The organism is Rhodococcus sp. C26F (assembly GCF_053345925.1).
Genome location: NZ_JBKFBA010000001.1, coordinates 388,523 through 438,778, shown reverse-complemented (window position 1 = coordinate 438,778; position 50,256 = coordinate 388,523). Strand labels below are relative to the sequence as shown.

The 50,256-nt window shown below is 67.7% G+C and carries 53 protein-coding genes (1 of these 53 running past the window's edge); 31 read left to right on the top strand and 22 right to left on the bottom strand.

Annotated features, from left to right (window positions below):
• The 5 genes from ACLBYD_RS02050 to ACLBYD_RS02030 all read right to left on the bottom strand — a co-directional run.
• Window positions 1-780, bottom strand: a 780-nt coding sequence (locus ACLBYD_RS02050; RefSeq protein ID WP_447815210.1) for an HpcH/HpaI aldolase/citrate lyase family protein, incomplete at its 3' end; no start/stop codon positions are given.
• Entirely contained in the window at window positions 777-1,271 is a 495-nt protein-coding gene (locus tag ACLBYD_RS02045; protein WP_019290589.1) for a MaoC family dehydratase, read from the bottom strand. The genes ACLBYD_RS02050 and ACLBYD_RS02045, both read right to left, overlap by 4 nt.
• The gene (locus tag ACLBYD_RS02040) at window positions 1,268-2,431 is read right to left on the bottom strand and encodes an acyl-CoA dehydrogenase family protein (protein ID WP_447815208.1); all 1,164 of its coding nucleotides are present in this window, start codon (window positions 2,429-2,431) and stop codon (window positions 1,268-1,270) included. The genes ACLBYD_RS02045 and ACLBYD_RS02040 overlap by 4 nt, the downstream gene beginning before the upstream one ends.
• Entirely contained in the window at window positions 2,431-4,434 is a 2,004-nt protein-coding gene (locus tag ACLBYD_RS02035; RefSeq protein WP_447815207.1) for an acetyl-CoA carboxylase biotin carboxylase subunit, read from the bottom strand. The genes ACLBYD_RS02040 and ACLBYD_RS02035 overlap by 1 nt, the downstream gene beginning before the upstream one ends.
• 8 nt (window positions 4,435-4,442) lie before the next feature.
• A complete protein-coding gene (locus tag ACLBYD_RS02030; protein WP_447815206.1) occupies window positions 4,443-6,038 on the bottom strand; it encodes a carboxyl transferase domain-containing protein in 1,596 nt (531 codons plus the stop codon).
• Between the two features lie 89 nt (window positions 6,039-6,127).
• Here ACLBYD_RS02030 and ACLBYD_RS02025 point away from each other — a divergent pair, with 89 nt between their 5' ends.
• Both ACLBYD_RS02025 and ACLBYD_RS02020 read left to right on the top strand, forming a co-directional pair.
• Complete coding sequence (locus tag ACLBYD_RS02025; protein ID WP_059384396.1) at window positions 6,128-6,787, top strand: SACE_7040 family transcriptional regulator; 660 nt, start codon at window positions 6,128-6,130, stop codon at window positions 6,785-6,787.
• Window positions 6,784-7,554 (top strand): thioesterase family protein, encoded by a 771-nt coding sequence (locus ACLBYD_RS02020; protein ID WP_447815205.1) that lies wholly within the window; start codon window positions 6,784-6,786, stop codon window positions 7,552-7,554. The genes ACLBYD_RS02025 and ACLBYD_RS02020 overlap by 4 nt, the downstream gene beginning before the upstream one ends.
• 55 nt (window positions 7,555-7,609) lie before the next feature.
• Here the strand turns inward: ACLBYD_RS02020 and ACLBYD_RS02015 are convergent, their stop codons facing one another.
• Complete coding sequence (locus ACLBYD_RS02015; RefSeq protein ID WP_447815204.1) at window positions 7,610-8,482, bottom strand: LLM class F420-dependent oxidoreductase; 873 nt, start codon at window positions 8,480-8,482, stop codon at window positions 7,610-7,612.
• A gap of 264 nt (window positions 8,483-8,746) precedes the next feature.
• Between ACLBYD_RS02015 and ACLBYD_RS02010 the strand changes: the two genes are divergently transcribed.
• Window positions 8,747-10,387 (top strand): sensor histidine kinase, encoded by a 1,641-nt coding sequence (locus tag ACLBYD_RS02010; RefSeq protein WP_447815203.1) that lies wholly within the window; start codon window positions 8,747-8,749, stop codon window positions 10,385-10,387.
• Window positions 10,384-10,848 (top strand): response regulator, encoded by a 465-nt coding sequence (locus ACLBYD_RS02005; RefSeq protein WP_174479677.1) that lies wholly within the window; start codon window positions 10,384-10,386, stop codon window positions 10,846-10,848. Before ACLBYD_RS02010 ends, ACLBYD_RS02005 begins: the two co-directional genes overlap by 4 nt.
• Before the next feature lie 34 nt (window positions 10,849-10,882).
• Here ACLBYD_RS02005 and ACLBYD_RS02000 read toward each other — a convergent pair whose 3' ends face one another.
• Window positions 10,883-11,128, bottom strand: a complete 246-nt coding sequence (locus ACLBYD_RS02000; RefSeq protein ID WP_024102438.1) for a DUF6480 family protein — start codon at window positions 11,126-11,128, stop codon at window positions 10,883-10,885.
• Between the two features lie 229 nt (window positions 11,129-11,357).
• On the opposite strand from ACLBYD_RS02000, the gene ACLBYD_RS01995 reads away from it, so the two are divergent.
• Window positions 11,358-12,539, top strand: a complete 1,182-nt coding sequence (locus tag ACLBYD_RS01995; RefSeq protein WP_447815202.1) for a zinc-dependent alcohol dehydrogenase — start codon at window positions 11,358-11,360, stop codon at window positions 12,537-12,539.
• A 56-nt stretch (window positions 12,540-12,595) separates the two neighbouring features.
• Here the strand turns inward: ACLBYD_RS01995 and ACLBYD_RS01990 are convergent, their stop codons facing one another.
• Entirely contained in the window at window positions 12,596-13,021 is a 426-nt protein-coding gene (locus tag ACLBYD_RS01990; protein WP_019290579.1) for an Hsp20/alpha crystallin family protein, read from the bottom strand.
• Window positions 13,022-13,178: 157 nt separating this feature from the next.
• Here ACLBYD_RS01990 and ACLBYD_RS01985 point away from each other — a divergent pair, with 157 nt between their 5' ends.
• The 5 genes from ACLBYD_RS01985 to ACLBYD_RS01965 all read left to right on the top strand — a co-directional run bounded on the left by ACLBYD_RS01985 (window position 13,179) and on the right by ACLBYD_RS01965 (window position 17,278).
• Window positions 13,179-13,508, top strand: coding sequence for a MerR family transcriptional regulator (locus ACLBYD_RS01985; RefSeq protein WP_006550764.1), 330 nt, complete (start codon window positions 13,179-13,181; stop codon window positions 13,506-13,508).
• Window positions 13,509-13,874: 366 nt separating this feature from the next.
• On the top strand, window positions 13,875-14,084 hold the full coding sequence (locus tag ACLBYD_RS01980) for a hypothetical protein (RefSeq protein WP_447815201.1): 210 nt from the start codon (window positions 13,875-13,877) through the stop codon (window positions 14,082-14,084).
• A 56-nt stretch (window positions 14,085-14,140) separates the two neighbouring features.
• Window positions 14,141-15,034, top strand: coding sequence for an AAA family ATPase (locus ACLBYD_RS01975; protein WP_447815200.1), 894 nt, complete (start codon window positions 14,141-14,143; stop codon window positions 15,032-15,034).
• Window positions 15,031-16,143: a vWA domain-containing protein gene (locus tag ACLBYD_RS01970; RefSeq protein WP_447815199.1), complete on the top strand. Its 1,113-nt coding sequence runs from the start codon at window positions 15,031-15,033 to the stop codon at window positions 16,141-16,143. The genes ACLBYD_RS01975 and ACLBYD_RS01970 overlap by 4 nt, the downstream gene beginning before the upstream one ends.
• A complete protein-coding gene (locus ACLBYD_RS01965; protein ID WP_447815198.1) occupies window positions 16,136-17,278 on the top strand; it encodes an XdhC family protein in 1,143 nt (380 codons plus the stop codon). The genes ACLBYD_RS01970 and ACLBYD_RS01965 overlap by 8 nt, the downstream gene beginning before the upstream one ends.
• Here the strand turns inward: ACLBYD_RS01965 and ACLBYD_RS01960 are convergent.
• The gene (locus ACLBYD_RS01960; RefSeq protein WP_272266173.1) at window positions 17,266-18,081 is read right to left on the bottom strand and encodes a mycofactocin-coupled SDR family oxidoreductase; all 816 of its coding nucleotides are present in this window, start codon (window positions 18,079-18,081) and stop codon (window positions 17,266-17,268) included. The genes ACLBYD_RS01965 and ACLBYD_RS01960 overlap by 13 nt on opposite strands.
• Before the next feature lie 143 nt (window positions 18,082-18,224).
• On the opposite strand from ACLBYD_RS01960, the gene ACLBYD_RS01955 reads away from it, so the two are divergent.
• The 4 genes from ACLBYD_RS01955 to ACLBYD_RS01940 are packed head-to-tail and all read left to right on the top strand — an operon-like array spanning window position 18,225 to window position 22,865.
• Window positions 18,225-18,713, top strand: a complete 489-nt coding sequence (locus ACLBYD_RS01955; RefSeq protein ID WP_447815197.1) for a (2Fe-2S)-binding protein — start codon at window positions 18,225-18,227, stop codon at window positions 18,711-18,713.
• A gap of 2 nt (window positions 18,714-18,715) precedes the next feature.
• The gene (locus ACLBYD_RS01950) at window positions 18,716-21,115 is read left to right on the top strand and encodes a xanthine dehydrogenase family protein molybdopterin-binding subunit (RefSeq protein WP_447815195.1); all 2,400 of its coding nucleotides are present in this window, start codon (window positions 18,716-18,718) and stop codon (window positions 21,113-21,115) included.
• Window positions 21,112-21,966, top strand: a complete 855-nt coding sequence (locus tag ACLBYD_RS01945; RefSeq protein WP_447815194.1) for an FAD binding domain-containing protein — start codon at window positions 21,112-21,114, stop codon at window positions 21,964-21,966. Before ACLBYD_RS01950 ends, ACLBYD_RS01945 begins: the two co-directional genes overlap by 4 nt.
• Before the next feature lie 53 nt (window positions 21,967-22,019).
• A complete protein-coding gene (locus tag ACLBYD_RS01940) occupies window positions 22,020-22,865 on the top strand; it encodes an SRPBCC family protein (RefSeq protein WP_060652736.1) in 846 nt (281 codons plus the stop codon).
• A 71-nt stretch (window positions 22,866-22,936) separates the two neighbouring features.
• Here the strand turns inward: ACLBYD_RS01940 and ACLBYD_RS01935 are convergent, their stop codons facing one another.
• Window positions 22,937-23,860, bottom strand: coding sequence for a LysR family transcriptional regulator (locus ACLBYD_RS01935; protein ID WP_060652542.1), 924 nt, complete (start codon window positions 23,858-23,860; stop codon window positions 22,937-22,939).
• Window positions 23,861-24,146: 286 nt separating this feature from the next.
• Here ACLBYD_RS01935 and ACLBYD_RS01930 point away from each other — a divergent pair, with 286 nt between their 5' ends.
• From ACLBYD_RS01930 to ACLBYD_RS01895, 8 genes are all read left to right on the top strand, one after another.
• A complete protein-coding gene (locus tag ACLBYD_RS01930) occupies window positions 24,147-26,222 on the top strand; it encodes a sensor histidine kinase (RefSeq protein WP_447815192.1) in 2,076 nt (691 codons plus the stop codon).
• A gap of 48 nt (window positions 26,223-26,270) precedes the next feature.
• Window positions 26,271-27,164: an amidohydrolase family protein gene (locus tag ACLBYD_RS01925; RefSeq protein WP_447815191.1), complete on the top strand. Its 894-nt coding sequence runs from the start codon at window positions 26,271-26,273 to the stop codon at window positions 27,162-27,164.
• Between the two features lie 206 nt (window positions 27,165-27,370).
• Window positions 27,371-27,871, top strand: coding sequence for a cysteine dioxygenase (locus tag ACLBYD_RS01920; RefSeq protein ID WP_447815190.1), 501 nt, complete (start codon window positions 27,371-27,373; stop codon window positions 27,869-27,871).
• 83 nt (window positions 27,872-27,954) lie between these two features.
• Window positions 27,955-28,866: a glycine betaine ABC transporter substrate-binding protein gene (locus ACLBYD_RS01915; RefSeq protein ID WP_447815189.1), complete on the top strand. Its 912-nt coding sequence runs from the start codon at window positions 27,955-27,957 to the stop codon at window positions 28,864-28,866.
• Between the two features lie 16 nt (window positions 28,867-28,882).
• Window positions 28,883-29,992: an ABC transporter ATP-binding protein gene (locus ACLBYD_RS01910; protein ID WP_447815188.1), complete on the top strand. Its 1,110-nt coding sequence runs from the start codon at window positions 28,883-28,885 to the stop codon at window positions 29,990-29,992.
• Window positions 29,989-30,633, top strand: coding sequence for an ABC transporter permease (locus tag ACLBYD_RS01905; RefSeq protein WP_447815187.1), 645 nt, complete (start codon window positions 29,989-29,991; stop codon window positions 30,631-30,633). The genes ACLBYD_RS01910 and ACLBYD_RS01905 overlap by 4 nt, the downstream gene beginning before the upstream one ends.
• On the top strand, window positions 30,630-31,304 hold the full coding sequence (locus ACLBYD_RS01900; RefSeq protein WP_059384378.1) for an ABC transporter permease: 675 nt from the start codon (window positions 30,630-30,632) through the stop codon (window positions 31,302-31,304). The genes ACLBYD_RS01905 and ACLBYD_RS01900 overlap by 4 nt, the downstream gene beginning before the upstream one ends.
• Window positions 31,305-31,408: 104 nt before the next feature.
• The gene (locus ACLBYD_RS01895; protein WP_120280864.1) at window positions 31,409-31,882 is read left to right on the top strand and encodes a hypothetical protein; all 474 of its coding nucleotides are present in this window, start codon (window positions 31,409-31,411) and stop codon (window positions 31,880-31,882) included.
• 302 nt (window positions 31,883-32,184) lie between these two features.
• Here ACLBYD_RS01895 and ACLBYD_RS01890 read toward each other — a convergent pair whose 3' ends face one another.
• A complete protein-coding gene (locus ACLBYD_RS01890) occupies window positions 32,185-33,057 on the bottom strand; it encodes an alpha/beta fold hydrolase (RefSeq protein WP_447815185.1) in 873 nt (290 codons plus the stop codon).
• Between the two features lie 207 nt (window positions 33,058-33,264).
• Window positions 33,265-34,539 carry a glutaminase gene (locus ACLBYD_RS01885; protein WP_447815184.1) on the bottom strand — a complete coding sequence of 425 codons (1,275 nt, stop codon included), beginning with the start codon at window positions 34,537-34,539 and terminating at the stop codon, window positions 33,265-33,267.
• 87 nt (window positions 34,540-34,626) lie between these two features.
• Here ACLBYD_RS01885 and ACLBYD_RS01880 point away from each other — a divergent pair, with 87 nt between their 5' ends.
• Window positions 34,627-35,310, top strand: coding sequence for a phosphodiesterase (locus tag ACLBYD_RS01880; protein WP_447815183.1), 684 nt, complete (start codon window positions 34,627-34,629; stop codon window positions 35,308-35,310).
• Here the strand turns inward: ACLBYD_RS01880 and ACLBYD_RS01875 are convergent.
• Together ACLBYD_RS01875 and ACLBYD_RS01870 are read right to left on the bottom strand one after the other, a co-directional pair.
• On the bottom strand, window positions 35,303-35,797 hold the full coding sequence (locus ACLBYD_RS01875) for a hemerythrin domain-containing protein (protein WP_088899641.1): 495 nt from the start codon (window positions 35,795-35,797) through the stop codon (window positions 35,303-35,305). The two genes, ACLBYD_RS01880 and ACLBYD_RS01875, sit on opposite strands and share 8 nt — an antisense overlap.
• 70 nt (window positions 35,798-35,867) lie before the next feature.
• Window positions 35,868-36,725 carry a LysR family transcriptional regulator gene (locus tag ACLBYD_RS01870; protein WP_447815182.1) on the bottom strand — a complete coding sequence of 286 codons (858 nt, stop codon included), beginning with the start codon at window positions 36,723-36,725 and terminating at the stop codon, window positions 35,868-35,870.
• Window positions 36,726-36,809: 84 nt separating this feature from the next.
• Between ACLBYD_RS01870 and ACLBYD_RS01865 the strand changes: the two genes are divergently transcribed.
• Window positions 36,810-37,799, top strand: coding sequence for a bile acid:sodium symporter family protein (locus ACLBYD_RS01865; RefSeq protein ID WP_447815181.1), 990 nt, complete (start codon window positions 36,810-36,812; stop codon window positions 37,797-37,799).
• Between the two features lie 93 nt (window positions 37,800-37,892).
• Here ACLBYD_RS01865 and ACLBYD_RS01860 read toward each other — a convergent pair whose 3' ends face one another.
• The 3 genes from ACLBYD_RS01860 to ACLBYD_RS01850 are packed head-to-tail and all read right to left on the bottom strand — an operon-like array spanning window position 37,893 to window position 39,281.
• Complete coding sequence (locus ACLBYD_RS01860) at window positions 37,893-38,180, bottom strand: nucleotidyl transferase AbiEii/AbiGii toxin family protein (RefSeq protein WP_447815180.1); 288 nt, start codon at window positions 38,178-38,180, stop codon at window positions 37,893-37,895.
• Complete coding sequence (locus ACLBYD_RS01855) at window positions 38,122-38,643, bottom strand: nucleotidyl transferase AbiEii/AbiGii toxin family protein (protein WP_447815179.1); 522 nt, start codon at window positions 38,641-38,643, stop codon at window positions 38,122-38,124. The genes ACLBYD_RS01860 and ACLBYD_RS01855 overlap by 59 nt, the downstream gene beginning before the upstream one ends.
• Window positions 38,640-39,281: a type IV toxin-antitoxin system AbiEi family antitoxin domain-containing protein gene (locus tag ACLBYD_RS01850; RefSeq protein WP_447815358.1), complete on the bottom strand. Its 642-nt coding sequence runs from the start codon at window positions 39,279-39,281 to the stop codon at window positions 38,640-38,642. The genes ACLBYD_RS01855 and ACLBYD_RS01850 overlap by 4 nt, the downstream gene beginning before the upstream one ends.
• A 90-nt stretch (window positions 39,282-39,371) precedes the next feature.
• Here ACLBYD_RS01850 and ACLBYD_RS01845 point away from each other — a divergent pair, with 90 nt between their 5' ends.
• Window positions 39,372-39,560 (top strand): hypothetical protein, encoded by a 189-nt coding sequence (locus ACLBYD_RS01845; protein ID WP_447815178.1) that lies wholly within the window; start codon window positions 39,372-39,374, stop codon window positions 39,558-39,560.
• Window positions 39,561-39,642: 82 nt separating this feature from the next.
• Entirely contained in the window at window positions 39,643-40,860 is a 1,218-nt protein-coding gene (locus tag ACLBYD_RS01840) for an alpha/beta hydrolase family protein (protein WP_447815177.1), read from the top strand.
• Window positions 40,861-40,863: 3 nt separating this feature from the next.
• On the opposite strand, the gene ACLBYD_RS01835 is transcribed toward ACLBYD_RS01840, so the two are convergent.
• Entirely contained in the window at window positions 40,864-42,060 is a 1,197-nt protein-coding gene (locus ACLBYD_RS01835) for a 4-hydroxybenzoate 3-monooxygenase (RefSeq protein WP_447815176.1), read from the bottom strand.
• Window positions 42,061-42,163: 103 nt separating this feature from the next.
• A complete protein-coding gene (locus tag ACLBYD_RS01830) occupies window positions 42,164-42,922 on the bottom strand; it encodes an IclR family transcriptional regulator (RefSeq protein WP_006550790.1) in 759 nt (252 codons plus the stop codon).
• 81 nt (window positions 42,923-43,003) lie between these two features.
• Between ACLBYD_RS01830 and ACLBYD_RS01825 the strand changes: the two genes are divergently transcribed.
• From ACLBYD_RS01825 to ACLBYD_RS01810, 4 genes are all read left to right on the top strand, one after another.
• Window positions 43,004-43,363, top strand: a complete 360-nt coding sequence (locus ACLBYD_RS01825) for an ArsR/SmtB family transcription factor (protein ID WP_447815175.1) — start codon at window positions 43,004-43,006, stop codon at window positions 43,361-43,363.
• Entirely contained in the window at window positions 43,360-44,439 is a 1,080-nt protein-coding gene (gene arsB, locus ACLBYD_RS01820) for an ACR3 family arsenite efflux transporter (protein WP_024102459.1), read from the top strand. Before ACLBYD_RS01825 ends, arsB begins: the two co-directional genes overlap by 4 nt.
• Entirely contained in the window at window positions 44,436-44,843 is a 408-nt protein-coding gene (locus ACLBYD_RS01815) for an arsenate reductase ArsC (RefSeq protein WP_447815174.1), read from the top strand. Before arsB ends, ACLBYD_RS01815 begins: the two co-directional genes overlap by 4 nt.
• A 205-nt stretch (window positions 44,844-45,048) precedes the next feature.
• The gene (locus ACLBYD_RS01810) at window positions 45,049-45,999 is read left to right on the top strand and encodes a DUF808 domain-containing protein (RefSeq protein ID WP_447815357.1); all 951 of its coding nucleotides are present in this window, start codon (window positions 45,049-45,051) and stop codon (window positions 45,997-45,999) included.
• 23 nt (window positions 46,000-46,022) lie between these two features.
• On the opposite strand, the gene ACLBYD_RS01805 is transcribed toward ACLBYD_RS01810, so the two are convergent.
• Entirely contained in the window at window positions 46,023-46,628 is a 606-nt protein-coding gene (locus ACLBYD_RS01805; protein WP_064256095.1) for a phosphoribosylanthranilate isomerase, read from the bottom strand.
• A 48-nt stretch (window positions 46,629-46,676) separates the two neighbouring features.
• A complete protein-coding gene (locus ACLBYD_RS01800) occupies window positions 46,677-47,036 on the bottom strand; it encodes an Rv2640c family ArsR-like transcriptional regulator (protein ID WP_006550795.1) in 360 nt (119 codons plus the stop codon).
• A gap of 93 nt (window positions 47,037-47,129) precedes the next feature.
• Between ACLBYD_RS01800 and ACLBYD_RS01795 the strand changes: the two genes are divergently transcribed.
• The gene (locus ACLBYD_RS01795; RefSeq protein WP_447815173.1) at window positions 47,130-47,630 is read left to right on the top strand and encodes an ArsI/CadI family heavy metal resistance metalloenzyme; all 501 of its coding nucleotides are present in this window, start codon (window positions 47,130-47,132) and stop codon (window positions 47,628-47,630) included.
• Between the two features lie 75 nt (window positions 47,631-47,705).
• Here ACLBYD_RS01795 and dnaB read toward each other — a convergent pair whose 3' ends face one another.
• On the bottom strand, window positions 47,706-50,256 hold the 3' portion of the coding sequence (dnaB, locus tag ACLBYD_RS01790; RefSeq protein WP_447815172.1) for a replicative DNA helicase. The gene runs 650 nt beyond the window's last position; only the last 2,551 of its 3,201 coding nucleotides appear in the window; its start codon lies off the right edge, out of view — the gene reads right to left on this strand; its stop codon occupies window positions 47,706-47,708.

The following is a 50,256-nucleotide window of genomic DNA, read 5'->3' as shown; positions in this document are numbered from 1 at the left end:
GGCGTGACGCAGCACCGGGGCGTCGACCATCTTCCCTTCGAAATCGAAGACGCCGCGTTCCGATTCGGCGGCCTCGAGGACACGCCGCGCCCACGCCTCCTCCTCGGGGGTGGGCGCGTACGCCCGGCGGACGACGTCGACCTGGCCCGGATGGATCGACACCTTGATGTCGAATCCGACCGCCACGGCGTCGAGGGCCTCCTCGTGGAGACCGTCGGTGTCCTTGATGTTCAGATACACCGAGTCGAGCGCCCAGCGGGCGTGACCCTTCGCGGCGAGCAGGGTCACCGACCGGGCGTGTTGCGCGACCGCGCGGTACGTCCCGTCGGCGTGACGGCTCGCGTTGCCACCGAGTCCGGCGACGAGATCCTCGGCACCCCACATCATTCCGAGGGTGTTCTCGGCGACGGCGATGTCCTCCACCGCGAGCACCCCGAGGGGCGACTCGATGAGCGCGACCACCTCGAGCGGTGCGAGCGAGCGCACCTCGTCGCCGCTCTCGCACTTGGGCAGCATGACCCGCGTGTACGACGTGCGGCGCAGTGCCTCGAGATCGGCCTCGTGGTCGGCCGTGCCCACCGGGTTGACCCGCACCACGGTGCGTTCGGGGTCGAGCGGAGTGGCGATCAGTGCCTCACGGGCGGCCGGCTTGTCGGCCGGTGCGACGGCATCCTCGAGGTCGATGATCACCACGTCGGAACGCTCGGCGGCCTTGGCGTAGCGCTCCGGACGATCTGCGGGACAGAAAAGCCATGCGGGGCCGGGGAGTTCCCAGGTCATGTCGTGGGCCTCTTCTGGACCAGGGTCTTGCGCACGGCGACGGCGACGACATCGCCGTGCTGGTTGCGACCGGTGTGTTCGAGGGTGACGATGCCCTCCCCCGGCCGGCTCTTCGACTCGCGCTTGTCGACGATCTTCGTCTCGGCGTAGAGCGTGTCGCCGTGGAAGAGCGGCTTGGGGAAGGAGATCTCGGAGAACCCGAGGTTCGCGACGATCGTGCCCTGCGTGAGCTGGGCGACCGACAGTCCCACGAGCGTCGAGAGCGTGAACATCGAATTGACCAGACGCTCACCGAAACTGGTCTCGGCGGCGTAGGCGGCGTCGAGGTGCAGCGCCTGCGTGTTCATCGTCTGCGTCGTGAACAGCGTGTTGTCGGCCTCGGTGATCGTCCGGCCAGGGCGGTGCTCGTAGATCGCGCCGAGTTCGAATTCCTCGAACCACAGGCCACGCTGGACGATCCGCTTCTCCACGGTGGTGTCGGTCTCGCTCACAGTCCCAGCTCCCGTCCGATGAGCATGAGCTGCACCTCGGTGGTGCCCTCACCGATCTCGAGGATCTTGCTGTCGCGGTAGTGGCGCGCCACGGCGTACTCGTTCATGAAGCCGTAGCCGCCGTGGATCTGCGTCGCGTCCCGCGCGTTGTCCATCGCGGCCTCGGACGCGACGAGCTTGGCGACCGCGGCCTGCTTCTTGAACGGCTTGCCGGCGAGCATCGCGGCAGCGGCGTCGTAGTAGGCGGTGCGTGCGGCGTGCGCACGTGCCTCCATGCGGGCGATCTTGAAGGCGATGGCCTGGTTGTTGCCGATCGGGCTGCCGAAGGCCTCGCGCTCCTTGGCGTACTTCACCGATTCGTCGACGCAGCCCTGCGCGGCGCCGGTCGACAGCGCGGCGATCGCGATGCGGCCCTCGTCGAGGATGCGCAGGAAGTTGGCGTAGCCGCGGCCCCGCTCGCCGAGGAGGTTCTCCTCGGGCACCCGCACGTCGGCGAAGGTGAGCGGATGCGTGTCGGAGGCGTTCCAGCCGACCTTGTTGTAGGCGGGTTCGGCGGTGAAGCCCGGCGTGGAGGTCGGCACGAGGATCGTGGAGATCTCCTTCTTGCCGTTCTCCCGCACACCGGTGACGGCGGTGACGGTCACGAGCGAGGTGATGTCGGTGCCGGAGTTGGTGATGAACTGCTTGTTGCCGTTGATGATCCACTCGCCGTTCTCGAGCTTGGCGGTGGTCTTGGTGCCTCCGGCGTCGCTGCCCGCACCCGGCTCGGTGAGACCGAAGCCCGCGAGGTTGCGGCCGCTCGCGAGCTGCGGCAGCCACTCCTCCTTCTGCTTCTCGTTGCCGAAGCGGTAGATCGGCATCGCGCCGAGCGAGACACCGGCCTCGAGGGTGATGGCGACGGACTGGTCGACCTTGCCGAGTTCCTCGAGCGCGAGGCACAGCGCGAAGTAGTCGCCGCCCATGCCGCCGTACTCCTCGGGGAACGGCAGACCGAACAGGCCCATCTCGGCCATGCCCTGTACGACCTCGTAGGGGAACGAGTGCTCGGCGTCGTGCTTGGCGGCGACCGGCGCGACCACCGTGCGGGCGAAGTCGGCGACCGTCTTGCGCAGCTGCTCGTACTCGTCGGGAAGTTGGCCCGTGGCCAGGTATTCCGTCATCAGTTTGTCTCTTCCGTGTCGGCGTGCGGGGTGACTCGCACGAGAAGTTGATCGACCTTGACCTGCTCACCGGCGGCCGCGAACAGTTCGACGGTGCCGTCGATGGGGGCGGTGAGCGAATGTTCCATCTTCATGGCCTCGACGACGACGAGCGTCTGCCCGGCCGTGACGGTGTCGCCGGAGGCGACGGACACCGCGATGACGGCGCCGGGCATCGGGCTCGTGATGTCGGCGTCGCCGGCGTGGGCATCGTCGCCGCGCACCGATGCCTCGCGCACCTCGCGGACGGCGACGCTGCCGTGGCCGTCGGAAAGCCAGACCGCACCGTCGGATTCGCCGACGCGGTAGCTGTGACGCCGGCCGTCGAGCACGACCGCCAGATCAGCGCCGTGCAGCACGGCGCTGAACCGGTAGCTCTCGCCGTCCTCGACCTCGGCGACGCCGGCCGCCGGGGTTCCGGTCAGGCGCACGTGTGCGGTGCGGTCGCCGGAGGTGAGCCGCGACGTGACGGGTCGGTGGGCACCGACGCGCCATCCGTCGGGCACCGCCCACGGATCGGTGATCTCGCCCGCCCAGCGGTCGAGCCACCGCAGGATCGCCGCGGCGACGAGCGTGGAATCGGCGGTCGTGGGGGCGGTGTAGTCGCCGACCCGGCGGTCGAGGAGTCCGGTGTCGAGCGCACCGGCCACGACGTCGTCGTCGGCGAGCAGGAAGCGTACGAAGTCGACGTTGGTGACGACGCCGAGCACGGCGGTCTGCGCGAGCGCCCGGTCGAGGCGACGCAGCGCGCCGGCGCGGTCGTCGGCGTGGGCGATGACCTTGGCGAGCATCGGGTCGTAGTCGCTGCCGACCACGGTGCCGCCGCGGATGCCGGAGTCGACGCGCACGCCGGGGCCGGTGGGTTCGACGACGTCGGCGATCTCGCCGCCGGTCGGGAGGAAGCCGCGCGCCGGATCCTCGGCGTAGACGCGGGCCTCGATCGCGTGGCCGGTGAGGGTGATGTCGTCCTGGGTGAAGCCGAGCGGCTCGCCCGCGGCGATGCGCACCTGCCACTCGACGAGGTCGAGGCCGGTGACCATCTCGGTGACCGGATGCTCGACCTGCAGTCGGGTGTTCATCTCCATGAAGAAGAACTCGTCCGGCTTGTCGGCGGAGACGATGAACTCGACGGTGCCGGCGCCGGTGTAGTCGACGCTGCGCGCGGTGTTGCACGCGGCCTCACCGATGCGGGCGCGGGTGGCCTCGTCGAGCAGCGGCGAGGGCGCTTCCTCGATGACCTTCTGGTGCCGCCGCTGCAGGCTGCACTCGCGCTCGCCGAGGTGGACGACGTTGCCGTGCGCGTCGGCGAGGACCTGGACCTCGATGTGGCGGGGGCGCTGCACGAATCGCTCGAGGAAGAGGGTGTCGTCGCCGAACGCCGACGCCGCTTCGCGACGGGCGGATTCGAGCGCGGCGGGCAGATCCTTCGGGTCCTCGACGAGGCGCATGCCCTTGCCGCCACCACCGGCGGACGGCTTGACGAGCACGGGATAGCCGACTTCCTCGGCGCCCGCGATCAGTTCGTCGTCGCTCAGTCCGGGCCGGGAGATGCCGGGCACGACGGGAACGCCGAACTCCGACACCGCGGCCTTGGCGGTGATCTTGTCGCCCATGGTCTCGATGGCGTGGGCGGACGGGCCGAGGAAGGCGATACCGGCGGTGGCGCACGCGGCGGCGAAAGCCGAATTCTCCGAGAGGAATCCGTAGCCGGGATGGATGCCCTGCGCGCCGGTGGCGAGCGCCGCGTCGATGACCTTGTCGATCACCAGGTAGCTCTCGCGCGCCGCGGCGGGTCCGAGCAGCACCGCGGTGTCGGCCTCCTGCACGTGGCGGGCGTCGCGGTCGGCCTCGCTGAACACGGCGACCGAGCGGATGCCCATCGCCTTGAGGGTGCGGATGACGCGCACCGCGATCTCGCCGCGGTTGGCGACCAACACCGTGTCGATCCGAGTCGTATCAGTCATGGGTGCACTCACATCCGGAAGACGCCGTAGGAGACCGGCTCGAGCGGGGCGTTGGCGCACACCGACAGTGCCAGTCCGAGAATTTTTCTGGTGTCTGCGGGATCGATGATGCCGTCGTCCCACAGGCGCGCGGTCGAGTAGTAGGGATTGCCCTGTTCCTCGTACTGGGCGCGGATCGGAGCCTTGAACTCCTCCTCCTGCTCGGTCGTCCAGGGCTTGCCCGAGGCATCGAGCTGGTCGGAGCGCACCGTGGCCAGCACCGAGGCGGCCTGCTCGCCACCCATGACGGAGATGCGGGCGTTGGGCCACATCCACAGGAAGCGAGGCGAATACGCGCGACCGCACATCGAGTAGTTGCCGGCGCCGTACGAGCCGCCGATGACGACGGTCAGCTTCGGCACCCGGGCGCACGCGACCGCGGTGACCATCTTCGCGCCGTGCTTGGCGATGCCGCCGGCCTCGTAGTCGCGGCCGACCATGAAGCCGGAGATGTTCTGCAGGAACACCAGCGGGATCGAGCGCTTGTCGCACAGTTCGATGAAATGCGCTCCCTTGACGGCGGATTCGCCGAAGAGCACGCCGTTGTTCGCGATGATGCCGACCGGGTGGCCGTGGATGCGTGCGAAGCCGGTGACGAGAGTCTTGCCGTATTCGGCCTTGAACTCGTGGAAGCTGGAGCCGTCGACCACACGGTCGATGACCTCGTGCACGTCGTAGGGGATGCGCGAGTCGGTGGGCACCACGTCGTACAGCTCGGTGGGGTCGGCCTCGGGTTCGACGGTGGGTTCGACGTCCCACGGACGCGGGTTGCGCGGACCGAAGGTGGAGACGATGTCGCGCACGATGCGCAGCGCGTCGCGGTCGTCCTCGGCCAGGTGGTCGGTGACGCCGGAGACCTTCGAGTGCAGGTCGCCGCCGCCGAGTTCCTCCGCGGTGACGACCTCGCCGGTCGCGGCCTTCACCAGCGGCGGGCCACCGAGGAAGATGGTGCCCTGGTTGCGGACGATGACGGCCTCGTCGCTCATGGCGGGGACGTAGGCGCCGCCGGCGGTGCACGAGCCCATGACCGCGGCGATCTGCGGGATCCCCTTGGCGCTCATGGTGGCCTGGTTGTAGAAGATGCGGCCGAAGTGCTCGCGGTCGGGGAAGACCTCGTCCTGCCGTGGCAGGAAGGCGCCGCCGGAGTCGACGAGGTACAGGCACGGCAGGTTGTTCTGCAGCGCGACTTCCTGCGCCCGCAGGTGCTTCTTGACCGTGATCGGGTAGTAGGTGCCACCCTTGACGGTGGCGTCGTTGGCGACGATGACGCATTCGCGGCCGGCGACGCGGCCGATGCCGGCGATCATGCCGGCGCCGGGGCACTCGTCGTCGTACATGCCGTCGGCGGCGAGGGGCGACAGTTCGAGGAACGGGCTGCCCGTGTCGAGCAGTTCGTCCACGCGGTCGCGGGGAAGCAGCTTGCCGCGGGCGACATGCCGCTCCCGGGCTTTCTCGCTGCCACCCAGGGCTGCGGCAGCGAGCTTGTCTCGAAGCTCTCCGACCAGCTGTTCGTGCTGGTCGCGGCTGGTTGTCGAGGCCGTCTCAGCGGTTGTCACGGACACCATCCTCGGTAGATCGACTAATCGCCATTAACTGAAATCTAGGTTAGTTATGATTAACCGAGTTGTCCAGACCACACCGAGCGGAGATTTTCATGACCGAGTCCGCGATCGACGTCTCGACCGCATCGGGACGCCCGACGCGGCGTAGCCTCGCCAAGGCGGAACGCCGACGGGACCTCCTGCGTGCCGCAGCGCACCTGATCGCCGAACGCGGATTCCCCGGGGTCCGACTCGAAGATCTCGGTGCAGCCGTGGGGATCAGCGGTCCCGCCGTGTACCGGCACTTCCCCAACAAGGACGCCCTGCTCGTCGAGATCCTCGTCGAGATCAGCCGCCGCCTCCTCGCAGGTGGCACGCAGGTCGCCGAGACGACGCCCGACCCGCGCGACGCCCTCGAGGGCCTGGTCGACTTCCATCTCGACTTCGCGCTGGGCGAGCCCGATCTCATCCGCGTGCAGGACCGCGAGTTCACGTCCCTCCCCGACGAGGGGCAGCGGGAGGTGAGGGTGACCCAGCGTCGCTACGTCGAGATCTGGGTCGACGTCCTGCGCCGCATCGACCCCGCACTGCCCGAATCCGACGCGCGCACGATGGCGCACGCGACCTTCGGACTCATCAACTCGACACCGCACAGTGCCGACCCGCGTTCCCCCGAGGGCACCCGCGCGGTGCTGCGACGCATGGCACTGGCAGCTCTCGCCGCGACGCCCTCGGCTCTCGCGGCAGAGCCGGCACGAACGGAGACCGCATGAGCTACTTCGAACGACTCGGCCCGACCTCCTTCCGCGCCACCGAACACGTCGGTGGGGCGTGGAACGAGGCGGAGCAGCACATCGCGCCCGCCCTCGGGCTGATCGCCCACGTCGTCGAATGCGACCGTGACGCGCGGCGCGACGACGACCTCGTGATCGGACGCCTGTCGTACGACATCCTCGGCACCGTGCCCGTCGGGCCCGTCGTCACGACCGTCGAGGTCCTGCGGCCCGGACGCACCATCGAACTCGTGGAAGCGACACTCGCCTACGACGGGCGCGCGATCGTGCGTGCCCGCGCGTGGCTGATGCAGACCCGCCCCACAGCGGAGATCGCCGGCAGCACCCTGCAACCGATCCCGTCGCCCGAGGACTGCGAACCCTGGGACCCCACGACACTGTGGCCGGGAGGATTCATCGACTCGGTGGAGGTGCGTCGCGTCTCGACCGCACCCGGACGGGCCTCGTTCTGGGTGCGCACCGATCTCCCGCTCGTGGAGGGCGAGAAGGTCAGCGATCTCGCCGCCACGGCCGGCCTGTTCGACATCGCCAACGGCATGGCGGTGCGTGCCGATCCGAGAACGGTCGCCTTCCCCAACCTCGACCTGACCGCGCACCTGTTCGCCGAACCCCGCGGTGAATGGGTCGGCTTCGATACGTCGGTCTCGTTCGGCACCGACGGCATCGGCCTGACGAGCACGGTGCTGCACGATGCGACCGGGCCGATCGGCACGATGTCCCAGATCCTCACGGTGCGGCCGATCTGATCGGCCGCACCGGTCCGGAGGCCTCAGGGTCCGGTGACCTCGGGGTTCGGTGGCCTCAGCTCAGCAGCGCGGACGCGAGCTGCCGGTAGCCCTCGCTCGGGAAGGTGAACGGATCCGCGGTGAGCACCTGGATGGCGACCTCGTCGGCACCGGCGGCGTAGTGCTTCTCGATGCCGGCGACGACGCTGTCGAGATCGCCCCACGGGATGAGCACGTCCATCAGGCCGTCGCTGCCACCGTCGGCGAGGTCCTCGTCGGTGTACCCGAGGCGACGCAGGTTGTTCGAGTAGTTCGGCAGCGAGAGATAACCGCGCATGTACTCGCGGGCGATGCCGCGCGCGACGGTCTCGTCGGTTTCGAGGACGACGGCCACCTCGGGCGCCAGCAACGGCTCCGAGCCGAGGGCCTCACGCGCAACCGCCGTGTGCTTGGGCGGAACGAAGTACGGATGGGCTCCTGCCGCGCGCTCGGCGGACAGCTTCAGCATGCGCGGGCCGAGCGCCGCGAGGACCCTTCGATCGGTGGGCACCGGCGTCGACGCCGCATCGAGGCCGTCGAGGTACTCGACCATCCGGCTGTAGGGCTTGGTGTAGCTGGTGTTCTCCCGCGCGTCGACGACGGGAGCGTGACTCGTTCCGACGCCCAGCAGGAAACGGCCGGGATATCGCGACTCCAGATCGGCGACCGCAGCCGCCGTGGTCTCCGGGTCGGCGTGCCAGATGCTGATGATGCCGCTGGCGAGCTCGAGCGTCGTCGTCGCCGCGAGCAGTTCACTGTAGACGGAGGGGAAACCGTCCTGGAATCCGCCGGACGTCCACAACCGGGAGTACCCGAGCTCCTCCAGTTCGCGGGCGGCATCGAGCGCCTGCTCGCGAACCTTCCGACTGAGCCAGAACGCGCCACCCCACACACTCACTCGTCGTGTCATGCGACCGACCCTAGTCGCGTTCCGGCACTCGGTGCAGCGGGTTCGGCCCGTGGCCGGATCGGAACGGTTCCACCGGTCGGCTACAGTTCGCATTCGGGTTCAACAGACAGCCCGTCCATACGTGTGTTCGCAGACCGACAGGTCCGGGACCGCACCGCCGTCGGGATTCGTCGCCCGTAGGCGCGAATCGGGCACGGGCCGGGAAGCTGGGGTGGATGTGATCGGTTTCGTGCGTTCCGCCGAGGTCGGAGCGACGGTGCAGCGATGAGGGATCCTTCGGTTCCCGAACCGCGTATCGAGCGCATCTCCTCGCGGCTGGCCGTGCAGAGCTGGTTCCAGTTGGCGTTCGCGCTCCTCGCAGTGTTCGCCGTCGTCGGTTCGATCGTCGGCGGGATCTTCATCCAGCGCACCGTGCAGATCACCGACGAGGTGACGGAGCGGATCCAGCCGGCGATGACGCAGGCCTTCAACTTGCAGACCGCTCTGCTCGATCAACAGACCGCGGTCCGCGGTTACGCGCTCACGACCGAACCCGCCTTTCTCGGGCCGTACCGTGCGGGTCAAGAGAACCAGCAGGTCGCGCTCGATCGTCTTCGCGTGCTCCTCGCCGAGCATCCGGATCTGCTCGCCGACATCGACACCATCGAGGCCGCCGCTACGCAGTGGCGGACGCAGTACGCAGAGCCGATCATCGAGACCGTCGTTCCCGGGGAGCCGCGTCCCGTCGATCCGGCCCTGGCCGAGCAGGACCGGCTGGCCTTCGGTGAGATCCGGTCGATGTTCGCCCAGGAGAACAACGCTCTCTCCGATGTCCTGGTGGAGGACCTCGACGAACTCGCGGAGTCCCGCACCATCCGCAATTCGGTGTTGATCGCGATGGTGATCACGTTCATCCTCACCGGTCTCGCCACGGTGGTTCTCGTCCACAATCTCGTCGCCGTGCCGCTCGCCAGGCTCCGCCGGGCCAGCCGCCGGGTCGCGCTGGAGGAGAACTTCTACCAGCACATCTACCCCCAGGGACCGAAGGACATCCGGGCACTCGCCCTCGACGTCGAGACGATGCGCGGTCGTATCGCGGACGCGTTGGCGGACTCCCGGAAGCAGCAGACCCTGCTCGCGAAACAGACCGAGGATCTCGATTCCCAGGCCGAGGAACTCCGCCGCTCGAACACCGAACTCGAGCAGTTCGCCTACGTCGCATCGCACGACCTGCAGGAACCGCTGCGGAAGGTCGCGTCCTTCTGCCAGCTGCTCGAGAAGCGGTACGGCGACGTCCTCGACGATCGCGGACGGCAGTACGTCGAATACGCCGTGGACGGCGCGAAACGGATGCAGGTGCTGATCAGCGATCTGCTCGCCTTCTCCCGAGTCGGACGCGTCCACGACGCCTACGTCCGGGTCGATCTCGGCCGGCCGCTCGAGAAGGCGTTGTTCAACCTCTCCGCGTCCGTCGAGGAGTCGCAGGCGCGGATCGAACGTCCCGACGACCTTCCCGAACTCACCGGCGACCCCACTCTGCTGACGATGCTGTGGCAGAACCTGGTCGGCAACGCCATCAAGTTCCGACACCCCGATCGCACCCCGGTGATCAGGATCGAGTGCGAAAAAGTCGAGGACGAGTCGGACGGTCCGCAGTGGCACTTCTGCGTCACCGACAACGGCATCGGGATCGACAGCGAGTACGCCGAGAAGGTGTTCGTCATCTTCCAGCGGCTGCATCCTCGCGACGATTACCAGGGCACCGGTATCGGACTGGCGCTGTGCAAGAAAATCGTCGAGTATCACGCTGGAAGAATCTGGATCGACACCGAGTACGGCGATACTCATACCGAGGGCACTCGAATCTGCTTCACCCTCGGAACCGCATCACGCCCCGTCGAGCAGAAGCAGGGGACAACGTCATGAGGAGCACGATCGTGACCTATCCCGCTGCCCGACCGGTGGACGTCCTGTTGGTCGAGGACGATCCCGGCGACGAGCTGATGACCCGTGAAGCATTCGAGGACAACAAGATCGGCAACGCCCTACACGTCGTCCGCGACGGGGCGGAAGCACTCGACTTCCTGTACCGCCGGGGCGAGTACGAGGGTGCGCCGCGCCCGGATCTGATCCTGCTCGACCTGAACCTGCCGAAATACGACGGCCGTCAGGTGCTGACGAAGATCAAGTCCGATCCGGAACTGTCCGACATCCCGATCGTGGTGCTCACGACCTCGTCGGCGGAGGAGGACATTCTCCGCAGCTACAAGCTGCACGCCAATGCGTACGTCACCAAGCCGGTCGATCTCGACCAGTTCATCGGTGCCGTGAAGCAGATCGACGAGTTCTTCGTGCAGGTCGTGCGGCTACCGCGTCGCGGACGCTGACGAGAAGCTCCGCGGCGCGGCTCCGGCCGAACCGTCAGGACAGGATGCCGAAGATCGCGACCACGAAGATGATCACGATCACCGCGACGGCGAGCAGCGTGAGCCACCCGCTGATGGGGAATCGCTTCCTCGTGTCGGGTTCCGGGGCGGACAGCCCGGACGTCGTCCCCGAATCGGGGGGCGTCGATCCGGGCGCTACGCCACCGCCGGGTTCCAGATCCGGGGTGCGTGCAGGGTCGGGATCCTGGTTTCCATGATGTTCGGGGTCCGACGTGGTCACCTGACCTCCTTCTGTGCGGCTGCGCTCCCGTAGAGCGGCCGCAGACGTGTGTCGCGGTGAATTCGGTTCTACGGCGACATACCTCTCCCCCGCACTCCGCAAACCTGGCCTCCTGCGGCAGGCGACCTCTTCCGGTCCGGCGTTTGCCCGCTCCGAGCGCGGGTAGGCATCGAGGGACACGTGCCGGGCACGGCCCGACATTCCTGCACCCGAGGAGCCGAGGAGCGACATGAAGGCAGTGACATGGCAGGGGCGCCGCAACGTGAGCGTCGATACGGTGCCCGATCCGACGATCCAGGAGGCCGGTGACGCCGTCATCCGTGTCACCACCACCAACATCTGCGGCTCCGACCTGCACCTGTACGAGGTGTTGGGAGCCTTCATGACTCCCGGCGACATCCTCGGTCACGAACCGATGGGCATCGTCGAGGAGGTCGGCTCCGGCGTCACGAAACTGAAGCCCGGCGACCGGGTGGTGATCCCCTTCCAGGTGTGTTGCGGCCAGTGCTTCATGTGTTCCCACGGCCTGCATTCGCAGTGCGAGACCACGCAGGTCCGTGAGGAGGGCACCGGTGCCGCGCTGTTCGGTTACTCGAAGCTCTACGGCAGCGTGCCCGGCGGGCAGGCCCAATACCTGCGCGTCCCCCACGCCGACGCCACCCACATCAAAGTCCCGGAAGGGCCGGCCGACGACCGTTTCGTCTATCTCTCCGACGTGCTGCCCACCGCGTGGCAGGCCGTCGAATACGCGGAGATCCCCGACGGCGGAAGTGTCACGGTGCTCGGCCTCGGCCCCATCGGTGAGATGGCCGCGCGCATCGCGGCGCACAAGGGTGCCCGCGTGATCGGCGTGGACATGGTCCCCGAGCGACTGGCCCGCGCGGCCTCCCGCGGCATCGAGGTCGTCGATCTGCGCGAGGTCGACAACAATCCCGGCGACATGATCCGTGACATGACGAACGGGCGCGGCACCGATTCGGTGATCGACGCCGTGGGTATGGAGGCGCACGGCTCGCCCGTCGCGAAGCTCGCCCAGAGTGCCGCCGGCTTCCTGCCGTCGGCGATCGCCGAGCCGTTCATGGAGAAGGCCGGAGTGGACCGTCTCCACGCGCTGTACACCGCGATCGACGTCGTGCGGCGTGGTGGCGCGATCTCGCTGAGCGGCGTGTACGGCGGGGCGGCGGATCCAATGCCGATGCTCACCCTGTTCGACAAGCAAATCCGTCTCCACATGGGTCAGGCCAACGTGTTGAACTGGGTCCCGGAGATCCTGCCGCTGCTGACCGACGAGGATCCGCTGGGGGTCGACGACTTCGCGACCCACCGCCTCCCGCTCGACGACGCACCGCACGCGTACGAGATCTTCCAGAAGAAGCAGGACGGCGCCATCAAGATCTGCCTGAAACCGTAGTGGACGCAGCCGAACCGGGCCCGGGAATCATCCCGGACCCGGTTCGCCGTAGCGGTTCACTTCTCGATCGCGGCCTGGCCGTTCGTCTCCGCGTCGATCACCGAGATCTTGCGGGGCTTCGCCTTCTCTGCAACCGGAATCGTCACGCGTAGAACACCACCGCGGTACTGCGCTTCGATCCGATCGGTGTCGAGGGTGTCACCGAGGAACAGCCGACGAGTGAAGATGCCTCGCGGCCTCTCGGTCGAGACGAATTCCTTGTCCCGGTCGACTTCCGGACGTTCCGCGCGCACGGTGAGCACGTTGCGTTCGACATCGAGGTCGATCGAGTCGGCGTCGACGCCCGGGAGATCGAACTCGGCGACGAAACGGTCGCCTTCTCGCCATGCATCGAGCGGCATCACCGCGGGCCGTGCCATGGTGCCGAGCACCTGTTGCGTGAAGCGATCGATATCGCGGAAGGGGTCGGTGCGCATCAACATCGGTCTGTCACCTCCGACTGTCCGGCCGTTCGTGACGGCCACACTCTGTCGATTATCTGTGTCTGTAGACACAGATTTATTATGGCCCTGTGATAAGGTTCGGTCAAGCCGCGGGTGACCGCGGCGCGACCCGAGAAGACCGACTCCGGAGGAAACGATGACGCCGGATCCGTTACGCGCCCGGCGCGGGGTCTACGGCATCTCGGTGGCCGCCGAACTGTCGGGACTCGACCCGCAGACCTTGCGCCTGTACGAACGCCGAGGGCTGCTGAACCCCGCACGCACAGCGGGTGGGACGCGCCGCTACAGCGACAACGATCTCGAGATCGTCCAACGGATCGTCGAACTGGTGGGCTCCGGAATCAATATCGCCGGAATCGCCCGGATCCTCGAACTCGAGGCGAACAACGCGGCCCTCAAGGAGGACAACGACCGTCTGCGCTCCACCCTGGACAGCAGACCCCCTCCCCCGCCGCATACTTCCTAGACCTCCTCTACCTGCGCAAACAGCAGAAAGACCGGGCCGGTTCAGGAGAACCGGGATAAGATTCAAGAACGCCTCAGAGGTGCGTAGGAGTGCGTCCGCCAAGTGACGCACCGATAGCAATAAGGGGTGACCTCAGTGCGCAATGCACAGCACGATTCACCGAATACCGGACAGGGACAGCAGGACACGGCATCCCGGCCTAATCACATCGCAGACGACACGATCCGCTGGCCCGATCCGAGCCCGCTGGACGGATGGTGGGCCCGCGTCATGGGCAAGTCGGTTCCCTGAGAGGAACCGGCACGATCCGACCATTCCACGACATCGATTCGCGGATACCGAGTTATTGATATCGAGGTGGACATGATGCCGCACCGCGACCCGCTCTCCGGTGGCCGGTGGGTCTTCCGTTGCGACCATTGCGATCACTGCTACCGCACTGCCGCACAGAGCAAGCTGCAGGCAGAGCTCTATGCCCAGATGAACGGCTGGGCCACCCATCCGACGACGTTGTGCCCCGGATGCGCAACACTGTTCACCGGCGAGTTCGCGCCGCTCGCGCACGCCGACGGTTGAGCCGATAGTTGTCGCAGTCGCCGGTCGGGAGGCGGGTGAGCATCTAGGCTCGCTTCATGACCGGCGACGCGACGCGTATCGATTCACCCGAGAAACTCTCGGCTGCTCTCGAGACCACGGGATATCTCGCCGACGACGGACTGGCGACCGTCGTCTTCCTTGCGATGCGTATGGGCCGGCCGCTCTTCTGCGAAGGCGAACCCGGAACCGGGAAGACTTCGCTCGCAGCGGCTCTCGCTCAGGCCCTGGATCTGCCGATGGTCCGGTTGCAGTGCCACGAGGGCATCGACGCCTCGCAGGCCCTCTACGACTGGGATTTTCCCCGGCAGTTGCTCCATCTGCGCTCGCTCGAAGCGGCGAGCGACGGTGTGCTCGATGCGGACACCGCCGAGCGTTCCCTCTACACGGAGCGCTATCTCCTCGTCCGCCCGTTGCTGCAGGCGCTCACCGACTCACCGTGCGTGCTGCTCGTCGACGAGATCGACCGCGCCGACGACGAGTTCGAGGCGTTCCTGCTCCAGTTGCTCGACGAGAACGCGGTGACGATCCCCGAATTGGGCGAGATCCGCGCGGAGATCCCACCGCTGGTGGTGCTCACCTCCAATCGGACCCGTGAGGTGCACGACGCGCTCAAGCGCCGTTGTCTGTACCACTGGGTGGAGCATCCCGATCTCGAACGCGAGGTCGCGATCCTGCAGCGGCGGCTGCCCGGTCTGGGGCACCCGCTCGCCGAGCAGATCGCCCGCGCGGTGCGCTCGCTCCGCGAACAGGACCTCCTGAAGCCACCGGGGATCGCCGAATCCCTCGACTGGGCGCGCGCACTGGTCGCCCTCGACCGCGACGTCCTCGACGCGGCGACCGCTGCGGCGACACTCGGTGCCGTACTGAAGTACCGCGAGGACATCGACCGGGTCATCCGCGCCGGACTCGACCTCTCGAGCGCCGGATGACGACCGCCCCTGGTCCGGTCGTCGGGCTGGCCGGTTTCTGCCGCGCCCTCGCTGCCGCAGGACTGCCCGTCGCCCTCGACGCCACCGCCACCTATCTCGACGCCCTCGAGCACGTCGACGTCGGGGATCCCGTCCAGGTCTACTGGGCGGGCCGTGCCACGCTGTGCCGCACGCCGGACGACACGGCCCGCTACGACGCGACCTTCGTCCACTGGTTCGGTGCCACCGTCCCCACCGGCTCGCGCACCCACGGGCAACGCACCCGCACCGCGCGGATCGCCGCGCTGACCCGAGGTGAGGGAGCCGACGGCGACTCCGGTGACGACGTTCCACGACTGCAGGTCGCGGCGGACGACACCGACGTCCTCCGGCACCGCGACGTGGCCGAACTGACGACCGCCGAACGCGCTCACCTCGCCGAACTGCTCGCGCGGTTACAGCCCCGTCCCCCGACGCGTCGGGGACTGCGGTCGAAGCCCTCCCGCCGCGGGCCGGTGGACCCACGGCACACCCTGCGCGACATGCTGGCGAGCGGAGGCGAACCCGTCCGGCCGCGGCACCGGGCACGGGCGACGAGACCGCGCCGGGTGGTGTTGCTGATCGACGTGTCCGGCTCGATGACTCCCTACGCCGACGCGCTCCTGCGGTTCGCGCACGTCGTCACGCGTGCCGCGCCGTCGTCCACCGAGGTGTTCTCCCTCGGCACGCGGCTGACCCGCCTGTCGCGTGCGCTGCGTGCCCGCGACCCGCAGATCGCGCTCGCCGGGGCCTCGCGTGCGGTTCCCGACTGGGCCGGTGGGACACGTCTCGGCGACACGCTCGGTGCGTTCCTGGACCGTTGGGGGCGCAGGGGTTTCGCGCGCGGCGCGGTGGTCGTGATCTTCTCCGACGGCTGGGAGCGCGGCGATGCCTCGCTGCTCGGGGAACGCATGGCGCAGCTGCATCGCCTCGCGCACCGCGTGCTGTGGGTGAACCCGCACGCCGGCGGCGCCGGATACGAACCGATCCAGTCGGGTATCTCCGCGGCCCTGCCGCACATCGATCGTCTGCTCGCGGGACACAGCCTTGCGACACTGGAAGAACTTCTCGAGGAGGTTCGGCGTGCGTGAAATTCTGGACGAGCTCGACCGGCGGTACGGGGCCGGGGAGACCGTCGCGGTGGGCACCGTGGTCTCGACCTTCCGATCGGCGCCCCGGGGACCAGGTGCATCGATGCTGGTCGCGCAGGACGGCACCGTCACCGGAAGCGTCTCGGGTGGGTGCGTCGAAGGCGACGTCTACGAACTCGGCCGGTCTGTCATCGACAGCGGGCAGCCGGTGCTGCAGCGCTACGGGGTCTCCGACGACGACGCGTTCTCCGTCGGTCTGACCTGCGGCGGCATCATCGACGTCTTCGTCGAACGGATCGACGCCGCGTCCTTCCCCGCCTTCACCGACCTGCTCGACTCCGTCCGCGCGGGCGAACCCGTCGCGCTCGCGACCGTCACCGCCCATCCCGACCCGGCGGTACGGGGACGGCGGATGGTCGTGTGGCGCGACCGCGCCGACGGACAGCTCGCCTCGTCCCGCATGCACGACGCCGTCGTCGACGATGCGCGCGGCCTGCTCGAGGTGGGACGTTCGGGCACCCTCCACTACGGCACCGACGGTGAGCGTCGCGGCGAGGGGATGTCGGTGTTCGTCAACGTCTTCCAGCCCCCGCCGCGGCTGATCGTGTTCGGGGCGATCGACTTCGCGTCGGCGATGGCCCGGCTCGGCTCGTTCCTGGGTTACACGGTGACCGTGTGCGACGCACGTGGGGTGTTCGCCACCGAGGCCCGATTCCCCGGCGCCCACGAGGTGATCGTCGACTGGCCGCACCGCTATCTCGCGGCCGAGGCCGAGGCCGGACGCGTGGACGCGCGCACCGTCATCACGGTGCTCACCCACGACCCGAAGTTCGACGTCCCGCTCCTCGAGGTCGCCCTACGGCTCGACGTGGCCTACGTGGGGGCGATGGGGTCGCGCCGCACCCACAACGACCGGATGGAGCGCCTGCGGGAGACGGACCTGACCGAGGAGGAACTGGCGCGCCTGTCGTCGCCGATCGGTCTGGATCTCGGGGCCCGCACCCCGGAGGAGACCGCGGTGTCGATCGCCGCCGAGATCATCGCGCTGCGCTGGGGCGGGGGCGGCGGCCGCCTCGCCGAGACACGTGGACCGATCCACGCCCACGAGGAGCACATCGGCGCTCAGAAGTACTGAGCACCACCGTCGATGGCGAAGCTCTGGGCAGTGACGAAGGCGGACTCGTCGGACGCGAGGAAGGCGACCATGTTCGCGATCTCGTCCGCCTCGGCCATGTACTTGTTCAGGAAGGGCATGGTCATGCCGCCGAGCCGGGGGTTGCTCTCGGCCGTCTGCGCGATGCGGTCGCGCATCGAGCCGGATCCCATGGGTGTGTTCACCGCGCCAGGGTGGATGCTGTTGACCCGGATGTCGTGCTGTCCGAGTTCGGCGGCGAAGGCCCGCGCCATCCCGACGAGGGCGTGCTTGCTGGTCGTGTAGTGCACCATGAACGGCTGCAGCTTCACGCCGGCGAGCGAGCTGGTCACGACGATCGAACCGCCGCCGCGGGTGATGAGGTGCGGGGCGGCCGCGGTGATCGTGTTCCACACGCCGGTGACGTTGATGTCGAGGGTGTCGCGGAAGCTTTCGGGGGTGATCTCGTCCCACGTCTGCGGGATGCAGATACCCGCGTTGGCGACCACGACGTCGAGCCCGCCGAACTGCGCGACACCCTCCTCGAGCACCGCCTTCGTGCCGTCGAGATCGCGGACGTCGCACTGCACCAGATGCGCCTTCGCGCCCTCCGCCTCGACCAGCCGGCGTGTCTCGTCGAGGTCCTCGGGCGTGGGGGAATCGTAGGGAACGCCCGGCAGCGGACCGGCGAGATCGATACCGACGATCTGCGCGCCCTCCTGCGCGAGCCGGACCGCGTGGGCGCGGCCCTGTCCGCGCGCGACTCCGGTGATGAAGGCGACCTTGTCCTCGAGGCGGCGGGTCATTCGGGTCCTCTCATGACGGCTTCCGCCTCCGATCGACGCGAGCACGAAGGCGATTTCGGCGATTCGGGTCCTTTCTACGCGCGATATGCAGCAGAGTGTCAGTGATCTGTATCACTGCGCTACGCGAGGTACTTGGAGGATCGATGCGCATCACTGTCACCGTAGACGGAACGCAGTACACGGACGACGTGGAACCGCGACTGCTTCTCGTCCACTACCTCAGAGATCGACTCGGGAAGGTGGGCACGGTGGTCGGCTGCGACACGAGCAACTGCGGCGCCTGCACCGTGTTGCTCGACGACCGCAGCGTCAAGTCGTGCTCGATGCTTGCGGTACAGGCCGACGGACACTCGGTCACCACCGTCGAAGGGCTCGCCACGAACGGCAGCCTGCATCCGGTCCAGGAGGCGTTCCGCGAGAAGCACGCCCTGCAGTGCGGCTTCTGTACGCCCGGGATGATCATGGCGACCATCGACCTGCTCTCCGAGAACTCCGATCCGAGCGACGAGGACGTACGGCACGGTCTCGAAGGAAATCTGTGCCGCTGCACCGGATACCAGAACATCGTGGCCGCTGCGCGTGACGCCGCCCAGCGACTGCGCGAGAACCCGGCCGCCACGCAGGAGGTATGACGATGACGAGCACCGTGGATTCCACCACCGACGAGGGCACCGGCGAATCCGAACTCGGCCGGGCACGCCGCCGCAAGGAGGACGAGCACCTCATCACCGGCCGCACGCGCTGGACCGACAACATCGTGCTCCCTGGGATGCTGCACGCCGCGATCCTGCGCAGCCCGGTCGCGCACGCCCGCATCACCGGACTCGACGTCTCCGAGGCCCGGGGCAAGCCGGGGGTCGTCGCCGTCTACACGGGCGCCGACCTCGCCGAGGAGCAGGGCAGCCTGCCGTGCGCGTGGCCGATCACCGAGGACATGAAGACCCCGAACGCCCCGGCCCTGGCCGTCGGCACCGTGCGGTTCGCGGGTGAGGCCGTCGCAGTCGTGGTGGCCCGCAGCGCATACGAGGCCCACGACGCCCTCGACGCGATCGACGTCGACTACGAGGACCTGCCGGTCGTGCTCGATCTCGAGAGCGCGGCGCAGGACGGCGACCTCGTCCACCCCGATCTCGGCACCAACGTCAGCGCGACATGGGTGTTCGACTCCGCCGAGGCCGGCAGCGGCGGCAACGTCGAGGACGCGATCCGCGACGCGGAGGTGGTCGTCGAACGGACCTTCCGGCAGCAGCGGCTCATCCCGGCCTTCATGGAACCGCGGTCGGTCGTCGTCGACCCCACCGCCTCGCAGATCACCATGTGGTCGGCGACCCAGGTCCCGCACGTGCTGAAGCTGATGCTCGCGATGACCCTCGGTCTCCCCGAGCACAAACTGCGCGTCATCGCCCCCGACGTGGGCGGTGGTTTCGGCGGCAAGCTGCAGGTCACGCCGGAGGAGGTGCTCACGCTCCTCATCGCGCGTCGCCTGCACAAGCCCGTCAAGTACACCGAGACGCGCAGCGAGTCGATGCTCGCCGCGCACCACGGCCGCGACCAGGTCCAGAAGCTGACCCTCGCCGCGCGCCGCGACGGCACCGTCACGGGCCTTAAGGTCGAACTGCTCGCCGACATGGGCGCCTACCTGCGCCTCGTCACCCCGGGTGTGCCGATCCTCGGCGCGTTCATGTTCAACGGCATCTACAAGTTCGACTCGTACCGGTTCGCGTGCACCAACGTGTTCACCAACAAGGTGCCCACCGACGCCTACCGCGGCGCCGGACGCCCCGAGGCCACCTTCGCGATCGAACGCATCATGGACGAGCTCGCCGTCGAACTGTCCATGGATCCCCTCGAGCTCCGCGAGAAGAACTGGATCAAGCACGAGGAGTTCCCGTTCGACACCGTCGCGGGCCTGACCTACGACTCGGGCAACTACGAGGCCGCGACCGCCAAGGCCCGAGAGTTGTTCGACTACGACGCATTACGGCGCGAGCAGACCGAACGACGCGAGCGCAACGACCCGGTCCAGCTCGGTCTCGGTGTCTCCACGTTCACGGAGATGTGCGGGCTGGCCCCGTCGCGGGTGCTCGGTTCGCTCTCCTACGGCGCCGGCGGCTGGGAGCACGCCGCCATCCGGATGCTCCCCACCGGCAAGGTGGAGGTCGTCACCGGTTCGTCCGCCCACGGTCAGGGCCACGAGACGGCGTGGAGCCAGATCGTCGCCGACCGGCTCGGAATCCCGTTCGAGGACATCGAGATCCTGCACGGCGACACGCAGAGCTCACCGCGCGGTCTCGACACCTACGGCTCCCGCTCGCTCGCGGTCGGTGGCATCGCGGTCGTGAAGGCCGCCGAGAAGGTGGTCGCCAAGGCCCGGCCGATCGCCGCGCACCTGCTCGAATGTTCCGAGGACGACCTGGATTTCGAGGCAGGACATTTCCGCGTCAAGGGCACCTCGAAGTCCGTCGGGCTCACCGACGTCGCGCTCGCGGTGTTCGCCGCGCACGACCTGCCCGACGGTGTCGAACCGAACCTCGACTCCGAGGCGACCTACGATCCCGACAACTTCTCGTTCCCGCACGGCACCCACCTGTGCGCGATCGAGGTCGACACCGAGACGGGGCACGCGCGGATCCGCAAGTACGTGTGCGTCGACGACGTCGGGCACGTCGTGAACCCGCTCATCGTCGAGGGTCAGGTGCACGGCGGACTCGCCCAGGGCATCGCCCAGGCCCTGTACGAGGAAGCGGTGCACGACGAGTCGGGCACGTTGCTGAGTTCGTCGTTCGCCGAATATCTGCTGCCCACCGCGGTGGATCTACCGCCCTTCGTCACCGATCGCACCGACACCCCGGCACCCGGTAATCCGCTGGGTGTCAAGGGTGTCGGCGAGGCAGGAACCATCGCCTCCACCCCGGCCGTCGTCAACGCCGTACTCGACGCGGTCCGGCCGTTCGGCGTCACCGACGTCGAGATGCCCTGTACACCGATGCGGATCTGGCACGCGCTCCGCGACGCCCGAGGAGGCACGAAATGATTCCGGCCCCGTTCGACTACGTCGCCCCGTCGAGCATCGACGAAGCGGTCGCCGCGCTGACGGAGGCCGGTGAGGACGCGAAGGTCATCGCCGGCGGTCAGAGTCTCATGCCCGTCCTGCGACTGCGGATGGCGGCACCGACGGTGCTCGTCGACCTCGGCAGGATCCCCGAACTGCGGGGCATCCGCGACGACGGCGACGCCCTGGTGATCGGTGCGACCACCACCCACCACGACGTGCTGCACGACCCGCTCGTCGCGGAACACGCGCGGTTGCTGGCCGAGGCGACGGCGACCGTCGCCGATCCCCAGATCCGGCACCGCGGCACGTTCGGCGGGTCGCTCGTGCACGCCGATCCGGCCGGGGATCTCGCGGCGCCGGCCGTGGCGCTCGAGGCGACCTTCACCGTGGCCGGTCCGTCCGGGCGTCGCACCATCGCGACGGACGACTTCTTCCAGGACTACTTCACGACCGCGGTCGAACCCGGAGAGATCCTCGTCGAGGTCCGGATTCCCAAGCACGCGGGCTGGTCGGCGCGCTACGAGAAGTTCCATCGCGCGGCCCAGCAGTGGTCGATCGTCGGGGTCGCGGCGACCCTGCAGGCGTCCGGCGGCACCATCGAGCGGGCGAGGATCGCCCTCACGAACATGGCGGCCGTCCCGGTCCGGGCACGCGGCGTCGAGGAATCGCTGATCGGTAGACCTGCGACGGCCGAGACGATCCGCGAGGCCGCCGAGCTCGCCACCGACGGCACGGCTCCCATGACCGACGGGAATGCCGACGCCGAGTATCGGAGCCACCTCGCCCGGGTACTCACCCGACGAGCGGTCACCACTGCCTCCGGGGTCTAGGCGTTTCCACGCCGAACACCGAGATCCCGGACCACTTGTTCGGAAAGGACCTCATGCAACTCGAACACACACTGTCCGTTCCCGCCCCGGTCGACGAGGTGTGGACCGCCCTGCTGAATCCGGAGAAGGTCGCACCGTGCATGCCGGGCGCGACGCTCACCGGGGTCGACGGCGACACGTTCACCGGGACCGTCAAGGTGAAGCTCGGACCGGTGGCGCTCACGTTCAAGGGCACCGGCGTGTACGTCGAGAAGGACGAGAGCGCCCGCCGCGCGGTCATCGAGGCCAATGCGAAGGACACCCGGGGCAACGGCACGGTGGCCGCGACCATCACCGTCACCCTCACCGGCGACGGCGACCGCACCGACGGCATCGTGAACACCGACATGAAGATCACCGGCAAGCCCGCCCAGTTCGGGCGGGGGATGATCTCGGATGTCGGTGGGAAGATCCTCGAGCAGTTCGCGGACTGCCTGTCGAAGAAACTCGGACCCGAAGCAGCGGCCTCCTCCGCGGCGACCGCTGAGGCAGCCGAGTCGCAGCCCAACGAGTCCGTGCCGGCGAGCCCGCCGCTCACCGCCGCGGGTTCGGGCGACGAGCCTGCCGGTGGAGCATTCGTCGGGCCCGGCGCCGGGGACGACGACTCCGCGCAGGCGCGGCCGAACGAGTCGGTTCCGCCCAGCCCGGTGAGCGCCTCACCGGCACCGGCGATGACCTCGACGCCTCCCACGCCGTCGACGACTCCCTCCCCGGCCGCGCCCCCGCAGCCCGAGGCCGAACCGCTCGACCTCATGCAGTACGCGAAGGGATCGGTCGCGACGCGGGTCGCGCCAGTCGGAGTGATCGCGATTCTCGTCGTGGTCATCGCGGTGATCCTCCAGCGTCGATCGGGACGCTGACCTCGCCGGATCCACTCGAACGCTGTGGATCGGACCCCGTCGAACGGGCCGGTTCGCAGCGTTCGTCGCTGTCAGCCCGCCTGTGCTGCGACGCGGCGACGCCCGACCGGGTCGAGCTGCGCGCGGAGCCAGGCGTGCGCGGGATCCGCATCGCGCTCGGCGTGCCACACCGCGAATTCGCGCAGGGGCGGCAGCTGGAAGGTCGGTTCCAGGATGCGCAGGGACGCCGCCTCGGCGAGGTGCCGGGCCATGCGCTCGGGCAGGAAGGTGATCATGCGGGTGTTCTCCAGGGCATACGGGAGAACCGCGAGGTTGCCGCTGGTCGCGCCGATCCGGGCCACCACTCCTGCACGCAGCAGGGCGCGGCCGAGGTTGGTGTCGTCGGAGTACTGCACGTAGGACAGCAGCGGGTAGCGGCCGAGCACTTCGCGGGTGAGCTTGGTGCCGGTGTACGGGTGGCCGGACCAGACCGCCCCGACGAATCTGTCGGTCAGCACGACCTGCCTCCGGCAGCTCTCGAACTCCGGGGATTCGAGGACGTATTCCGGCAGCACCGCGAGATCGATCTCGAACCGGCGGAAGGCATCGAGACCGGCACCGTTGAACGGCAGCAGATCGAAACGGATGTTGGCCGGGGTGCTCCCCCGGACCAGCAGACGCAGGAGGGTGATCTCCGCGTAGTCGCCGGTCATGATGGTGAAGGTGCGTGAATCCGTCGCGGGATCGAAACCGGGCGCGGCCAGTACCGAACGCTCGAGGGTCCGCAGCACCTCGCGGAGCGGTTCGACGATCGCCTGGGCCCGCGCGGTGGGACGCAGTGTGCGGCCGCTCTTCACGAGAAGCGGATCGTCGAATTGCTTGCGCAACCGGGCGAGAGCCGTACTCGTCGCCGGTTGCGACATGTTCAGTCGCCGCGCCGCGCGCGTGACATTGCGTTCGGAGAGCAGGACTTCGAGGACGACGAGCAGGTTGAGATCGACCCGTCGCAGATCCATGCGCCCCCCTGACATCGAAACCCGGCGGAACGGGAAATTCCGGCGGCATCGTAGCGCACGACCGTGATGTATACGCAAGGTCGAATACCAGCTATCGGACTTGGACGGCGATCTTGTGAGCGCAGCGAAGTACTACCTACTCTGACCCACGTCCTGACGGCAGCGAACCGTGATTCGCCCTGGCCCGAATTTCGAAGGCGAAATTCTCTACTTGCCGAAGTCCAGTTTCGGCCGGCCGCCGACTCAGGCAGGTAGAGAGGTTCGGGGGCGAAACGTTGTGAGTCTCATGAGGAAATTCCGGCAGCACACGCCGGACAACTGGCGTCTGTGGCGCAGGATGACCGCGGTCGTCGCCGTCCCCATCGTCGCCGCGACCCTGTACGGCTCGCTCCGCGTCTACGACCTCTACCAGGAGAACGACGCCTACAGCGCCGCCGCCGAGAACGTCTCCATCCTGCCGACCCTCGCCGACTACGCCACCAGTGTCACCGGCGCCGCCGCAGCGACGATCCTGTCACTGCCCGTCGACAACGGCGCCCAGGTCGCCCGCGAATCCGCCGCGACGCTGCGCGACCACATCGACGCGAAGGATCTCGATCCGCAGATCGCGGCGATGATCAACCGCATGCTCGCCGAGGGCGAGAGCCTGCTCGACAGCGCGTCGTCGGGAACCCTGGCGCCGACCGTGGCCAGCGAGCGCGCCGAAGGATTCGTCAGCCGCGCCCAGGCTGCCTACCGCGCCATCACCACCACCACGGACGACCCCACCGTCCAGCGCGAGAGCGCGACACTCCTCGACCTGTGGGACACCCAGTGGTCCCTGCTCGACCAGGTCCTCGCATACTCCGCGCTGAGCGCCGGAACCGACGGTGCCCTGCTCATGTGGAACAACGCCCTCGGTGTCGAGTCCGCGCGACTGGCCGTCCTCCGTGACACCTTCGTCGAGAACGAGGCCGCCGACTCCTCCCGGGTCGACGGTCTGATGACCCAGCTCGAGAACCGCCGCAGCCTCACGGCCAACCTCGACAACGAAGCGGGCAACGTCGCCGCCCTGCGCGGGTCGATCTTCGAGAGCCTCATGATCTACCAGGAGGAGGTCGCCGGTTCCGCGACCCGAGCCGTGGCCGCCCTCGACGACCTCGCGGCCGAAGCACGCACCGAAGCCCTCAAGAACGCCATCGGTGTCGCGATCATCCTCGCCCTCGCCCTCGCCCTGGCGATCGTGATCGCGATGTCGCTCGTCCGGCCGTTGCGCCGACTGCGCGACGACACCCTGCGCACCGCCGAACAGGATCTGCCCGCCGCACTCGCTGCGATCAAGGACGGCGCCGAGATCGAATCCGTCACACTGGATCCGATCCGCGTCCACACCCGCGAGGAGATCGGCGAGGTGGCGCGCGCCGTCGACAGCATGAACGAGGGCGCCCTGCGTCTGGCCGGCGAACAGGCCCAGCTGCGCCGCCAGGTCAACGAGATGCTCGAAACGCTCGCCCGCCGCAACAAGACGCTCGTGGAACAGCAACTGGCGCTGATCGATTCGCTCGAACACGAAGAGCGCGACCCGACGCGTCTGCAGAACCTGTTCGCGCTCGACCACCTCGCCGCCCGCATGCGGCGCACGGGCGACTCGCTGCTCGTCCTCGCCGGTACCCGCCAGCGCCTCGGCCGCGTCCCCGACACACCGCTCGTCGACGTCCTGCGCGCATCCGTCTCGCAGGTCGAGAACTACCAGCGCGTGAACATCGGAAATGCGCCGGACGGCAATCTGGTCGGCAGCGCCGTCACCGACGTCGTCCACATGATCGCCGAGCTCCTCGACAACGCACTGCGCGCCTCACCGCCCGAGAGCACCGTGGCGTTCGCGTTCTCCCGCGCCGTCGACGGCGGCCTCCTCCTCGAGATCGCCGACCGTGGAATCGGTATTCCCGCAGACGAACTCGCCGACATCAACATGCGGCTGGGTTCGGACGGCGAAGCCGGATCCGGTGCCGCACGGCGAATGGGTCTGTTCGTGGTCGCGCGCCTCGCCGATCGTCACGGCATCACGGTGCGTCTGCGTCCGACCTTCGACTCGTCCACCAATGCCGGCATCACTGCGAGCATCTACCTGCCGACCAGCCTGCTCAAGGGAACGGGCAGGAACCACGACGATCCGTACCGGATCGATCGGCCACGCCGCCTGCCCGATCCCCCGTCGGAGTACGGCGAGCAGTTCCACGCCGACCCGGCATCCGGATCGCAGCCGGTGGTCGGAAGCCGTCACTCGGCACCCACCCCCGCTCTCGCGACGCCCGGGACGAGTCCGGGTATCCGGCGCGGACAGCTGCACGAACGATGGGTTCCCCGCGGCGCGGGACAGTAGGCGACGCGGACAGCGGACAGCGAGCGGGCGGTCTGCCATCCTGACGGCATGACCGCTCCCCGCGTCGACGTCCACCAGCACGTCTGGCCGGCACCGCTCGTCGCGGCATTGCGGGCACGCACCCGTGCGCCGCGGCTCGTCGGATGGACGCTGTACCTCGACGGTGAACCCCCGTACGAGGTGCGACCGGAGGATCACTCGATCGCCCGGCGGGCCGAGCTCGCGGCGCAGGACGGCATCGACCTGGCGCTGGTGTCGTTGTCGAGCCCGCTGGGGATCGAAACGCTTCCCGCAGCCGACGGGGCCGGCCTGCTCGACGCCTACCACGAGGGAGTGCTCGCGCTGCCGCACCCGTTCGGGGCGTGGGCGGCAGCGTCGGTCGACGATCCCGATCCCGCGGCGCTGCGCGAGGTGCTCGGGGCGGGCTGCGTCGGTCTCCAGCTTCCCGCCACCGCGTTGGCGGATGCCGACGGCTACGCGCGGTGCGCCCCGCTCCTCGACGAACTCGACCGCGTCGGTGCACCCCTGTTCGTGCATCCCGGGCCCGCCGCGGCCGATCCGTCGGCTCCGCCGTGGTGGCCGGCGATGGTGTCGTACGTGGCGCAGATGCACACCGCGTGGTTCGCCTGGCACGAGTACGGGGCCCCTCGCCTCCCCGGACTGCGCGTGGGATTCGCGATGCTCGCCGGACTCGCGCCGTTGCACGCCGACCGGATGGCTGCGCGCGGCGGACCGGCGACGGTCCCGTCGGCCGGAGTGTTCGTCGACACCTCGTCGTACGGTCCCGAGATCGTCGAGGCCGTGGCGGCCGGACTCGGCCCCGACCGCGTCGTGCTCGGTTCGGACCGCCCGTACGCAGCACCGTTGCTGTTCGACGACGAGCGCGACGAGCCCGTACGGCGACGCAATCCGGCCCGGTTGTTCCGAACGTCACACGAGTGAAAACCTTGACAGTGCCGCATCCGGCCGCTGAAGTGAGCGACATGCATCTTCCGGCGACCCTGCGGCATCGCAGGCTTCATGTGGACTACGTCCGCATCGCCGGTGGTTTCTGTGGTTGTCGCGCCTGTCGTTGATCCCGGCCCGACCCACTTCTTCTGCCCGGACGACCCTACGGTCCCGTCCGGCTCCCGTTTCGAGGAACCACGATGCCTGCTGCTCTTCTGTCCCCCTCCGTGCGCGTCGATCTCGCCGAGATCGTCCGTGACATCGCTGCGGACGTCTCCCGCTGGCGGCCGCTCGTCCGCTTCGACGAGACCGAACGCTGGTACACCCGGCTCGCCGTCGCCGACGACTACGAGGTGTGGTTGCTGAGCTGGCTTCCCGGGCAGCGCACCGGGATCCACGATCACGGTGGGAGTGCCGGTGCGTTCGCCGTCGCGCAGGGACAGGTCCGGGAGGACACCGTCGACCAGCCGTGGTCGGAAGACCTTCCCGGGCAACGCGTGACGCTCTCCCGCACCCATCTGTCGACGGGTGCCACGCGTCGATTCGACGGTCGGCACGTGCACGAGGTCGTCAACGAGGGTCCCGTCCCGGCGGTCACCGTGCACGCCTATGCCCCCGCACTGGACTCGATGAACCGATACCGTCTCGAGAGCGGCATCCTCGCCCTCGTGACCTCCGAGCGTGCCGGCGACGACTGGTGATCCACTCGTGACAAATCCGGCACAGTGGGTATCCGCCGGGATAGAGTCGAAAACCGACCGTGCCGCATCCGAGGGAGCAACCCGTGAAACGCTTCGCACGCACCACCGCGCTTCTCGCCGTGTCCGCATTCGCCCTGGCCGCCTGTTCCGGCGGCGGAGACGAGGATCCCCTCGCCGGAGACACAGCGGACGGAGGCGCGATCGTCGTCGGTTCGGCGAACTTCCCGGAGAACGTCCTGCTCGCGGAGATCTACTCGCAGGCGCTCGAGAGCACGGGGGCCGAGGTCACCCGCCAGTTCAACATCGGCAGCCGCGAGATCTACTACGACCAGGTCGCCTCGGGTGCCATCACGCTCGTCCCGGAGTACAACGGCGCACTGCTCGCGCGGGTCGACCCCGACAGCACCGCCTCGACAACGGAGGATGTCAATGCGGCCCTGTCCGAAGCCCTTCCGGACGGGCTCGAGATCCTGGCCTCCGCCCCCGGCGAGAACAAGGACGCCCTCGTCGTCACCGAGGAGACCGCGCAGCGCTACAACCTGGTGAGCATCGCCGATCTCGCGCCGGTCGCCGGCGAACTCGTCCTCGGCGGACCGCCCGAGTTCGAGACGCGTCAGCAAGGTGTCGTGGGTCTGCGCGAGGTGTACGGGGTCGAGTTCCGCGAATTCGTCCCCACCGACACCGGTGGCCCCATCACCATCCGCGCGCTCTCGGACGGCACCGTGCAGGCCGCGAACATCTTCACCACCGATCCGTCGCTGAGCACCGAACCGTTTGTGGCGCTGGAGGACCCGGAATCGGTCTTCGGAGCCCAGAACGTCACCCCGCTGGTACATCGCGCCGATCTCGACGACGACCGCGTCGCGAAGATCGACACCGTGTCCGACAAGCTCACCACCGACACCCTCGTCGTCCTGGTCGGACAGGTGGTCACCGACGGCCGCGACATCGACGTCGTCGCCGAGGAGTGGCTGCAGCAGAACGATCTGAACTGACGGAAGTCGGTGCCGCGTGATCACATTCGACAACGTCGAGAAGCGTTATCCCGACAGGACCGTCGCCGTCGACGGACTCTCGCTGGAAGTCCCGACGGGCACCCTGACGGTGTTCGTCGGGCCGTCGGGGTGTGGGAAGACCACCTCGTTGCGCATGATCAACCGGATGGTCGAGCCCTCGGGCGGGCGTGTGCTCGTCGGGGGCCGTGACGTCCGGGACGAGGATCCCCGGATCCTGCGCCGTGGCATCGGATACGTCATCCAGCACGCCGGACTGTTCCCCCATCGCACGGTGGTCGACAACGTCGCCACCGTTCCCCGGTTGCTCGGCGCGAGCCGTAAGGAGGCCCGCGCGACCGCGATGGACGTGCTCACCCGGGTCGGCCTCGGAAAAGAACTGGCGCAACGCTATCCGGCTCAGCTGTCCGGCGGGCAGCAGCAGCGTGTCGGTGTGGCCCGCGCGCTGGCGGCCGATCCTCCGATCCTGTTGATGGACGAGCCGTTCTCCGCCGTCGATCCCGTGGTCCGCAAGGATCTGCAGGACGAACTCCTGCGCCTGCAATCGGTGCTGGCCAAGACGATCGTGCTCGTCACCCACGACATCGACGAGGCGATCAAGCTCGGCGACCGCGTGGCCGTCCTGCGGCCGGGCGGGGTGCTCGCCCAGTACGCGACCCCGGAGGAGCTTCTCACCTCCCCCGCCGACGATTTCGTCGCCGGATTCCTCGGCGTCGACCGCGGTGTGCGACTCATGTCGTTCTTCTCGTCCGCCGACCTGCCGCTGCGCACCGATCCGATCGTCACCCGCGATGCCGCCGAACTCGCCGCCGGCGACGGCTGGCTTCTCGTCATCGACGACGACGGACGCCCGACGGGGTGGCGCGACGGCAGTGCCGATGCGGAATTCCTGCCGGCCGGAAAGTCGTTCGTTCCCGGGCGGGATCCGCTGCGCGTCGTGCTCGACGCTGCCGTGCTCTCACCGTCGGGCCATGCCGTGGCGGTGGACGACGACGGACGTGCGCTCGGGGTGATCAGTGGCGAAGAGGTGACCGCGGCGGTCCGCGCGGCGCGCAACCACAGGGAGACCGGCACCCCGTCTCCGCTCGAGATGCGGAAGTTGCGGTGAGCCTGCGGATTCCCGGTTATCTCGGGACGTTCTGGGAACTGCTCGGCGATCATCTCGTCATGGCCCTCGGCGCGTCGCTGCTCGGCCTCGTCCTCGCTCTGCCGCTGGGCTTCGCGTGCGTGCGGTGGCCGCGGGTGTACGCCCCGGTGCTCGCGGTCTGCAGTGTCCTGTATTCGATTCCGTCGCTTGCCTTCTTCGTCCTGCTCATCGCGTTCACCGGGATCAGCCGGACCACCGTGATCCTTCCGCTGGCCGTCTACGCGCTGGCGGGCCTCGTCCCGAACGTCGTCGACGGATTGCGTGCTGTGCCCGACAGTGTCCGCCAGTCGGCGGTGGCGATGGGATTCTCGACGCCGCGCCGGTTGCTCACCGTCGACCTGCCGCTGGCGATCCCGGCGGTCATCGCGGGGCTGCGGGTCGCGACGGTCGCGAACATCAGCATGGTGAGCGTCGGAGCGCTGATCGGCATGGGTGCCTTCGGCGCGTTGTTCACCGCCTCGGTGCAGCTCGACCGACTCGATCTGGCGATCATCGGCATCATGGCGACCGTCGTGATGGCACTGGTCGTCGACGCGGTGCTCGTGCTCGTCCAGCGTCTCGCCACGCCGTGGATGCGCCGCACCTCGAAGGTGCGCCGATGACGACGCTGCTGAACTATCTGGCCGAATACTTCGGCGACTCCGCGAACTGGTCGGGCGCGTCCGGGATCCCGACGCGACTGGCCCAGCACTTCGGCTATACCCTGCTCGCGTTCGTGATCTCCGTGCTCCTCGCGTTGCCGCTCGGCCTGTGGACCGGGCACACGGGCCGCGGCGGTGTGCTCGTGTCGCTCACGGCGAACGCCGCACGCGCTCTCCCCACCTACGGCCTGCTCGTGTTGCTGGTCGTGCTGTACGGGATCGGGCTCGTTCCGGTGATGGTGCCGCTGGTAGCACTCGCGATCCCACCCATCCTGTTGAACTCCTACGAAGGGATCCGCGGGGTCGACCCGGCGCTGACCGACGCCGCCCGCGGGATGGGGATGACCTCGTCCCAGATCCTGCTGCGAGCCCAGCTCCCGGTGGCTCTGCCGCTGATCCTCGTGGGCCTGCGCACCGCCGCCGTGCAGATCGTCGCGACCGCCACGATCGCCGCGGCAGTGAGCTTCGGCGGGGTGGGAAGGCCCATCGTGGACGGTCTCGCGCGCAGCGACTACGCCCTGGTCGTGGGCGGTGCCGCCCTCGCCGGGATCTGCTCGCTGGTGATCCTCGCGCTCTTCGCGGTCCTCGGCCGACTGCTCGTCTCACCCGGCGTCCGGGCCTCACGCGACTAGCTCGTACGACCCCTCGGAACGCCTCCTTCGGGCTGCAAAACGTGTCGGTGGCCCGGAGCACACTGGAGGTAGAGACGAAGTCCTATCGAGGAGGCGCAGGTGCGATGTATGCGCAACGCGAAACCTACTTCGGCTGGACGTCTCGGCGTGTACCCCTGTACGCCGCCGCGCAGCCCACGGCATCCCCGGCCACACCGGCCGCATCCGGTCCGAGCATCCGTCCCGAGGACGAGAGCGTTCCCTCGGGCGTAACGCTCGACCGCATCCTGCCCGAGTCCGTGCTGCACGGCCGTCTGGTCGCGTATCACGACGCGGACGAGGACAGGGACTACGTGGCCGTGGCGGTCGGCGCGGTGGCGGGCGAGAACGATGTACCGGTCCGGGTGGCCGAGGAAGAGACGCTCGTCGTGTCCGCGGCCCGCAGCGTGATCAACGGGATCCTCGTCGGCACGGAGGACGACGACCTCGACGAACTGGAGGTCGCCCGTCAGCTCCGCTTCGGCGGACCGGTCCGCGACCTGCTGGAATACATCGGAGCACGGTCGGTCGTGGTCGACTGGAGCCCCGCTGTGGCGTGATCCGACAGAGCCGTGGCGTGATGTGATCGCGTCCCCGTAATCGCGGATGTGTGACGCGCCGATACACACATCTGCAACGACACGGCATTCAGGTGGTACGGTCGTAGGTGTCCCCGTGACCAAAACGTAATAATTCGGGGATTATCGCCGCCCTGGTGTGGGTATCCGAACGCTCGGGTTCTACATGGGAGGGTGACCGGAAGTGGCGATGCCGGACTGATAACTACGCCCGTCGGGGGCAGCCCGGCATCGCCACTTTCGACCGGTTCCTCGTGACCCGTTCGTAACACGGTCTCCGTGTCTCAGTTCTCCGTTACCGATGCAGCAGCGGCCATCGACGCCAGGGCTGCCGGCGTCTCGACCGCGAGGAGATGACCCGCCTCGGGAAGCGCCACGAAATGCGCGCCCATGTCGTCGGCCAGCTTGTTCAGCGCGTCGACCTGTACGAGGGGGTCCTTGCTTCCCACGACGACCTCGACCGGACGCCCGCGCCAGCGGCGCAGCACGGCCCGATCGATGCGGGGCATGTTCGTCAGCGACGTGCAGTACGCGCCGACGCGACAGGACCATCTCAGGGTCTGTTCGTCGGGTCGGTAGTCGCCTCCGGCGAGTGCCCGGAGGTACCGCTCGGTGTTCTCGAGGTTGGGCTCGTTGCGCCACTGCAGGCCGGGGATGAGAGCGCGGTTCCAGCGCACGCGCGGGACGAGTCCGAGCGGCGCGGCGATCACCAGCTTCTCGATCCGGTCGGGATCCTCCACCGCAGCGGCTACCGATGCCGACCAGCCGAGACCGATCACGGGAACCCGCTCGACGCCGAGTGCATCGAGCACCTCGACCAGCCAGTGGCCGTAGACGGCGTGGATCCGGCTGTCGGGCCGGCTGCCCGCGCTCGCACCGGGAAGGCCCGGGACGTCCACGAGCACCACCCGGTGGTGCTCACCGAACTGCTCGGCGAGCAGACGCAGCCCCGCCGCCGGGAGGTCGCCACCTGCGAGCACCACGATCGGCGGTGCGGTGGCAGGACCTGTGGTGAGCACGTAGGTGTCGCCCAGCGAGGTGCGGGCGACGTGCTCCTCGACGGGACGCTCCCAGTAGGTCAGCAGTCCTGCGCACGCGTGGTGGATCACGCTGCCGTCTCCCGGGCAGCGATATGGCGAACGTGTGAGCAACGCCATCATCCTCCTACCCGGACGATTCCGGGGACGACGAGGGATTCACGGAACGGCATGGATGGATCTTCTTTCGTGGGGTACGAGCGTCTTTCGCCGCCGGCCTCAGGCACACCGCACGACACCGTAGCCCAGGGCTCGGCGTGAACGCCACCCGTGGTTCCGGAAAATTTCACAACCGTCCCTCACGTCACTTTCGTGCCGAATGCCCTTTCACCCCTGCGCCTCCAGGTCCTCCCACGAGGCGTGGACCTGCGGGCGGAAGCCGTAGCCGGTGTCGGGATCGGGCAGATGCCCTTCGGGGTCGATCACGACGACCTCCACACCGTCCCGATGGAGCCGACCGATCATCTCCAGCAACATCCTTCGGCCCACAGGCAGGACCGTACGGACGAGGGAAAGGTCGAAGACCAGGCGTTTCGTCTCCACCGGATCGTCGACCACGGCCGTCACGAGACCCTCGGCACTGGTGAACTGGAGGTCGCCCTGCAACTCCAGAAGAGTGAGAGACTCGTCACCCTCGCCGATGACATGTCTTCTGCGTAACACCGAGTGTGCGACCATCGGCGCGTCCATCAGATGCAGGCTCATGTCACGGGAGAGACGACCGAAGGCCGCGACTCCCTGAACGCTGGTGCCGTGCTCGTCGAGGCGCGGCGAGTACGCCGCAATACCCAACTGTCCCGGTAGGATTCCTATGATTCCTCCGGACACGCCGCTCTTGGCGGGGATACCGACGGTGGAGAGCCAGTCCCCCGCCGCGTCGTACATCCCACAGGTCGCCATCACCGACAACACCTGACGCACCACGTCGCGCGAGAAGATCTCCTCGCACGTCACGGGTTGCACGCCACCGGCCGCGAGTGTCGCGGCCATCATCGCGAGGTCCTTGGTCGTGACCGTCACCGAGCACTGCCGGATGTACCCCTCGACGATCTCGTCGGGGTCGTCCTCGAAAACCTCGTATCCCCGAAGGAGATTGGCGATGGCGACATTGCGATAGGAGTTCTCGAGTTCCGACGCCGCGACCTTCTCGTCGATCGCCAGGTCGCGACCGGCCAGGGATGACAGCAGGGAGCGGATGTCCTCCACCGAGTCCTCGACCGGCCTGTCGTCGAGCACCAGGGCGTGTGCGGCGAGCGCACCGGCATTGATCATCGGGTTCAGCGGACGGCCCGTGTTGCGTTCGAGCGAGACCTCGTTGAACGCCTCCCCGGAGGGTTCGACGTCGATCACGTCGAGTACAGCGTCGAAGCCTCTTTGCTGCAGTGCGAGACCGTAGACGAAGGGCTTCGAGATCGACTGGATCGTGAACTCGGTGTCGTCGTCGCCCACGGAGTACATCGCGCCCTCGGCGGTCACGAGGGTGAGTGCGAACCGGTCCGGGTCGGCCCTCGTCAGTTCGGGGATGTAGTCGGCGAGTGCCCCCGAACTGTCGGCACATCCTCGGAGGACTTCGGTCAGATAGTCCGGCAACGGTGAACGCATGCATTCCATCGTGACCGAATCGGACGCTGCCGGGGTGGGGAGTGACGAACGCGATTGAACCGCTCGAACGGCGGGTATGCCATCCCCATGACTGCTCTGTCGTCGGCGCTGTCCGTGCCGTTCCGGGTGGGATCCGCGCTGCGCGGAGCACGCGTGTTCCACCCGCGCGGCGCGATCTTCGAAGGGGTCGCCGAACTCGACTCGTCCTGGTGGCCGCGGCAGATCCCGCGCCCTGTCCCGGTGATCGCCCGGGTGTCGCGGGCCCTCGGCACACCGGACGGGATGCCGGACGTGCTCGGCCTCGCGTTGCGCTTCACCCTGAAGACCGGTCCATGGGACGTCCTGCTCGCGTCGGCCTACCTACCTGGCCGGGTCGCGTTGCTGCCGGCCCGCTCGTGGTCGAGCGCCAGGTACAGCACGCTCATGGCCTACCGGACCGACAGCGATCCCACGCCGCGGTGGATCACCGCCGTTCCGCGCGGACGACATCCGTCCTCGACGACCTCCGTGCAGGCACTCGAGGCGCCGCTCGAATTCTCCCTCCTGGTGGGCTCCGCCCGCGGCCCCCTGGAAGCGGCAGGACGCCTGACGCTGAGTCGTCGCCTGCCCGAAAAGGATTCGGAGCAGCCGTCCTTCGATCCGACCGTCCACTGCCCCGGATTCGTCGATCCGTGGCCGGGCTGGCTCGTCGAGACACGGCGCGACGCTTACCGGGCGAGCCGGGCCGGACGAGGCGCCTCCCTCGCCCGGCCGCAGCACACCGTCAGCTGATCACCGCGTCGATCGTCTTCTTCAGCGCTGACGGTTGCGCCGGTGACCGCGGGGCGTCCTCCTTCATCTCGAGCATGCGGGCACCGATGTCCTGCAACTGCTTACGGCCGAGCGCCTCGCGCACCTTGGGAAACCACTCGTCCTCCTCCTCGTCGATGTGATGCTCGACGTTCTCGATCAGGACCGTCGTCTTCGCATCGAAACGTTCTGCGTCGGGCTTCATTCCGGCCAGTTCGACGACGAGCACATCGGCGACGTGGTGTTCCTCGTAGGACTCGAGGATGTCGTCCTCGAGATCGGGGAGCAGGGAACGTATCTCGGGGTACATGCACTCATTCTCGAGATAGGTGTGCACGGTGAGGGCTTCGATGATCCTGTCGACGATCTTGCCCTTCTCCTTCTCCCCCTCGGCCTTCCGGAAGTCGCGGAAGAGTTTCTTGATCTCCTTGTGGTCTTCCTTCAGCAACACGATCGCGTCTGTGGACACGGTTCCTCCTGCGGCGTGAGCACTGCCGCCCCCAGCGGGCGTGGCACAGGAATACCCATCCGCGACACCGTCACACGCGCACACGATCCGCATTCGCGAGGATAGCCGCCCGCAGTGCCGCCTCCGGACCGCTGAGTACGGAACGACGCGCCATGAGCACGAACTCGATCTCACCCGCATCGGGAAGCAATCGTTGGGGATCGCGCACCGGGACGAGACCGGGCGGTGGAAGCCGCTCGGCGTGCAGCACCACGCCCAGTCCCGCGAGCGCTGCGGCGCGCAGGCCGTTGAGACTGTCGGTCGTGCACGCAACGCGGACACCGCGCCCACTGCGCTGGAGGACCTCGAGCGCGATGTCGCGGGTCAGGGCCGGCGACGGATAGGACACCAGCGGTGTCGGCTCGTCCGGATCGAGGACGTAATCGGGGGCGGACAGGAAGACGAGACGCTCGCTGAAGATCATTTCACCGTGGCGGCTGCCCGGTCGACGCTTGCCGAAGACCAGATCGAGCTCGTTGTCGTCGAGACGGCGCTGCAGATCCTCGCTCAGATCCACCGTGAGTTCGAGATCGATGCGGGGATGACTACGCCGGAACTCGGCGAGGATCGACGGCAGCTCGTAGAGCACCAGGTCCTCGGAGACCCCGAAACGCAGCCGGCCGCTGAGCGGCGACTCCGAGAAGTGCCTGCGGGCGGCATCGTGGCGATCGAGGATCTCGCGGGCGAAGGCGACCATGTCGGCGCCGTCCGCCGTGAGCTCGACGTTGTGCGTGTCGCGTACGAACAGGCGGCGCCCGATCTCCTTCTCGAGTCGCGCGACGTGCTGACTGACCGTCGACTGCCGCAGGCCGAGCCGCTGGGCGGCCGCGGTGAAGCCGCGCTCCCGCTCGACGGCGAGGAAGCTCCGTAGGTGCACCGGATCGAACACCACCCCATTCCATCACGAATCGCGATTACAGAAAACGTGGTGACCGTCTTCTGTAATGACCTCCGGCTGCCGTACCGTCGATTCGTGCTCTCCAAGATCCCCGTGCTCGGACGACTCGACCCGTTCCTGCTCGCCATCCTCGCCACCGTCGCCGTCGCTGCTCTGCTGCCCGCCGACGGGGTCGTACTCGACGGCGTGAACTGGGCCGCCAAGATCGCCATCGGGCTGCTGTTCTTCCTGTACGGCGCGCGCTTGTCCACGCAGGAGGCCATCGAGGGTCTCAAGCACTGGCGTCTGCACCTGACGATCCTCGCCACGACCTTCGTCGTCTTCCCGCTGCTCGGCCTGGCCGCCAAGGTGCTCGTGCCGTCGATCCTGAGCGACCCGCTCTATCTCGGCGTCCTGTACCTGTGCCTGCTGCCGTCCACGGTGCAGTCCGCCATCGCACTCGTCTCGGTGGCGCGCGGCAACATCCCCGGCTCGATCGTCTCGGCCAGCGCCTCGAGTCTCATCGGAATCTTCGCGACTCCACTGCTGGTCGCGCTGACGATGTCCACGCAGGGCGTCACCTTCAGCGGTTCGGCCGTGCTCGACATCGTGCTGATGCTGCTCGTGCCGTTCGTCGCCGGTCAGCTCCTGCGGCGCTGGATCGGCGGCTGGGTGAAGGCCCACGGCAAGCCGCTCAAGCTCGTCGACCGCGGATCGATCATGCTGGTCGTGTACGTGGCGTTCAGCCGCGGCATGAACGAGGGCATCTGGTCGATGATCTCGGTCGGCCGCCTGCTCGCCCTCGTCGGCGTGTGCGCGGTGCTGCTCGCGATCGTGCTCGCACTCAACTGGTACTCGTCGCGCGGACTCGGTTTCGAATACCAGGACCGTGTCGCGATCCTCTTCTGCGGCTCCACGAAGTCCCTCGCCACCGGTCTGCCCATGGCGATCGTGCTGTTCCCCGGCCAGCCCATCGGCCTGATCGTGCTGCCGCTCATGCTGTTCCACCAGATGCAGCTCCTGGTGTGCGCGGCCCTCGCCGGGCGCCTGGCGAAGAAGGCACAGGAGACCCTCGTAACCGTCTGACAGAGTAACCGTCTGACAGAGTAACCGTCTGACAGAGCAACCACAGCGGCCCTGCCACCGCTCCGGGGCCGGTGGTATAGGAGGTGAGGAGCATCAGACGGTGGCACGTGCCCATGCTCGACGAGCAATAGCAAGTGCTTCGGACGCCGTCGAAGTCAGACGAGTTTGGCCGGCAAGTTGAGATCTCCAGTCCGCTTCGTCGGGCGGCTGCTCGAACAGGTGATTTCCAGGCACTCGGTTCGTTGGACCGTACCTACGAAACAAGGCGGCAGCCTCGGCGTCGATCGCTCCGATCTCGGCCAATGCACACAGATCCCACAGGTCACGCGGCGCGCGTCGATCGTGCCATGTCGCGGTCTTGGCCGCTGCAAACGCGGCCAAGGTGGGCAACCGTCAACGTTGCCCGCGGCGCGTCGCTGTAGCGCTGTTCCAGATCTCGGGTTTCTGCAGGCCACACGGTGCGATCTCGCGACGACAGCAACTGGATCTTGATGGACAGGCCGGTGGTGGTGCGGAGATTCGCGGCCTCGGTGTCTTTGATCTCAGCAAGCGTTGGTCCCCAGATCAACCGGCCATGGGTGCGCGCGACGGCACGTACGAGTACAGCGTCGAACTCGGTGGCCAGCGTGGTGTGGTTGCCCAAGGCAACGAGGTCGATGTCTTCGCTGAGGCGACCGTGGGGGAGATGGGTGCGTGCGAGCGCGGTGCCGCCGATGAAGTGCACACGGTCGGCGAATCGGTCCGCAATCGCGGCGAGCAAGTGAGATATGAGGTGGTCACGCTCAACCTGTTCCGGTGAGACCCCGAACCGGGCGGCAACAGCGTCACGTTCGTCGAAGTTCACGGATGCACTCCCGCCCATATCTCGGCGCGCCGCAATGCGGCGACGAGACGCTGAGGTCTGGCCAGCTGTTCGAGTCGTTCAGGGTCGCTGCGACGGTACAGGTTTGCGACCGCAACCGGGATCTCGTTCTCTGCGTTACCGAGAAGTGGCCGGCGGGCGAGGTCGAGCAGTGTCTGTTCAGGACTTGTGACGAGTGCAGCTCCGAGCGATGTCTCCACCCGCTCTACATCGAGCACGCTGGTGTCACGCTGTACAAACCGCACCGTGGCGTCGCGATCGCTCAGCTCGATGGGCCTATGAGCACGAGGAACCGCGAGGACCGCGGTGGCCAGTGCACGTGGGATCGCCCCTAGCAATCGGGCTGCGCTGACACCCATCAGTGCAATGTGGTCGGCGCCGTAGATTGCCGAGGCGATCCCTGCTGCTGCAGCTTCGAGGCCGGGAACCCAGTGACGTCCCACCTGATCTTGCGGAACGACGATGTAGTAGCCGGGGGCGGCTCTGTGAAGAAGGCCTTTATCGGTGAGACGTGCCAGTTCCGGCCGGGGGTGCGCGTATACGTGAGCTACGTCCTGGGGCCGGAAGGTTCGCATCGCGGATCGCGCCAGCTCCACCGGCAGCGGTGTTCCCCGTGTCATGCTCACAGCCCGTACACCTTACCGTGTGCATTTCGTAGGCCACAAACCTACGAAATGCACACTGAACAAGCAACGGTTAGTCCTCTGCGATTGCAGAGCCACCTCACGTCGGCGTCCGTCGCCGCGAACGTCGACGACCCGCACGTCGCCTTCGTCCCGGTCGACGAGCCGACACCCGACGTCGATCTCCGCGCCGCATGGCGGCGGAACGATCCCAATCCGGCCGTGCACACGGTGCTCGGGCTCCTGTTCGACGAAATCGAGGGTGAAATCCGCTGATTCCGGTAGCGGTGACGTCGTCGTGCCGTCACCGTGCAGGGAGAACCCCGATTCGCGAACCTCGGCTCGAAGGAGCACCGGCATGGGTCTGCTGTTCCACGATCATCTGCACGACGAGTTCGGAACCTGGCCGCTGGCCTACATCCCCTACGGCGGCGCCGACTTCGGCGAGATCGCCGCAGTGGCCCGGCAGGTAGGGGACGGTGACGACGGGGACTTCTACCGGGCGTGGGTCGAGGCCGGGGACCGTCTCGTCGCCGAAGCGGAAACCTGCGCGGCCGCCGGGCACGACGACTCGGCACGCGAGCTGTTCCTGCGGGCGAGCGCCTACTACGCGACCGCCTACCACCCGCTGTACGGATCTCCCGTCGACCCGCGTCTGATCGCCGCCTTCGACAAGCAGGTGGCGGCCTTCGATGCCGGGCTGGCGATCGGGGACACACCCGTCAAGGCTGCCAGGATTCCGTTCGAGGACACCACGCTTCCGGGCTACCTGATTCCCGCACCCGGCCACGAGAACAGCGTGCGGCCGCTCATCGTCTTCACCAACGGATACGACGCCACGATCACCGACATGTACTTCGCATCGGCCGTGGCAGCGCTGCGACGCGGCTACCACTGTCTCCTGTTCGACGGACCGGGCCAAGGCGAGATGCTCTACAAGCAGAAGATGCCGATGCGTCCGGACTGGGAAGTGGTCGTGCGCGCGGTGATCGATCATGCGACGGCCTCCCCCATCGTCGACCCCGAACGCATCGTCCTGAGCGGATGGAGTCTCGGTGGGTATCTCGCGCCGCGCGCAGCATCCGGTGAGCATCGTCTGGCCGCGGTGGTCGCCGATCCCGGTCAGTGGAGCGTCGCGGCCGGCACCCGGGCCCTCGGGGCAGCATTCGGCCTCTCCCCCGAGGTCCTCGACGATCCTCTCTCGATGAGCGCACAGGACGCCGACACGATCATGGCTGCGGTGCAGTCGGATCCGTCGCTGCGCTGGAAGATCGTCGCCCGCGGATTCTGGGTCAACGGAGTCTCGGACATCCGGGAACTGTTCGCGGAGATGAACGCGTACACGCTCGACGAGGTCGGGGAGCGTATCTCGTGCCCGGTCGTGGTGACCGCCGCCGAGAGCGATGCCCTCGCGCGCGGTGCGGGAACGCTCGGAGACCGATTGGGCGACAAGGTGACCCTCATCCCGTTCACCGACGCCGAGGGTGCGGGTGGGCATTGCGAGATGGGCAACCGCACCCTCCTCAACAGGCGGGTTCTCGATCGGCTCGACGAACTCCTGGCCCGCACGCCCTGACGATCAGCGGTCGGGCCAGCCCGTGTACGCCTCCGCGAGATACTGCTGTCCGTACCGGGAGCCGACGACCGCGGCGAGTTCGCCCAGTGCCCGCTTGTTCTCGAACGACGTTGCGTCCTCACGGGTGTGGAGCATCGAGGTCATCCAGTACGAGAAGTTCTGCGCCTTCCACACGCGCTGCAGCGCCGTGTCGCTGTAGGCGTCGAGCAGGTCGGACGAGCCGGTAGAGAAGAACGAGTCGAGCGCGCGGAAGAGCACCCGGACGTCGGCCAGGGCGAGGTTGAGTCCCTTGGCACCGGTCGGCGGAACGGTGTGGCCGGCATCGCCTGCCAGGAAGAGGTTTCCGTGCCGCATCGGTTCGCACACGTACGAGCGGAACGGCAGGACCATCTGTTCGAAGATGGGGCCGCGCTTCAGTTCGAAACCGTCGGGGCCGTCGACACGCCTCTGAAGCTCGTCCCAGATCCGGTCCTCGCTCCACGTCGACGCGTCCTCGGACGGATCGCACTGGAAGTACATCCGCTGCACCGACTCGTTGCGTTGACTGATGAGGGCGAATCCGTGATCAGAACGCGCATAGATCAATTCGGGTGCACTCGGTGGAGCCTCGGTAAGGATCCCGAACCATGCGAAGGGGTACTCGATGAAGTGGTCGGTGCGGACGTCGCCGGGAATCGCCTTGCGGCAGATGCTCTGTGATCCGTCGGCTCCGACGAGGATGCGGCACCGGATCTCGACCGGCGTGCCGTCGGATTCGGTGAACCGGATCTTCGGTGTGTCGGTGGTGATGTCGAGAACCTCTGTGTCGCAGACGCTGTAGCGCACATCGCCACCGTCGCGTTCGCGCGAGGCGGCCAGGTCGACGAAGACCTCGTTCTGCGGATACAACCACACCGACTCACCCACGAGGTCCCGGAAATCGATGCGGTGGCTCTCGCCTCCGAAGCGCAGATCGATGCCGTCGTGGCGGTGCCCTTCGTTCAGGACACGGGTGTCGACTCCACTCTCGGTGAGCAGCGACACCGAGCCGTGCTCGAGGATCCCCGCACGGTGGGTGGTCCGGATGGTCTCGTGATCACGCTTCTCGACGACGATGTTGTCGATCCCCGCCTTCGCGAGGAGGTGGGAGAGCATGAGACCTGCCGGGCCGCCGCCGACGATGCCGACTTCGGTGGTGACGACCGTGCGGGTTGCGTTCATGTGTTCGTCCTTCGCTGCGCGTATCCGATTCGCGTCCCGTCGAGTGTCGTGCGCCTCTCCCACCGCACACGTCGACTTCTCGTTCAATGAGAAAACGACCTGGTCAGTCCGGGGGACGCTCGCCGACTCCGCGCGCGATGCCGCGGGCAGCGGCCATGAGGACGGGCACGACGGCCTGTTGCCGGGACGCACCGGTGGGCACCACCACGCCGAGCGCCGCCAGGGCATGACCCGACCGCGCGAGGACGGGCACCGCGATGCCCGTGGTGCCCTCGTCGAGCACACCGTCGAAGCGCGCATAACCCCGCCGGCGGACCTCCGCGAGCGCGCGACGGAAATCTCTCGTCGTCGCAGCGAAACGCTTCTCCACCTCGGGATGTCGTCGCCGATAGGTTTCCTGCACCTCCGCAGGTGAGAACGCGAGCATCGACATGCCCAGCGACGTGTCGTGGACGGGGAGCCGACGCGCGACCGAGGCCTGGTTGACCACCGAATCGGACGCCGACAGCCGTTCGAGGACGAGGACCTCGTCGTCCTGCAGGACCGCGAGCTGGGTGTGCTGGTGCACCACCGACTGCACGTCCTGCAGGAAGGGCAGCGCCGCCTCCCGCAGATCGCGCGCGGGTGCACTGCGCGCGACGAGTTCCCACAGGCGCAGACCGAGCCGTACCCGGCCGTCGTCGTCCCGGGTGAGCAGACCGTGTTGCACCAGCTCGCCGACGAGCCGGTAGGTCGTGGCCTGCGGGATGCCGGACCTGCGGGCGAGACTCCCGACCGTCAGGCGGGGTTGGGTGTCGTCGAACGACTCGAGGATGCGGACGACGCGGTCGAGCATCGAGTCACCGGACGGCGAGTTGGCCATGCCGCCATTGTTCCGTGTCCGATCCGGGCAGCTTCACCATCCGGATCCGTCCGTAGATTCGACATCTGTCAATATAGACGTGTGTCGAATCAAGATCTCGCGGGTGACGACGCCTGCTGCTCTCCGCTCGTGCGCCAACCCCTGACGGGCGATCGCGCCGTCGACCTCGCCCGGATGTTCAAGGCCCTCGGCGATCCGGTGCGTCTGCGGTTGCTGTCGCTCGTCGCGAGCCATGCCGGCGGTGAGGCGTGCGTATGCGACATCTCGGGATCGTTCGATCTGTCCCAACCGACGATCTCGCACCACCTCAGAGTTCTGCGCGAGGCAGGCCTGCTCGAGTGCGAGCGTCGTGGCACCTGGGTGTACTACTGGGTGGTTCCGGTCGCGCTACGGCAACTCTCCGATGTACTCGGGATCGAGCCGACCGAGGTACCCGCATGAGTGAGCGAACTGCGGTGGACACTCCCGTGATGGGCAGGATGTCGACACTCGACCGCTTCCTTCCCGTGTGGATCGGCACCGCCATCGTCGTCGGCCTGCTGCTCGGCCGCATGATTCCCGGACTCGGAGAAGCCCTGGGTTTCATCGAGATCGACGGGATCTCGCTGCCGATCGCCCTCGGCTTGCTGATCATGATGTACCCGGTGCTGGCGAAGGTGCGCTACGACCGTCTCGACACGGTCACCGGCGACCGCACCCTGTTGATCTCGTCGCTGATCCTCAACTGGATCGTCGGTCCCGCACTGATGTTCGCGCTCGCGTGGCTGATGTTGCCGGATCTGCCCGAATACCGCACCGGTCTGATCATCGTCGGCCTCGCGCGCTGCATCGCGATGGTGATCATCTGGAACGACCTCGCGTGCGGCGACCGGGAAGCCGCAGCCGTGCTGGTCGCGATCAACTCGGTCTTCCAGGTGATCATGTTCGCCGCTCTCGGCTGGTTCTACCTGTCGGTGCTGCCCGGATGGCTCGGCCTCGAGCAGACCGGTCTCGACGTCTCCCCGTGGGAGATCGCAAAATCCGTGCTGATCTTCCTCGGGATCCCGCTCGTCGCCGGTTTCCTCACTCGTCGATTCGGCGAGAAGGCGAAGGGCCGCAGCTGGTACGAGCAGACCTTCCTGCCGCGCATCGGACCGTGGGCGCTGTACGGACTGCTGTTCACCATCGTGGTCCTGTTCGCGCTGCAGGGTGAACAGATCACCTCGCGACCACTCGACGTCGTACGCATCGCGCTGCCCCTGCTGGCGTACTTCGCGATCATGTGGGGGAGCGGGTATCTCTTCGGCGCTGCAGTAGGACTCGGCTACGAACGCACCACCACACTCGCCTTCACCGCCGCGGGCAACAACTTCGAACTCGCCATCGCAGTCGCGATCGGCACGTTCGGGGTCGCGTCCGGGCAGGCACTGGCGGGAGTCGTCGGACCCCTCATCGAAGTGCCCGTCCTCGTCGCACTCGTGTACGTCGCTCTGGCCCTGCGCACACGTTTCGTCGCCCGTGCCGGAGGTGCGTCGTGACCGCCGTTCCGTCCGTGTTGTTCGTGTGCGTGCACAATGCCGGCCGGTCCCAGATGGCCGCCGGGTTCCTGAGTCGCCTCGCAGGGGATCGCATCACAGTCCGTTCCGCCGGGTCCGCACCCGCCGAGGAGGTGAACCCTGCTGCGGTCGCGGCGATGGCCGAGGTCGGAATCGACATCTCCGGCGAGAACCCGAAGATCCTCACCGCCGACGCCGTGCAGACCTCCGACGTCGTGATCACGATGGGGTGCGGCGACACCTGCCCGGTATTCCCCGGTACGTCCTACCGGGACTGGGTGCTCGACGACCCGGCCGGACGAGGGCTCGACGCCGTGCGTCCGATCCGTGACGAGATCCGGGCGAAGGTCGAGGCGTTGATCGCCGAACTGACATCGCCGGCATGATCGAGTTCGGTAACCGCATCCACCGGGTACCCACAGGTCTGTCACGCTGGGCGCCCATGTAGGGCACTCGGTGTGGACGCACGTCGTCCCCGACATGCTCCGGACACCGCGTTGCACGTCATCGCAGGTCCGGTAGCGTTCTGAGACGACTCGTAATCGCGTGTCGGTCGATCGGCTCGGTGCAGCCGAACTGTGGGAGGTTCCCGTGGCTGGTGGTCTCGTCGCCCTTCTGGACGACGTCGCGGTACTTGCGAAGGCAGCCGCGGCATCCATAGACGACATCGGCGCCGCAGCCGGCAGGGCGAGCGTCAAGGCAGCGGGAGTGGTCGTCGACGACACGGCCGTCACCCCCCGCTACGTGCACGGGTTCACCCCCGATCGCGAACTGCCGATCATCCGCAAGATCGCGATCGGGTCGATCCGCAACAAGCTCCTGATCATCCTGCCGGTCGCGATGATCCTGAGTCAGTTCCTCCCGCAGGCCCTGCCGTATCTGCTCATCGCCGGTGGTCTGTTCCTCTGCTACGAGGGCGCCGAGAAGGTCTACGAAGCGCTCACCGGCGGCCACCACGAAGAAGAGGCCACCGCAGCGGAGAAGGGTCCCGAGTTCGAGAAGGCCATGATCGGCGGCGCGATCCGCACCGACCTGATCCTGTCCGCCGAGATCATGGTGATCTCGCTGGCATCGGTCGAGGACGAACCCTTCCTGACTCGCCTGCTCGTCCTCATCGTCGTCGCCGTCCTCATCACCGTCCTGGTGTACGGCGTGGTCGCCCTGATCGTGAAGATGGACGACGTCGGCCTGGCGCTCGCGAAACGGAAGTCCACTTTCGCTCAGCGCGTCGGTCGCGGTCTCGTGACGGCGATGCCGAAGCTGATGACCGTTCTCACCGTGGTCGGGATCGCCGCCATGCTGTGGGTCGGTGGGCACATCCTGCTCGTCAACGTCGGCGAGGCCGGATTCCATTGGCCTGCCGATCGTCTGCACGATCTCGAGCACTGGTTCGGCGACCTCGTGCACGGCGGATTCGGCGGCGTGTTGTCGTGGACCGCGGGGACCGTGGCATCCGCTCTGGTGGGCCTGATCGTGGGTGCGATCGTCGTGCTGATCATGCACCTGATCCCGCGGCGAAAGAAGGCCGACGCCGCGCACTGACGCCGCCGGATCCCCCGGACGGGTCACTCGGGGGCGTTTCTCCGGACCGCCTGCGCGAACGCCCGCATGAGACCGGGATCCTTGATGCCGCGTTCGGCCTCGATGCCGCTGGAGACGTCGACACCCCACGCCCCGGACGTGGCAAGCGCCCTCTCGACATTGTCGGGGTTCAGCCCGCCCGCGAGGACCCACCGGCCGGACGGCAGGGCACTGCGGTCCTGCCAGTCCCACGTCTTCCCGGCACCGGCGACGGCACCGTCGACGAGCAACAGGTCGGCGCCGAAGTCCTCGGACAGCGCCTCGGCTCCTCCGGTGTTGATCGCGCGGATCACCGTGAATCCCGCGTCGTGCAGCACGCGCACGTCGTCGGCCGACCGCAGGTCGTGCACCTGGACGTGATCGAGATTCGCGGCTCGGGCCGTCGTGACGATCTCGTCGAGGGACGCATTCACATAGACGCCGACGGCGAGTGTTCCCGCCGGCACGCGGGTGCGGAGCGTCGCGGCCCGATCCGGGGAGATGCGACGAGGGCTCTTCACGAGGACGAAACCGACCGCGTCGACGCCCAGTTCGACGGCGAGATCGACGGTCGCCTCGTCCTGCAGTCCGCACATCTTGATGAACGTCATCACTACCTTCCTCGCCGCTTCTCCATCTCGAGGATATGTGTGCGACCGTCAGCGGCAGCAGTTCGGATCCAGGACGACCCTGAGCGCCTCGAGGGACTCGGCGCGGGCACGGTGATAGACGTTCATCCCGCGTCGCTCGGATTCGACCATGCCCGCCTTGCGTAGTTGTCCGAGGTGATGACTCACCGTGGATTCCGCCAGATCCACACCGGCGGCGAGATCGCACGTGCACACCGCACCTTCGTCGGCGGTGAGCAGGATCGACACGAGTTTGATGCGCACCGGATCGGCCAGGGCCTTCAACCGCAACGCGACCTCGAGGGCGGCGTCGTCGCGCATCGGCGCAGCCGATACCGGCGCGCAGCAGATCGGGGCGCGGACATCGATCACGGGCAGCGCTTTCGGCATGATTCGAGCCTAACCACCTTCTTGACATATGTCGAAATACAGGAGCATCCTGTGGGCGGTAATTCGATATATGTCACACAGGTGGAGGCAGTCATGTCACGCATCCAGTTCGCCCTCGACGTCGACGACCTGCCCGAAGCGGTCGCCTTCTACTCGGCACTGTTCGGCACCGAACCGGCCAAGCTCGAACCGGGCTACGCCAACTTCGCGATCGCCGATCCGCCGTTGAAGCTGGTGCTGTTCGAGAACCCGGGCAAGGGCGGCACGATCAACCATCTCGGGGTCGAGGTCGACTCGTCCGAGAAGGTGCACACCGAGATCGCCCGATTGACCGAGGCGGGCCTGTTCGCCGACGAGGAGATGGGCACGACCTGTTGCTACGCCACGCAAGACAAGGCGTGGGTGACGGGTCCGGCAGGGGAGAAGTGGGAGGTGTACACCGTCCTGGCGGATTCGGCCACTTTCGGGTCGAGCCCGCAGCATCTCGACGGCACGCAGGAAGCCAGCGGCGGAACATGCTGCACGACCGGTGCCCCGGACGAGCAGCAGGACGACAACTCCACGCCGAAAACCGGCGTAACCTCCTGCTGCTGACCGCCTTTCGCTACGAATATCACGGAACCGGGACGAGATCTGTCGCCTCGCCGCCGGGCGGGGCGACGACTCGTATCAGCCTCGCGCCATGTCCACGAACCGCGACAGGTGCAGCTGGTGGGCAACGGTGATGGTCGCGGTCGGGCCGTTACGGTGCTTGCCGACGATGAGGTCGGCCTCGCCACCACGCGGGTCGTCGCGCTCGAAGGCGTCGGGGCGGTGCAGCAGGATGACCATGTCGGCGTCCTGCTCGAGGCTGTTGTGCACCGCGATGCCGTCGGCGACGAAATTGTGTGTGCCGGGCACCGTTCCGTCGTAGACGTCCTGCTCGCCGAGACTCGTGACGGAGACGATCTCGTCCCAGAACACGTTGTTGGTGGCGACCATGTCGATGTCGGCCGTGTCGAGGACATCGGCGACCCGGGCGAGCCGCGAGCGTGCACCCTCGGTGGTGCGCGGGGTGGCGGACGCGACCGGTCCGATCGGAGCGAGCTGTTCGACGGCGAGCAATTCGCCGAGCTCGGCTTCGATCTCGGGGGTGACGGTGTCGGGGCTGTGCTTGACGAGCTTCGGTCCGAGCTGCGCGAGCACCCACTGCGCCGCGGTTCCGTGCTTGCCCACGTCGTGGAGGAAGACCGCCTGGTTCTCCGCTCCGGTGACCGTGAGGTCCCAGCCGTCGCCGGCATCGGTGATCCGTGCGAACACGCCGATGCGCAGGAGCAGACGGGCAAGATCGTCGGCGAGACGACGATCCGCCGACCGGTAGCGGACGACGGCGCGGGCAGCGCCTGCGTCCCATGCGACCTCACCGCTGTCTTCCCAGATGTGGCAGACGAGCTCGGCGACCTGCTCCTTGGGGAGCGAGAACGCGCGGGTGGGGATCAGTCGGCCGGCCACGGCGGTGTCCGCGAGAGCGGCCACCTCGTCGTCGGATGCGGGTATCACGTCGAGGGGTGCGGGCACCGCACGCGGCACTGCGACACGCTCACCGGCGACCAACTCGCCCAACGGCATCCAGCCGTCGATGGTGAGGAAGGGATGGTTCGCGGTGGCTTCGACACGACGCCCCGAGGCCAGCTCCAACCGGAAGACTTCCTTACGGCCGCTGGGGAAGACCTTCACCATCGGCCGGACGACCATCCGCATGCGTTCGTCGAGCGACCACACGAGGGGCTGTTCGCCCGACTCGAGCAGCTCGCCGAGCGTGACTTCGGCGCCGGTGTCGGCGCGCATGATGCGTGTGGACGCCGGCAGACACCCCGACTCTCGGAGGTCGGAGACCTGCGGCCGCTTGTCGGTGCGCTGCTCGGGACCACGGTTGAGCTGACACACCGCGACGACCGGAACCTCGAGTTCCTTCGCGAGAAGCTTGAGGCTACGCGAGAATTCGGAGACCTCCTGCTGACGCGACTCGACCTTCTTGCCGGACGACATGAGCTGCAGGTAGTCGATGACGATGAGACGGATGTCGTGTTTCTGCTTGAGCCGCCGCGCTTTTGCGCGGATCTCCATCATCGTGAGGTTCGGTGAGTCGTCGATGAACAACGGCGCTTCGCTGATCTCGCTCATGCGGCGGGCGAGACGCGTCCAGTCGTCGTCGGTCATGCGTCCGGATCGCATGTCGCCGAGCTTGATCTTCGCCTCCGCGGACAGCAGACGCATGACGATCTCGGTCTTGCCCATCTCGAGCGAGAAGATGACCGACGCCATGCCGTGCTTGATGGAGCACGACCGCATGAAGTCCATGCTCAGCGTGGAGTTGTGTGTGGGCACCATCGCGCGACCCGCGAGGTACATGTGGTCGCCGTCGACCTCGACGCACCGCACCGGGACCGAGGGAACCGGGCGGACGGCGACGATGCGGCGCTCGCGCGGCACGGTGGCGCGGCATTCCTTGTGCCGCACGGCCTTGCTGGGCAGGACGAAGACGTCGTCGTCGGTGGTGAAGGAGATATCGGTGCCGTCGAGCACCGGCGCGTAACCGAGGCCCGACAGGAGTTCGGCGACGCCCTGCGCCAGACGCTCGGACGAGCCGACGAACCGGATGGTGCCGTCGTCGTCGATCTCTCCACCGGCGTCGAGCAGACCCGCGAGGAGTTCGCGACGCTGCGGTTCGGATGCCCGCTGGTATTCAGCGGGGATGTGGGCGCCGAGCGCGACGAGGGCGCTCGTGAAACCACCTTCGCCGTCGATACGCATGTGCAGTTCGGGATCGGACGACGGGCCGCCGAGCCACGCACCGAGCGTGAAGGGGGAGACGGGCAGCTCGGTTGCCGGGAACGACAGTGCCTCGGTGTTCGCGACGGTGTGCCCGGCGTCGGCGGTGGCGGCGAGTTCGCCCGTGGTGCGGATCGCGCCGTCGCCGGTGCGCCACTGGTGCTGCTCGTCGGCGACGATCACGGTGCCGTCGGAGAACACGACGTCGAAGCACGGACGGCCGTGCATGACCTCGGTGGCGGCGAGGACGCGGACGGGGCGGCCGTCGGCGCCGAGGAGTTCGTCGCCCACACCGACCTCGCCCATCGTGGTCCAGCCGGTGGGGGTGGGCAGGGGAGTGTCGAGCGCGAGGGCCTTACCCACACCGGGACGCGCGGCGACGATGATCATCTGGCCGGCATGCAGCCCG

Coding starts and splice junctions, on each gene's coding strand:
- ACLBYD_RS02040 (WP_447815208.1), bottom strand. CDS start 2,431: ATGACGGAATACCTGGCCACGGGCCAACTTCCCGACGAGTACGAGCAG.
- ACLBYD_RS02035 (WP_447815207.1), bottom strand. CDS start 4,434: ATGACTGATACGACTCGGATCGACACGGTGTTGGTCGCCAACCGCGGC.
- ACLBYD_RS02030 (WP_447815206.1), bottom strand. CDS start 6,038: ATGGTGTCCGTGACAACCGCTGAGACGGCCTCGACAACCAGCCGCGAC.
- ACLBYD_RS02025 (WP_059384396.1), top strand. CDS start 6,128: ATGACCGAGTCCGCGATCGACGTCTCGACCGCATCGGGACGCCCGACG.
- ACLBYD_RS02020 (WP_447815205.1), top strand. CDS start 6,784: ATGAGCTACTTCGAACGACTCGGCCCGACCTCCTTCCGCGCCACCGAA.
- ACLBYD_RS02015 (WP_447815204.1), bottom strand. CDS start 8,482: ATGACACGACGAGTGAGTGTGTGGGGTGGCGCGTTCTGGCTCAGTCGG.
- ACLBYD_RS02010 (WP_447815203.1), top strand. CDS start 8,747: ATGAGGGATCCTTCGGTTCCCGAACCGCGTATCGAGCGCATCTCCTCG.
- ACLBYD_RS02005 (WP_174479677.1), top strand. CDS start 10,384: ATGAGGAGCACGATCGTGACCTATCCCGCTGCCCGACCGGTGGACGTC.
- ACLBYD_RS01995 (WP_447815202.1), top strand. CDS start 11,358: ATGAAGGCAGTGACATGGCAGGGGCGCCGCAACGTGAGCGTCGATACG.
- ACLBYD_RS01990 (WP_019290579.1), bottom strand. CDS start 13,021: ATGTTGATGCGCACCGACCCCTTCCGCGATATCGATCGCTTCACGCAA.
- ACLBYD_RS01985 (WP_006550764.1), top strand. CDS start 13,179: ATGACGCCGGATCCGTTACGCGCCCGGCGCGGGGTCTACGGCATCTCG.
- ACLBYD_RS01980 (WP_447815201.1), top strand. CDS start 13,875: ATGCCGCACCGCGACCCGCTCTCCGGTGGCCGGTGGGTCTTCCGTTGC.
- ACLBYD_RS01975 (WP_447815200.1), top strand. CDS start 14,141: ATGACCGGCGACGCGACGCGTATCGATTCACCCGAGAAACTCTCGGCT.
- ACLBYD_RS01970 (WP_447815199.1), top strand. CDS start 15,031: ATGACGACCGCCCCTGGTCCGGTCGTCGGGCTGGCCGGTTTCTGCCGC.
- ACLBYD_RS01960 (WP_272266173.1), bottom strand. CDS start 18,081: ATGACCCGCCGCCTCGAGGACAAGGTCGCCTTCATCACCGGAGTCGCG.
- ACLBYD_RS01955 (WP_447815197.1), top strand. CDS start 18,225: ATGCGCATCACTGTCACCGTAGACGGAACGCAGTACACGGACGACGTG.
- ACLBYD_RS01950 (WP_447815195.1), top strand. CDS start 18,716: ATGACGAGCACCGTGGATTCCACCACCGACGAGGGCACCGGCGAATCC.
- ACLBYD_RS01945 (WP_447815194.1), top strand. CDS start 21,112: ATGATTCCGGCCCCGTTCGACTACGTCGCCCCGTCGAGCATCGACGAA.
- ACLBYD_RS01940 (WP_060652736.1), top strand. CDS start 22,020: ATGCAACTCGAACACACACTGTCCGTTCCCGCCCCGGTCGACGAGGTG.
- ACLBYD_RS01935 (WP_060652542.1), bottom strand. CDS start 23,860: ATGGATCTGCGACGGGTCGATCTCAACCTGCTCGTCGTCCTCGAAGTC.
- ACLBYD_RS01930 (WP_447815192.1), top strand. CDS start 24,147: ATGAGGAAATTCCGGCAGCACACGCCGGACAACTGGCGTCTGTGGCGC.
- ACLBYD_RS01925 (WP_447815191.1), top strand. CDS start 26,271: ATGACCGCTCCCCGCGTCGACGTCCACCAGCACGTCTGGCCGGCACCG.
- ACLBYD_RS01920 (WP_447815190.1), top strand. CDS start 27,371: ATGCCTGCTGCTCTTCTGTCCCCCTCCGTGCGCGTCGATCTCGCCGAG.
- ACLBYD_RS01900 (WP_059384378.1), top strand. CDS start 30,630: ATGACGACGCTGCTGAACTATCTGGCCGAATACTTCGGCGACTCCGCG.
- ACLBYD_RS01895 (WP_120280864.1), top strand. CDS start 31,409: ATGTATGCGCAACGCGAAACCTACTTCGGCTGGACGTCTCGGCGTGTA.
- ACLBYD_RS01890 (WP_447815185.1), bottom strand. CDS start 33,057: ATGGCGTTGCTCACACGTTCGCCATATCGCTGCCCGGGAGACGGCAGC.
- ACLBYD_RS01885 (WP_447815184.1), bottom strand. CDS start 34,539: ATGCGTTCACCGTTGCCGGACTATCTGACCGAAGTCCTCCGAGGATGT.
- ACLBYD_RS01880 (WP_447815183.1), top strand. CDS start 34,627: ATGACTGCTCTGTCGTCGGCGCTGTCCGTGCCGTTCCGGGTGGGATCC.
- ACLBYD_RS01850 (WP_447815358.1), bottom strand. CDS start 39,281: ATGACACGGGGAACACCGCTGCCGGTGGAGCTGGCGCGATCCGCGATG.
- ACLBYD_RS01840 (WP_447815177.1), top strand. CDS start 39,643: ATGGGTCTGCTGTTCCACGATCATCTGCACGACGAGTTCGGAACCTGG.
- ACLBYD_RS01835 (WP_447815176.1), bottom strand. CDS start 42,060: ATGAACGCAACCCGCACGGTCGTCACCACCGAAGTCGGCATCGTCGGC.
- ACLBYD_RS01830 (WP_006550790.1), bottom strand. CDS start 42,922: ATGGCCAACTCGCCGTCCGGTGACTCGATGCTCGACCGCGTCGTCCGC.
- arsB (WP_024102459.1), top strand. CDS start 43,360: ATGAGTGAGCGAACTGCGGTGGACACTCCCGTGATGGGCAGGATGTCG.
- ACLBYD_RS01805 (WP_064256095.1), bottom strand. CDS start 46,628: ATGACGTTCATCAAGATGTGCGGACTGCAGGACGAGGCGACCGTCGAT.
- ACLBYD_RS01800 (WP_006550795.1), bottom strand. CDS start 47,036: ATGCCGAAAGCGCTGCCCGTGATCGATGTCCGCGCCCCGATCTGCTGC.
- ACLBYD_RS01795 (WP_447815173.1), top strand. CDS start 47,130: ATGTCACGCATCCAGTTCGCCCTCGACGTCGACGACCTGCCCGAAGCG.